The 57285-nt window shown below is 72.8% G+C and carries 47 protein-coding genes (1 of these 47 only partly in view); 25 read left to right on the forward strand and 22 right to left on the reverse strand.

Going from position 1 to position 57285, the window contains the following annotated elements; translation table 11 throughout:
* Window positions 1–82: 82 nt before the first annotated feature.
* Window positions 83–2173 carry a Kelch repeat-containing protein gene (locus WMF45_RS01560; protein ID WP_437715209.1) on the forward strand — a complete coding sequence of 697 codons (2091 nt, stop codon included), beginning with the start codon at window positions 83–85 and terminating at the stop codon, window positions 2171–2173.
* A 345-nt stretch (window positions 2174–2518) separates the two neighbouring features.
* On the opposite strand, the gene WMF45_RS01565 is transcribed toward WMF45_RS01560, so the two are convergent.
* Both WMF45_RS01565 and WMF45_RS01570 read right to left on the reverse strand, forming a co-directional pair.
* Window positions 2519–3109, reverse strand: coding sequence for a Uma2 family endonuclease (locus tag WMF45_RS01565; RefSeq protein ID WP_437715210.1), 591 nt, complete (start codon window positions 3107–3109; stop codon window positions 2519–2521).
* 80 nt (window positions 3110–3189) lie between these two features.
* On the reverse strand, window positions 3190–3882 hold the full coding sequence (locus WMF45_RS01570) for a DNA-binding protein (protein ID WP_437715211.1): 693 nt from the start codon (window positions 3880–3882) through the stop codon (window positions 3190–3192).
* Between the two features lie 124 nt (window positions 3883–4006).
* On the opposite strand from WMF45_RS01570, the gene WMF45_RS01575 reads away from it, so the two are divergent.
* From WMF45_RS01575 to WMF45_RS01605, 7 genes are all read left to right on the forward strand, one after another.
* The gene (locus WMF45_RS01575) at window positions 4007–5515 is read left to right on the forward strand and encodes an RNA polymerase sigma factor (protein WP_437715212.1); all 1509 of its coding nucleotides are present in this window, start codon (window positions 4007–4009) and stop codon (window positions 5513–5515) included.
* Between the two features lie 17 nt (window positions 5516–5532).
* Window positions 5533–6591 carry a hypothetical protein gene (locus tag WMF45_RS01580; protein WP_437715213.1) on the forward strand — a complete coding sequence of 353 codons (1059 nt, stop codon included), beginning with the start codon at window positions 5533–5535 and terminating at the stop codon, window positions 6589–6591.
* A gap of 147 nt (window positions 6592–6738) precedes the next feature.
* Window positions 6739–7863: a hypothetical protein gene (locus WMF45_RS01585; protein ID WP_437715214.1), complete on the forward strand. Its 1125-nt coding sequence runs from the start codon at window positions 6739–6741 to the stop codon at window positions 7861–7863.
* A gap of 169 nt (window positions 7864–8032) precedes the next feature.
* The gene (locus tag WMF45_RS01590; protein WP_437715215.1) at window positions 8033–9814 is read left to right on the forward strand and encodes an ABC transporter ATP-binding protein; all 1782 of its coding nucleotides are present in this window, start codon (window positions 8033–8035) and stop codon (window positions 9812–9814) included.
* A 261-nt stretch (window positions 9815–10075) separates the two neighbouring features.
* Window positions 10076–10273, forward strand: coding sequence for a hypothetical protein (locus WMF45_RS01595; protein ID WP_437715216.1), 198 nt, complete (start codon window positions 10076–10078; stop codon window positions 10271–10273).
* Between the two features lie 23 nt (window positions 10274–10296).
* Complete coding sequence (locus WMF45_RS01600) at window positions 10297–11250, forward strand: MvdC/MvdD family ATP grasp protein (protein WP_437715217.1); 954 nt, start codon at window positions 10297–10299, stop codon at window positions 11248–11250.
* Window positions 11247–12260: an MvdC/MvdD family ATP grasp protein gene (locus WMF45_RS01605; protein ID WP_437715218.1), complete on the forward strand. Its 1014-nt coding sequence runs from the start codon at window positions 11247–11249 to the stop codon at window positions 12258–12260. The genes WMF45_RS01600 and WMF45_RS01605 overlap by 4 nt, the downstream gene beginning before the upstream one ends.
* 21 nt (window positions 12261–12281) lie before the next feature.
* On the opposite strand, the gene WMF45_RS01610 is transcribed toward WMF45_RS01605, so the two are convergent.
* The 3 genes from WMF45_RS01610 to WMF45_RS01620 all read right to left on the reverse strand — a co-directional run bounded on the left by WMF45_RS01610 (window position 12282) and on the right by WMF45_RS01620 (window position 16287).
* Window positions 12282–13139, reverse strand: coding sequence for an ATP-binding protein (locus WMF45_RS01610; protein ID WP_437715219.1), 858 nt, complete (start codon window positions 13137–13139; stop codon window positions 12282–12284).
* Between the two features lie 177 nt (window positions 13140–13316).
* A complete protein-coding gene (locus WMF45_RS01615; protein ID WP_437715220.1) occupies window positions 13317–14393 on the reverse strand; it encodes a hypothetical protein in 1077 nt (358 codons plus the stop codon).
* A 10-nt stretch (window positions 14394–14403) separates the two neighbouring features.
* Window positions 14404–16287 (reverse strand): serine/threonine protein kinase, encoded by a 1884-nt coding sequence (locus WMF45_RS01620; protein WP_437715221.1) that lies wholly within the window; start codon window positions 16285–16287, stop codon window positions 14404–14406.
* A 418-nt stretch (window positions 16288–16705) separates the two neighbouring features.
* On the opposite strand from WMF45_RS01620, the gene WMF45_RS01625 reads away from it, so the two are divergent.
* Window positions 16706–20125 (forward strand): DUF2126 domain-containing protein, encoded by a 3420-nt coding sequence (locus WMF45_RS01625; RefSeq protein WP_437715222.1) that lies wholly within the window; start codon window positions 16706–16708, stop codon window positions 20123–20125.
* Window positions 20126–20520: 395 nt separating this feature from the next.
* Entirely contained in the window at window positions 20521–20736 is a 216-nt protein-coding gene (locus WMF45_RS01630) for a hypothetical protein (RefSeq protein ID WP_437715223.1), read from the forward strand.
* Window positions 20737–20757: 21 nt separating this feature from the next.
* On the opposite strand, the gene WMF45_RS01635 is transcribed toward WMF45_RS01630, so the two are convergent.
* The gene (locus WMF45_RS01635) at window positions 20758–21591 is read right to left on the reverse strand and encodes a hypothetical protein (protein WP_437715224.1); all 834 of its coding nucleotides are present in this window, start codon (window positions 21589–21591) and stop codon (window positions 20758–20760) included.
* 297 nt (window positions 21592–21888) lie between these two features.
* Entirely contained in the window at window positions 21889–22467 is a 579-nt protein-coding gene (locus WMF45_RS01640) for a protoglobin family protein (protein WP_437719479.1), read from the reverse strand.
* Window positions 22468–22847: 380 nt separating this feature from the next.
* Here WMF45_RS01640 and WMF45_RS01645 point away from each other — a divergent pair, with 380 nt between their 5' ends.
* Entirely contained in the window at window positions 22848–23738 is an 891-nt protein-coding gene (locus tag WMF45_RS01645; protein ID WP_437715225.1) for an SDR family oxidoreductase, read from the forward strand.
* A gap of 148 nt (window positions 23739–23886) precedes the next feature.
* Here WMF45_RS01645 and WMF45_RS01650 read toward each other — a convergent pair whose 3' ends face one another.
* Both WMF45_RS01650 and WMF45_RS01655 read right to left on the reverse strand, forming a co-directional pair.
* On the reverse strand, window positions 23887–24321 hold the full coding sequence (locus WMF45_RS01650) for a hypothetical protein (RefSeq protein ID WP_437715226.1): 435 nt from the start codon (window positions 24319–24321) through the stop codon (window positions 23887–23889).
* 80 nt (window positions 24322–24401) lie between these two features.
* On the reverse strand, window positions 24402–25115 hold the full coding sequence (locus tag WMF45_RS01655) for a hypothetical protein (RefSeq protein ID WP_437715227.1): 714 nt from the start codon (window positions 25113–25115) through the stop codon (window positions 24402–24404).
* A gap of 93 nt (window positions 25116–25208) precedes the next feature.
* Between WMF45_RS01655 and WMF45_RS01660 the strand changes: the two genes are divergently transcribed.
* From WMF45_RS01660 to WMF45_RS01670, 3 genes are all read left to right on the forward strand, one after another.
* The gene (locus WMF45_RS01660) at window positions 25209–25850 is read left to right on the forward strand and encodes an O-methyltransferase (RefSeq protein ID WP_437715228.1); all 642 of its coding nucleotides are present in this window, start codon (window positions 25209–25211) and stop codon (window positions 25848–25850) included.
* A gap of 101 nt (window positions 25851–25951) precedes the next feature.
* Window positions 25952–26851, forward strand: coding sequence for a type III pantothenate kinase (locus WMF45_RS01665; protein WP_437715229.1), 900 nt, complete (start codon window positions 25952–25954; stop codon window positions 26849–26851).
* The gene (locus WMF45_RS01670; protein WP_437715230.1) at window positions 26848–27918 is read left to right on the forward strand and encodes a FecCD family ABC transporter permease; all 1071 of its coding nucleotides are present in this window, start codon (window positions 26848–26850) and stop codon (window positions 27916–27918) included. Before WMF45_RS01665 ends, WMF45_RS01670 begins: the two co-directional genes overlap by 4 nt.
* Before the next feature lie 19 nt (window positions 27919–27937).
* Here WMF45_RS01670 and WMF45_RS01675 read toward each other — a convergent pair whose 3' ends face one another.
* The 4 genes from WMF45_RS01675 to WMF45_RS01690 form a co-directional block, all read right to left on the reverse strand.
* Window positions 27938–28336 (reverse strand): (deoxy)nucleoside triphosphate pyrophosphohydrolase, encoded by a 399-nt coding sequence (locus WMF45_RS01675; RefSeq protein ID WP_437548910.1) that lies wholly within the window; start codon window positions 28334–28336, stop codon window positions 27938–27940.
* A 90-nt stretch (window positions 28337–28426) separates the two neighbouring features.
* The gene (locus WMF45_RS01680; protein ID WP_437715231.1) at window positions 28427–29530 is read right to left on the reverse strand and encodes an FHA domain-containing protein; all 1104 of its coding nucleotides are present in this window, start codon (window positions 29528–29530) and stop codon (window positions 28427–28429) included.
* A gap of 292 nt (window positions 29531–29822) precedes the next feature.
* Window positions 29823–30476, reverse strand: a complete 654-nt coding sequence (gene ruvA, locus WMF45_RS01685; RefSeq protein ID WP_437715232.1) for a Holliday junction branch migration protein RuvA — start codon at window positions 30474–30476, stop codon at window positions 29823–29825.
* Window positions 30446–30961 (reverse strand): hypothetical protein, encoded by a 516-nt coding sequence (locus tag WMF45_RS01690; RefSeq protein WP_437715233.1) that lies wholly within the window; start codon window positions 30959–30961, stop codon window positions 30446–30448. Before WMF45_RS01690 ends, ruvA begins: the two co-directional genes overlap by 31 nt.
* 204 nt (window positions 30962–31165) lie before the next feature.
* On the opposite strand from WMF45_RS01690, the gene WMF45_RS01695 reads away from it, so the two are divergent.
* The 7 genes from WMF45_RS01695 (at window position 31166) to WMF45_RS01725 (ending at window position 38887) form a co-directional block, all read left to right on the forward strand.
* Window positions 31166–31573, forward strand: a complete 408-nt coding sequence (locus WMF45_RS01695) for a hypothetical protein (RefSeq protein WP_437715234.1) — start codon at window positions 31166–31168, stop codon at window positions 31571–31573.
* Window positions 31570–32904 carry a LysM peptidoglycan-binding domain-containing protein gene (locus tag WMF45_RS01700; protein ID WP_437715235.1) on the forward strand — a complete coding sequence of 445 codons (1335 nt, stop codon included), beginning with the start codon at window positions 31570–31572 and terminating at the stop codon, window positions 32902–32904. The genes WMF45_RS01695 and WMF45_RS01700 overlap by 4 nt, the downstream gene beginning before the upstream one ends.
* Window positions 32905–33151: 247 nt before the next feature.
* Window positions 33152–34792, forward strand: coding sequence for a tetratricopeptide repeat protein (locus tag WMF45_RS01705; protein ID WP_437715236.1), 1641 nt, complete (start codon window positions 33152–33154; stop codon window positions 34790–34792).
* Between the two features lie 397 nt (window positions 34793–35189).
* Window positions 35190–35762 (forward strand): hypothetical protein, encoded by a 573-nt coding sequence (locus WMF45_RS01710; protein ID WP_437715237.1) that lies wholly within the window; start codon window positions 35190–35192, stop codon window positions 35760–35762.
* 1 nt (window position 35763) lies between these two features.
* On the forward strand, window positions 35764–36969 hold the full coding sequence (locus tag WMF45_RS01715; protein ID WP_437715238.1) for a matrixin family metalloprotease: 1206 nt from the start codon (window positions 35764–35766) through the stop codon (window positions 36967–36969).
* A gap of 591 nt (window positions 36970–37560) precedes the next feature.
* Entirely contained in the window at window positions 37561–37821 is a 261-nt protein-coding gene (locus tag WMF45_RS01720; protein ID WP_437715239.1) for a hypothetical protein, read from the forward strand.
* A 355-nt stretch (window positions 37822–38176) separates the two neighbouring features.
* Entirely contained in the window at window positions 38177–38887 is a 711-nt protein-coding gene (locus WMF45_RS01725; protein WP_437715240.1) for a hypothetical protein, read from the forward strand.
* Window positions 38888–38959: 72 nt separating this feature from the next.
* Here WMF45_RS01725 and WMF45_RS01730 read toward each other — a convergent pair whose 3' ends face one another.
* Window positions 38960–39343, reverse strand: coding sequence for a hypothetical protein (locus tag WMF45_RS01730; protein ID WP_437715241.1), 384 nt, complete (start codon window positions 39341–39343; stop codon window positions 38960–38962).
* Between the two features lie 119 nt (window positions 39344–39462).
* Here WMF45_RS01730 and WMF45_RS01735 point away from each other — a divergent pair, with 119 nt between their 5' ends.
* A complete protein-coding gene (locus tag WMF45_RS01735) occupies window positions 39463–40065 on the forward strand; it encodes a Uma2 family endonuclease (RefSeq protein WP_437715242.1) in 603 nt (200 codons plus the stop codon).
* A 46-nt stretch (window positions 40066–40111) separates the two neighbouring features.
* Here WMF45_RS01735 and WMF45_RS01740 read toward each other — a convergent pair whose 3' ends face one another.
* A complete protein-coding gene (locus WMF45_RS01740; RefSeq protein ID WP_437715243.1) occupies window positions 40112–44851 on the reverse strand; it encodes a sigma 54-interacting transcriptional regulator in 4740 nt (1579 codons plus the stop codon).
* 12 nt (window positions 44852–44863) lie between these two features.
* Window positions 44864–45793 carry a hypothetical protein gene (locus WMF45_RS01745; RefSeq protein WP_437715244.1) on the reverse strand — a complete coding sequence of 310 codons (930 nt, stop codon included), beginning with the start codon at window positions 45791–45793 and terminating at the stop codon, window positions 44864–44866.
* A 320-nt stretch (window positions 45794–46113) separates the two neighbouring features.
* On the opposite strand from WMF45_RS01745, the gene WMF45_RS01750 reads away from it, so the two are divergent.
* From WMF45_RS01750 to WMF45_RS01760, 3 genes are read left to right on the forward strand one after another with little or no spacing between them, the layout of a single operon-like run.
* Complete coding sequence (locus WMF45_RS01750) at window positions 46114–47271, forward strand: alpha/beta fold hydrolase (RefSeq protein WP_437715245.1); 1158 nt, start codon at window positions 46114–46116, stop codon at window positions 47269–47271.
* Window positions 47272–47313: 42 nt separating this feature from the next.
* Window positions 47314–48534, forward strand: coding sequence for a GNAT family N-acetyltransferase (locus WMF45_RS01755; RefSeq protein WP_437715246.1), 1221 nt, complete (start codon window positions 47314–47316; stop codon window positions 48532–48534).
* A gap of 13 nt (window positions 48535–48547) precedes the next feature.
* The gene (locus tag WMF45_RS01760; RefSeq protein WP_437715247.1) at window positions 48548–49066 is read left to right on the forward strand and encodes a J domain-containing protein; all 519 of its coding nucleotides are present in this window, start codon (window positions 48548–48550) and stop codon (window positions 49064–49066) included.
* Between the two features lie 5 nt (window positions 49067–49071).
* Here the strand turns inward: WMF45_RS01760 and WMF45_RS01765 are convergent, their stop codons facing one another.
* The 6 genes from WMF45_RS01765 to WMF45_RS01790 form a co-directional block, all read right to left on the reverse strand.
* Window positions 49072–52407: a protein kinase domain-containing protein gene (locus tag WMF45_RS01765; RefSeq protein ID WP_437715248.1), complete on the reverse strand. Its 3336-nt coding sequence runs from the start codon at window positions 52405–52407 to the stop codon at window positions 49072–49074.
* Window positions 52408–52704: 297 nt separating this feature from the next.
* The gene (locus WMF45_RS01770) at window positions 52705–53409 is read right to left on the reverse strand and encodes a thioredoxin family protein (RefSeq protein ID WP_437715249.1); all 705 of its coding nucleotides are present in this window, start codon (window positions 53407–53409) and stop codon (window positions 52705–52707) included.
* Window positions 53410–53447: 38 nt separating this feature from the next.
* Window positions 53448–54341 (reverse strand): hypothetical protein, encoded by an 894-nt coding sequence (locus WMF45_RS01775; RefSeq protein WP_437715250.1) that lies wholly within the window; start codon window positions 54339–54341, stop codon window positions 53448–53450.
* A 2-nt stretch (window positions 54342–54343) separates the two neighbouring features.
* On the reverse strand, window positions 54344–55372 hold the full coding sequence (locus WMF45_RS01780) for a phosphatase PAP2 family protein (RefSeq protein ID WP_437715251.1): 1029 nt from the start codon (window positions 55370–55372) through the stop codon (window positions 54344–54346).
* 16 nt (window positions 55373–55388) lie between these two features.
* Entirely contained in the window at window positions 55389–55745 is a 357-nt protein-coding gene (locus tag WMF45_RS01785; protein ID WP_012232951.1) for a cupin domain-containing protein, read from the reverse strand.
* Window positions 55746–55936: 191 nt separating this feature from the next.
* On the reverse strand, window positions 55937–57285 hold the 3' portion of the coding sequence (locus tag WMF45_RS01790) for a DUF4139 domain-containing protein (protein ID WP_437715252.1). Its footprint extends 373 nt past the window's final position; 1349 of the gene's 1722 nt are visible here — the last part of the coding sequence; its start codon lies beyond the right edge, outside the window; the stop codon is at window positions 55937–55939.

Here is a 57285-nt window from a genome sequence, read left to right on the forward strand (position 1 = left end):
ATGGCACGGATGAATTTTGTCGCGCCCCGGCGCACCCGACGTCCTGCAGCCCGACGCGGCAACGGGCGCAGGAGCTTGCGGGATGCGAACGCTTCGATCGTATCGAGGCTCGCGGGAAAGCGAGCCTGGCAGCAGGAGCAGCCTTGGCTTCCGGGGCGCGGCGGCGGGGGCCGGGGGCTTGCCCCTGCCCGTGTGGCCAGCGGCGATCGCCCTCTTCACCGCGGCCCTGGCCGGCTGCGCGCAAGGCGACGACCTGGGAAGGGAGCCGGCTGGCCTCTGGCTCGATCCGCCCCTCCTCGAACCGGCGGGCGAGGAGCCGACCGCCGACGCCGCGAACTCCACGATGCCCGAGCCCAGGGTCGACCACGACGCCGTCGTGCTCCACAGCGGCAAGGTCCTCGTCTTCGGTGGCGCGACGCGGATCCTCGTAGAGCCCGAGCCTCTCAGGGTGTTCGACGACACGCTCCTGACCAGCACGGCGCTGTACGATCCGGCGACAGGGACATGGGCTCCGGCCGCGCCGAGGGCGACCACCGGTTCCGTGCCGACCTCCCGCGTCATGGTCCTCCAGGACGGCCGGGTGCTCGTCGCGTCAGGGGTCTCGTTCGAGCTCTACGATCCCGCGCTCGATGTGTGGACCTCCACGGCCCGGATGCCCACCGCTCGCGCCGCTTCGACATGCGGCACGGCCATGCTGGCCGACGGCCGTGTGCTCGTCGCCGGCGGGAGGGTCCTGGAGGGACCCTCTCCGAGCCGCGGAGTCGCCGAGATCTACGACCCTGCCACCAACAGATGGTCGGCGACAACGCCCATGCTGACCGGGATGAACGCGGTTCGCGGCGCGATCTCGCTGAAGGACGGCAGGGTCCTCGTCAGCGATGGTGTCTCCCGCTCCGAGCTGTTCGATCCGGCCTCGGCGACATGGACCCTGGGGCCGCCTCTCCGCTTCAAGGACATCGTGCCGCTGTCGGACGGCAAGGTGCTCATGATCCGGCGCCACGATGGCCCCGACGCCTTGTCCAGCGTCTATGACCCGGTCACGGACACCCAGACCGCGATACCGCCGTTCGCCTTGCCGGCCGCGAGCGGGATCGTGTCGCCGGCGCTCACGGCGCTGCGGGACGGCCGCGCATTGTTCACGGGCGGCTACACGCGCGAGACCAGCTCCGAGGCGTGTACCGGTACTTCTGATCCGTGGGACTGCCCTGTTTACTACAAGTTCTCTGGCGCCGTGTGGGTGTTCGATCCCGTCGCCCAGCGCTGGAGCCCGGCCGCGCCGATGAGGCTCCCCCGGGCTGACCACACGGCCACGCAGCTCCTCGACGGCGCGGTGTTGATGGCCGGCGGCGACGTCGTCGACATCGTCGTCATCCCCGGGCTCGTCTCGACGACCAACGCGGAGCTCTACGCGCTTTCCACGTCTCCGCTCGGCGCGCCTTGCCACGATGGCGCCTCCTGCGACAGCGGCTTCTGCGCGGATGGGGTCTGCTGCGATGCCGCCTGCGACGCCGGCCCCTGCGATGCTTGCGTGGTGGCCGCCGGCGCCTCCGAGGACGGCCGCTGTGCGCCGCTCACGGGCACCGCCTGCGACGATGGGGATGCGTGCACCGATGGCGACACCTGCCAGGCGGGCGCGTGCGCAGCAGGCGCCGTCGACATTTGCGGCAGCGGAGGCGAAGGAGGCAGCGCGGGCGCCGGTGGCAGCAGCGTTGGTGAAGGAGGCAGCGCGGGCGCCGGTGGCAGCGGCGTTGGTGAAGGAGGCAGCGCGGGCGCCGGTGGCAGCAGCGTTGGTGAAGGAGGCAGCGCGGGCGCCGGTGGCAGCAGCGTTGGTGAAGGAGGCAGCGCTGGCGCCGGTGGCAGCGGCGTTGGTGAAGGAGGCAGCGCGGGCGCCGGTGGCCGTGGCACCGGTGGAAGCACTGGTGAAGGAGGCAGCAGCAGCGACGGCGCTGGCAGCACCTCGCAGTCGTCCGGCGGCGATCCAGAGCCAGGCTCAGGCGGCGATGGAGACCACGCTGGAAGCGGCGGCGCTGGCGCCGGCGCTCCGGACGGCGGCGGCGACACGTCGATGAGCTGCCGAGTCGCGAGCCCTGGCCAGGCCCCCCCGCGGTGGCTCGGAGCGCTCTCACTCCTTGGCGTGCTGGCGCTGCGCCGGCGGCGATCCGGAGGCAGGTGATGGGATGACGCAGGAGATGCGATGGGCCCGAAGGGCACCTCGACATCGCGGCCGCTGGACCGGCCGCGATGCTCTCCTGCGGCCTGGCTTCCCCGTGGAGCTGCAATCGGGCTGAAACCGCATGCAAACAGCAAGAAGATGAACCGCCGACCTTGCGTCCTTGCGGTTTCTCTTCCCTTCTGTTGATTCCTCGGGACTCCAACGTGATCGGTGCGCCAGGCACCGCCACCGGGCTGACGAAGGAGATCGGACAGGGGATTCGCAACACCCTGTGTCCCCTCGGCCAGGCGTACAACCATCCCTGCTCGGTCCAGGTCGGCTCGGACAGGTCAGCGCGGCTGCAGGTCACCTCGCCCAGAGGACCGAGAGATCGAGCTCGATGGCGTGGAAGGGCTCGGCGCGGACGCGGGCGGCGTCGCGGTGGACGACGGCGGGCCCCCAGCCGCGATCCGCGCCGAGCGCGTAGACCTCCAGCGTCCGGGCGATCGGGTCGACCAGCCACGCGTGCCGCACGCCCTCGCGTGCGTAGATCGGCATCTTGTCGTCGCGGTCGACGCCCTCCGTCGAAGGGGAAAGCACCTCGCAGATCCAGTCCGGGGCGAGCGCGAAGTACGCCGTGTCGGGCATCTCGGGCATGCGTTCGCGGCGCCAACCGGCGAGATCGGGCACGAGCGCGTCGAGCTCGCCCGGCGCGCCCGGGTCGGGGAAGCGCAGCTCGATCGCGTCGATGATGTGCCAGCCGCCGGGCCCTCCGTCGCCCAGGTCGAACGGTCCGCCCAGCTTGATGCCTAGCCTGGACGACGCCCGTGCATGTCGCGGTGCCGGCCGGGGGAACACGTGCAGGGTGCCGCTGACGAGCTCTGCCACCTGGTGCGACGGAACGGCTTCGAGGTCGGCGTACGTGGCGCGGCGCTGTTTCTTGGCGGCTTGGCCCATACGGGCCAAGTCTGCCCGGGGGCGCACAGCGGAGCAAGGCGGTAAGGCGCAGGGGCGGGTCGGCGCGCCGGCCGGCTCGCTCATTCCGCCACGAGGTCTCCTGCCGAGCGCGGCGCGACCTCGTAAGTCGTCTCGTATTGCGCGGCGAGGCCGGTCACCGTGATGTCCTGATCGACCTTGAGCGACGCGGTGTCGATGACAGGTTGGCCGTCGACGATATGCACGAAGACCTGGATCTCGCCCGAGCCGTCGTCGATGTACACCTTGAAGCCGTAGGGCTGGTCGTCCTCCACGGCCTTGGTCACGCGGCCGTCCACGCGCACCAGCAGGCCCTCGACGGGCTCGCCGACCTCTCCGGTCGTCACGTCCTTCGGTCCGACGGAGCGGGCCTCGCCGAGCGTCGTGACCGAGGCTGCCTTGGCGTTGAGCACCGTCTGCTGGGCCGTCTGCCCGAGCGTCCCCGTGACACGCACCCGGGTGTCGAGGTTGAGATCGAGCGCGTCGGGTAGGCTCACGTAGATGCCCCCGGTGTCGTCCTGCAGCGCGAAGCCCTGCTCGCCGGTCGCCGAATTGAATGTGCCAGGCGCGACGGTCACGACACCGTCGACCGTCGCCGTGGAGCCCTCGGCCAGGCCGCGGGCTTCGGAGATGGCGACGGCGACCTCCTCGTCCGGAGCAGGCGACTCTTCGTCAGAACTGCAGGCCGTCGTCGCGAGGAGGCAGGTGGTGATGGCGATCGAGACGATGCTGCGAGTCAAAACGGTTTTGCGCATTTCCCGTCCCTAGCCGTGCTGTCGCCCAGGGACAAGACATGGCCCCGGAGCGCCGGATGCCGCCCCTTGGCACCCGCCGCCGTCGATTCCGTGACGATCCCGAGAATCCCCCGCAATTCTAAGCATGAGCCATCTCTCTCCCCTCCCGCCTCCTCCCGCCGACCTCGTCCAGCACAGCACCTGGACGTCCATGCACGCGACCGCCGTCCACGTGCTCCCGGGGATGCTCCGCTACCTCGGCGTCGCTGAGGACGACATCGACGACCTCTCCCAGGAGGTCCTCCTGGGCGCGTACACCAGCCTTCCCCGGTACAACCCCGCCTATCCCGCCTCGGCGCCCGGCTCTGCCTCGCTGCCGCCAGTCGCCTCGCCGCTTCTCCACGACTTCGTGTCCGCCGTGCCAGGCGCCGCCGCGGACGCCGCTCAGGAGCAGCAGGAGCAGGACGACCCCGCGGCGCTCCCTCTGCCGGCGTCGGGCAATCCCTCTCGGCCATCGCGCCCGCACGGCCTCGGCCCGCGCTGGCGAGCCGAGTCCAGCTGGCTCTTCGGGATCGCCTGGCGAAAGGTCCGGCGCCATCTGGAGCGCAACTACCGGCGCCTCGAGGTGCCGGTGGGCCTCGCTGATGAGGCGTACTTCGAGCGCGCCGAGGTCGCGCCGAGCAGCGAGCAGCGCATCGCCACGAACCAGCGGATCGCGATCGCGACCCGCCTGCTGGCGACGATCGCGCCCGAACGGCGCGCCATCCTGATCATGGCCGACATGGTCGAGATCCCGCTGCGCGAGATCGCGCGCTCTCTCGAGCTCAACGAGAACACCGCTTCAAGTCGGCTGCGTCTCGCGCGCGAAGACTTCCGCGCCGCCGTGAAGCGCCTGCGCCCCGAGGAGCAGCGCGCGCTCCGGTCTGGCCTGCTCATGGTCCCGCTCTTCACCCTCGCCTCCTCGCGCTCCGCCGTCGCGTCGCCGGCCGTCCACTCCGGCGCCTCCGCCATCGTCGAGACGAACGCGCCCGCGACCCGTCCCGAGCTGCCGAGCGATCTCGAACCCCAGGACCTCGCAGATCGACCCGGGCGCGCCGCTCGCCTCGCGCGCCTGCTCGCCCGGTTCATCAGGCCGGCGCTGGCGTTGGCGATGGCAGGCGTCGGCGGTGCCGCGGTGTTCGCCGCGCTTGCGCCAGCGCCAGCGCCGGCCCTCTGGGCCCGCCACCTGGGCCCGATCGCGACACCGCTCCTCCTCTCGCGTGCCGTCCACCCCGATGTGCGACCGGAGACGGGTCCCGGTGAAAGGCCGCGCTCCGATGCGCCGCGCTCCGACGCGATCTCGGACAAGGAAGCTCCAGCCTTTCGCGCGCCCACGCCGGCACGTGTCTTCCGCCAGCGCAAACCCGCCGCGCCGGAGCAGCACGCTCCCTCCGACCAGGATGGAGAGCTGCTCGCCGACGAGCTGCAGCTGCTCGACGCCGCCAGGCAGGCGCTGCTGCAAGGCGATAGAGCGACCGCGCTGGAGCGCATCGCCGCCCACGAGCGGCGGTTCCCCGAGGGGCGGCTCAAACTGACGCGCGAGCGGCTGCGATCGAAGGCCGCGGGGGCGCAGACAGCGCCGGCCGGCAGCGCGGCGGGGCAGACGCTTCCGTGACCGCGCGGACGAGGCCGATGCGCGGGAGATCGCACGACGAGGGCGCGCGCAGGAAGCGGGCAGCACGCGCAGCGCTCGCCTCGACGGCCGCGGCCGCGATCTCGGCCGCCGGGGTCGCACCGGTCCGGGCCGAGCCCACGGCCACGCCGCTCCGGGTGCGGCTCGAGTTCATCCGTGGGCCAGGCGCCGAGGAGTGCCCGGACGAGCCGTTCCTGCGCGCGGAGACGGTCCGGGCGATGGGCGGGGTCGACCCCTATGACGCGGAGGCTGCGTTCACGATGACGGCGTCCATCGAGCGCCGGCGCGGCAAGCTCGCCGCCTCGATGTTCCTCCGCGACGGCGACGGTCACGGACGCTGGTTCGACGGGTTCAGCGCCTACGATGACTGCAAGGTGCTCGTCACCGCCATGGCCCTGTCCATCGCCGTGCTGCTCGACGACGCCGCCGAGCTCCCCGCACCACCTGGGGCGCCAGCGAAGCCCGCTTCGCCGCCCGCGCCGCCATCTCCCCCGCGCACGGCGCCACCCGTGCGCGCGCCGCCCCGGAGCCGCGCGTCACCGGTCGTGGGGGAGCGCTTCTCCTGGGTGGCCGGCCTCGGCGCTGTGGCGGGCCTCGGGATGACACCCGGCGTCGCCGGTGGGCCAGCGCTGTCCTTCGGGGCACGCTGGCCGGCGTGGTCGGTCGCGCTGGAGGTCCGCGGGCTCGCCTCGCTGTCGGGAAACGTCGAAGCCGTCGGCATGTCGGTCTCCACCCTCACGACGGATGTCGTCTTCTGTCTCGAGCGCCGCAGCCTGTTCGCGTGCGGCCTAGCCGAGTTCGGCATACTCCAAGCGGCTCCCACCGTTCCGTTAAACGCGACATCACGGCTGAATCTCCACGCCGGATTCGGTGCACGGGCGGGTATGGAGTGGCCTCTGTCAGAAAATTTATCGGCCCGAGCACACGCGGATGTCGTTCATCCTGTGGCTGGAGCCGCCATCCTTCGCCACCCGGGCGCTCCTGAGCCCGAGCGCCCTGTCTGGAGCGCGCCTGCTCTCGCCGTGGCACTCGGCATCGGTCTACAAGCGAGCTTCTGAGGGCGATTCGAGAGTGAGCGCGGCAAAACGCTTCGGCAGGTTGGCACGGAAGAGAAATGCCTCTCGCTTCATGGAATGGTGTTCATGAAATTCGTCGTACGTCATTCGCCTTGCGCTGAAGAACGGCGCTCAAGTAATGTTTCAGCTATGCGCACGGCACGATTTGTCCTTCCAGGGCTGCTGTTCATCGCTGGCTGCGAGCAGGAGCCCATCATCATCACGGGGCCCTGTACACCCGAAGAGATCAGACTGGGTTATTGCTCGGGGGTTGGCGCCGGCGGTGAGGGCGGCGCCGGCGGTGAGGGCGGCGCCGGGGGCGAGGCCAGCGCCGGCGGCCAGGGCGGCTCCGGCGGCGACATGCACAGCTCGCTGTGCTCTGGCCAGTGCACCCCGCCTGCGCCGCTCGGCTGGTTTGGCCCGGCGCTGCTCTGGTTCGGCCCACCCGAAGCCGTCCCCGACTGCCCCGCCGACGCGCCCACGCTCGGCTACGAAGGCTTCGCCGATCTCCAGCAGCCGCCGATGGACTGCGCGACCTGCGCGTGCGATCCGCCCGAGGCCTCGTGCGCGGTCCCCACCGGCTGGGCCGCATCCTCGTCCGCCTCGTGCCCCGGCGATGAGCCGGGCACCGTGATGACCTCCTTCGCCGCGCCCCACGGCTGGGACGGCGCGTGCACCGCGGCGAACCCCATCCCTGAAGATCAGCTCTGCGACGGCGAGCCCTGCGTGCAGTCGCTCACGATCGCGGCGCCCTCGGTCACGACCGGCGCGTGCACGCCGCGCATCGACGCGCCGCCGCCTGTACCCAGGCTCGATCCGTGGGCGACGCGGGCCAGGGCGTGCCTCGCCGGCGCGTACACCGCGTGCGACGACGCGACCACATGCGTGCCGGCGGCGCCGTCGGGCTTCCAGACCTGCGTCTACCACGAGGGCGACGATGCCAGCTGTCCGGAGGGGTACGCCGTCAGGCACGTCTTCTTCGAGGACGTGATCGACGGCCGCGAGTGCACCCCCTGCGGCTGCGGCGATCCGACCGGCGCCTCGTGCACCCTCATGGCGTCCGTGTACCGCGACGCCGCCTGCACGGACCTGCTCGCGTCGAGCCTTGTCAGCTCCAGCGTCCCGTTCTGCGTCGTGACGCCTCCCGGCGTCGCCCTGGGCAGCAAGTCGGCCGTGATCGCGGATGTCGAGCCGGGCGCGTGCGCCCCGCGCGGGGGCGAGCCCGTGGGTGAGCTCCAGGCGAGCGCGCCATCGACCTTCTGCTGCACGGCCTGAGCGGGGCATTCCCGGAAGTCATCAAGGCACCTCGCGCCTCCGATCGGCGCAGGAAGAACTACCCTCCAAATTTCACCAGGGATCCGGATATCCCCGCTGCCTCGTGCGGCCCGGGAGTATCCTCACGCTCTCACGGCCGCTTCCGGCCGTCGCTCGTTCCCTTCGCCTCGTGCCGCCACCGCCCCTCCGCACGTTTCGCTCCGGGCTCTTCCGCACGATCGCCCTTGCCGCTCGCGCGAGCCCCTTCGCCCTCGCGGCCATGGCCCTCGCCGGCGTCCTCGCGGGCATCGCTCCGACCGGTATGGCCTGGTACGCCCGCCGGGTCCTCGACGGCGTCGCTCACGGCGATCGACAGGCGGTGATCACGGGCATCGTGGCGGAGGCGGGGCTCCTGCTCCTCACCTACGTCGCCGGGGGCCTCAACCAGTTCGCGACAGCGCGCCTCCGCCTCGCGCTCGGCTTCCTGCTCCAGCGGTCGATCCTCGAGAAGGCGATCGCGGTCCCTTACGCCTGCTTCGAGGACCCCGGCTTTTACGACGCGCTCTCGCGGGCGCGGCGCGAGGCGGTCGGGCGTCCGGTGGCGCTCCTCGCCGGGCTCTTCGCCGTGGCTCAGGCCCTCGCGGTGCTCGGCGGCTCCGCGGCGCTCCTCTTCCGCTTCTCGCCGCTCTGCGCGCTCGCGATCCTCCTCGCCGCGCTCCCGGGCTTCCTCACGGAGACCCGCTTCGCGACCGCGCTCTTTCGCCTCCAGAACCGGCGCGCCACCGAGGCCCGCGAACAGGCCTACCTGGAGCAGGTGCTCACACGCGACGACCACGCAAAGGAGGTGCGCCTCTTCGGAACGGGGCCCGCCTTCCTCGAGCGCGCGCGGCGCGTCTTCACGCTCGTCTTCGACGAGGATCAGGCGCTCGCGCGACGGCGGCTGCTCGTCGGTCTGGTCGCGGACCTCGTCGCCCTCGCCCTCTTCTACGCGGTCTATGTCTACGTCGCGCTCCGGGCCCTCTCCGGGGCGCTCACCGTCGGCGACCTCGGCCTCGCGCTCGTCACCTTCCGGCAGGGGGACGGCGCCCTCAAGCAGGCCCTCGGCGGCGTGCGCGGGCTCTACATGGACCAGCAGTACCTCGCCAATCTCTACGACTTTCTCGACCTGCCGGTCCCCGCTCCGCGGCAGCTCGCCCCCGCGGCCCGCGCGCAGGACGAACAGGGGCTGCGCTTCGAGAACGTCGGCTTCACCTACCCGGGGGCCGCTCGCCCCGCCCTCGCCGGCGTCGATTTCTCCCTCGCCCCCGGCCGGAAGCTCGCCCTCGTCGGCGAGAACGGCTCCGGAAAATCGACCGTCCTCAAGCTCGTGGCCGGCCTCTACGAGCCGACCGAGGGGCGCATTCTCCTCGACGGGCGAGACCTGCGCGCCTGGGACGGCGAGGCCCTCCGCGCGCGCCTCGCCGTGGTGTTCCAGGACTTCGTCCGCTACCAGCTCACGGTCCGCGAGAACGTGGCCCCACGCGCAGCCGAGGACGCGGTGCCCGACGACGCGATCGCGCGCGCGCTCGCCCGCAGCGATGCTGCGCCGGCCGTCGGCCGGCTCCCACGAGGCCTCGAGCAGCGGCTCGGCAAGTTGTTCTCCGGCGGCGTCGAGCTCTCCGGCGGAGAGTGGCAGAAGCTCGCCCTCGCGCGCGCCTTCCTCCGCGAAGGCGCCGACCTGCTCCTCCTGGACGAGCCGACCGCGGCCATCGATCCCGCCGCCGAGGCGGCCCTCTTCGAACGGGTGCGGGCGGAGACCGCAGGGCGCATGGCCATCCTCGTCTCCCACCGATTCTCCACGGTCCGCCTCGCCGACGAGATCCTCGTGATGGATGGCGGGCGCATCGCCGAGCGCGGTGACCACGATACGCTCCTCGCGGCGGGCGGGCGCTACGCGGCCCTCTTCCGCCTGCAGGCGGCCGGCTACCGGTAAACGCAAGCACACGGAATCACACGGAATCACACGCAATCACACGCAATCACACGCCAGTAAGCGCGAGCACGCGCCGACAAGCGCGGTGAAGCGTGACGGCATGAGGATGAAACCCAGACCACACGAACCACACGAGAAGATCGAAAGAGAGGCTTCGCGAAAAAGAGGCTTGTAGAGAGCGTCTCGTTGGGCGTACGTTGATAGACTCGGCCAAGCTGCGAAGCTTCGCAGACTACAGGTCCGAACCGGAGGAGACTCACCATGTCCCACCCGAATGACCACGACGACGCGACTCCGCTCTTCGCTCACCTCCTCGTCGATGACGAGCAGCCGAGCCCGGCCGCGGGAAGCGGCGGCACCACCCCGACGTATCACTGCCTCGACAGCGAGTGTACGAAGAAGTACCCGTCGGACGCGGACGACTGTTATTCGTACAAGCCCTACTGCGACTATTCCTGAGCGCGCAGCGATCCCCGAGCACCGTGGTCGCACCGACAATCCTCCTGCTCTCCCACGCGGGTGAGCCCTTCGTGACCGAGCGCGTCGCCGAGGAGCTACGCCGCCGCGGCGCGCTCCCCGTTCGCCTCGATACCGACAGGCTCTTTGACGACGGGCCCTTCGGGGCCTCCCTCGCCGGAGACGATCCCGGCACCGTGTGGGTCCGCGGCGAGCGCGTGCGGCCGGACGCGATCTGGCTCTGGCGGGCCTGGCCGCGCATCGACGCGCCGGCGATGGCGGAGGCGCACCGCGCCGCCGTGAACCGCGAAGCACAGGCGCTCTTCTTCGGGGCGAGCTCGCTCCTCGAAGGACGCTGGGTGGACGCGCCCGAGCGTGTCCGCGCCGCGGAGAACAAGCTGCTTCAGCTCCGGTGCGCGCGCGCGGTCGGCCTCCGTATCCCGGATACGCGGTATACCTCGGACCCGGATGCGGTCCGCGCCCTCTTCGACGCCCACGAGGGGCGCGTCGTGTGCAAGCTGCACGCACCCCTCGACTACGGGATGCAGGCGCACCGCGCCTTTCCGACGCGCCGCTTCCGCCGCGAGGACCTCGCGCGCCTCGACGCGCTCCGCCGGGGGCCGATGATCTTCCAGGAGGCGATCCCGAAGGCCCTCGAGCTCCGCGTCGCCTGGGCGGGCGGAGCCGCGTGGACCGGCGCGCTCGACGGCAAGGAGACCGACGTCGACTGGCGCTTCTCGGCGGCGGGCGCCTGGATGCCGCACGCGCTCGAGGCCGCGACCAGGGCGAAGCTCGCGGCGCTCATGAAGCGCCTCGGTCTCCGCCAGGGCTGTCTCGATCTGATCCTCACTCCGGACGGCGACACCGTCTTTCTCGAGGTCAACCCTACCGGCGAGTGGGGGATGCTCGAGGCGGAGCTCGGTCTGCCGATCGCCGCATCCCTCGCCGAAACGCTGCTCCGCGACGAGGACGAACCATGAAGGTCCTTCTCATCACCCATCGCGCCGACGCCCCGCGCTTCATCGAGCGCGTGGCCGACGAGACCCGAAGCCGCGGCGCCGAGCCGGTCGTCTTTTACGTGGAGGACTTCCCGACGAAGACGACGATCTCCTTTGCCCAGGGGCCGGACGGCGAGCGCTTCCTCCTCGGCGGGCACGCGATCGGGGCGGGCGACGCGATCTGGGCGCGCCGCTACCATGCCCCCGTCGGGCTGCCAGAGGCCATGCACCCGGGCCACCGGCGGATGGTCCTCGCGGAAACGGAGCGGTTCCTGCACGGGGTGCTCGCCGCCTGCCCCGCCTTCAAGGTGGACCCGTACGCGCGCGTCCGCGGCGCCGACCACAAGCCGCTGCAGCAGCGTATCTTCCGGGAAGCGGGCGTTCGCACGCCGCGCACGCTCGGCACGAACGATCCGGAGGCGGCCCGCGCCTTCCTCGCGAGCTGTCCGGAGGGCGCCGTCGTCAAGATGCTGAGCCCGGAGCCGTTCCGGAAGGATGACGGAAAGCTCCAGGTGGTGATGACGAGCGAGGTGCGCCCGGAGACGCTCGAGAAGCTCGAGCAGCTCCGCCTCTGCCCCATGTACTTCCAGGAGAGGGTCCCGAAAGCCTACGAGCTCCGCGTGACCGTCTTCGGCACCAAGGTCTTCGCGGCGCGCCTCGACTCGCCGACGTTTGCCGGGGCCGAGGTCGACTGGCGCACGAAGGGGCTCGAGACCATCGAGGCGTGGCGCGACCACGCGCTGCCGAGGCACGTCGAGGACGCCCTTCACCGCTACCAGGACGCGGTCGGCCTCCAGTACGGCGCCGCCGACTTCATCGTGACCCCGGCCGGCGAGCACGTGCTCCTCGAGGTCAACCCGGCCGGCGAGTTCTTCTGGCTCGAGGCGAACCCACCCCACCACCCGATGGTCGCCGCCCTCGTCGACGTCCTCGTGGGCGTGCCGGGGTCGCGTCGCAGGTTCCCGGACCTCCCGGCGCCGCCAGCCGCGTGATTCGCTCGCCGCCGCCGTCCCTCAGCCCCTCGCCGCCGCCCCCCTCCGCGGCAGCCGCGCCGTGAACGTCGTCCCCCGCTCCGCCTGGCTCGCCACCTCGATCACCCCGCCGTGCGCCCGCGCGATCTGGTGCGCGATGAACAGTCCGAGCCCGAGCCCCCGCCCCGCGCTCGCTCGCCCCTCCGCGGGCGACGCCTGCTGCCAGGGCTCGAACAGCGTCGCCAGCCGCTCCGGCGCGATCTCCGGGCCCTCGTTGTGCACCTCGATCAGCACGTCGCCCCCGCGCGGCCGGATCGCCACCCGCACGGCGCTCCCGGGCTCGGCGTGGTCGACCGCGTTCTGCACGAGGTTCGTCACCATCTGGGCGATCCGCTCGGGATCCCACAGCCCCGCGCCGCTCCCCCGCAGATCGAGCCGGATCGGCACCCCCGCGCGCGTCGCCCGCTCGACCTCGAGCGCGCTCGTCCACATGCTCGCGTCCACCACCGCGTGGAGGACCTGCGCTTCTCCCGCCCCGAGCGCGATGCCCTGGGCGACGCACTCCTCGATCAGCGCGGCCCGGAGGTGCGACAGCTCCCGCAGCGCCGCCTCGATGCAGCGGCCCCGCGTGACGCAGCGGCGCGCGTGGTCCTCGACCCGCTCGTAAGCGCCGCGGAGCGCCGCGTCCTCGCCGGCGAGCCGGCTCGCAGCGAGCGCCTCGATGAGGTGCTCGAGCAGCGCCGGCGCCGCGTCGACGAGCACCGGGCGCTCGCCCCGCCGCGGCGCCGGCGCCCTGGGATCGTCGAGCACCCGGCGCGTCCAGCGATCGAGCACGTCGCGCTTGCAGCTGCGGAGCCGGGAGGCAGCGGAGGTCTTTGCTAGCGGGCCGGCGTCATCCATCGATACAAAGCGAGCGTCCGCCGGCGCGGATGTCACGTGAGGACACCCCCTGATTGGCGCGTAAGTGACCGTCACCGGGGCCGACGTCTCCGCCCTCGGCCACCCGGCCCGACGTCTCCGCCCTCGGCCCGCTGGCTCCTCAGTCCCCGGCCAATCGGCGTCTGCCGCGCCCCGGCGCTAGAACGCGCCCAGCACCCCGACCCCGCCGCCCTCCGGGCCGATGAGCGGCACGATGCGCGCGTGCACCCGCGCTGGCGAGCCCTGCCGTGCCCCCGCGGCGCTCGCGCCCTCCGCCCTCGATGGGCCCGAGGTCAGCACGAGGACCGCCCCCGCGGCGAGCGCTGCGACGCCGACGCCGACGCCGATCGTGGATACGAGCGCCTTGGTCTCCGCCGCGTTGATCTCTTTGCGACCTTCCGGCGTACACAGCTTCTCCGGACAGAGCGCTTCGTCCTTTTCCGCGTCGCTCGCTTGCCCCGCGGCGAGGATGCCGAACACGGCGCCGACGCCGAGCACCGCCGCGCCGGCGCCCCCGATCACGAAGCCCGCGGTCTGCAGGCCGCGTCCGCCGCTGCGGCCGCCGACGGTGCCGCCGACCGGCGGCGCCTCGGGCCCGGCAGGCTTGCTCGTGGCCGCCACCGGCAGGAGCTTCGGGATGGCGATCGCCTTCAGATCGGCGCTCTCGCCGACCTGGACGGTCGTCGACCAGACCGTGTAGCCGCTCGCCGTCGCCTCGACCTCGTGCGCCCCAGGATCGATCGGGATCGGCGTGCCGAGCGCGGCCGCGGGGATGTCGCCGCCGTCGACGCGGACCAGCAGGCCGGGCGTGTTCTCCGCGTTGAGCTGGATCTTCGAGAGCCTCGGCTCCAGCGCGTCGATGTGCTCCTGCGCGAACGCCTCGCGCGCGGCGTTGCCCTCCTTCTTCGAGGCGAAGAGCGCCTCCTTGAACTGCCCCCACGCCGTCGCGGTCCTGCCGAGCCCCTCGTTGCACAGGGCCAGGTTGAGCAGCGTCCCCGTGCCGGGCCGCAGGCGCTGGCTCTCGGCCAGCTTGGGGCACGCCTGCGCGTACGACTTCGTCTCCATCAGGCGGCGCCCCTCCTCGAACAACGTCTGGGCGAGCGTCGGATCGCCGCCCGCGGCCTGCGCGGCGGCGCTCGAGGGCGCGAGCAGGGCGGCCGAGCCGAGCAGGACCACGGCGAGGGCGAGGCGGGCGCGACGGAGCGCGCGGGGGGCATGGACTGTCGAGGGGATCATGGCTGTGGGCTCAGTGCGGGTCGTTCAGGTCGATGCCCTTGGGAGGGCGCTGCGTCGTCGCAGCTTGCGACGGGCGGGCGGCGGGCGTGGTGCGCCCCGCAGGCGCGCCGCCCCGGGCGGCAGAGGGCGCCGTCCTGGGCGACGCCGCGGGGGAGCTCGCGGCCGCCGCGGCGTTCGGCGCGGGGGCGCTCGCCGCCCCGGAGGCGCTCGCCGCCGCTGCGGCAGCCGTTGTCGCTGCGTCGGCTGCCGCGCCTGTCGGTCGGATCGTCGGCCCGTCCGGCGTCGTCGTCCCGGCGGCAGGCGCGGGCTGCTCGGGGGTCGGCGCCGGCGCCGGCGCGGCGGTCTCCGTCGCGCTCACGGCGACCGTCGGCGCCGCCGCCGTGCCCTCCGTTCCGTCGGCGCCGCCCCGGCGGAGCATGTAGACGCTGCCGACGATGAGCCCCAGGAGGAGGGTCGCGGAGATCAGCGCGATCGCGAGGATCGCGGAAGGGGAGACCGATAGCCCAGGGATCCGGCGCCCGTCCGACGAGATCCCGAGGTGGGTCGACGAGGCGAAGGTCGCGGCGGCGCGGGAGCTCATCGGCGCGTTGTACGGACCGGGGACGATGTGCTGCTGCGGCGTGGGCGCCGGGAAGCCGTTGGGCGGGACCGGGCTCGGCCTGCCGTCCTCGGCCGGGCGAGGCCCGAAGGCGCCGTTGCCGGACGACGGGGGCTGGGAGAACGGCGACGATGGATGGGGGTAAGGCGTCGAGGCGTGGGCGACGGGCGACGGCGCCTGCGGGAACGGCGTCCCGTGGGGGAGCGGCGTCGGCGGGCGCGGCTGCCCGGTGTCGCGCTGCCAGGCGGGATGCGAGGTGGGCCCCGGCCACGACGGCTCGCGAGCGGCCGGCCCGGGGAGCCTCGAGTCCACGCCGGGGAACGACGGCTGCGACGCGCGCTGGCCGCCGGGGATCGCGGCGTGCAGCGACAGGCCGCCCATGCGCGCGATCCGGGCCAGGGTCGTGTACGTGCGCGCGGGCGCGAACGGCGCGAGCGACACGATGAGCTCGGCGACCGACGCGTGCCGGTGCTCGCGCTCGCGGGCGTACGCCCTCTCCAGCACGGCCGCGAGCGCGGCGGGCACGTCGGGGCGGATCTCCCGCAGCGGCGTCGGCGTGCCCGTCAGCACCTCCGCGCAGAGCTGTGGCAGCGTCTCCGCGTAGTACGGCTGCCTGCCGGCGAGCAGCTCGTAGAGCGAGACGCCGAGAGCATAGATGTCCGTCCGGTGATCCACCGAGCGCGTCTGTCGCATCTGCTCCGGCGACATGTACAGGGCCGAGCCCAGCGCCGCGTCCGTGCCCGTCAGGATGTCGACAGCGCCGGTCGCCATCTTGGAGATGCCGAAGTCGAGCACCTTGACGAGCGGCGAGCCGTCGACGCGCGTCGTCAGGAACAGGTTCGCCGGCTTGAGATCGCGGTGGACGATGCCGAGCCCGTGGGCCTCGACGATCGCCTCGCTTCCCTGCGCGATGTAATCGATCGCGTCCTCGATGCCGAGCACCCCTTGATCGCGGAGCAGGCGCGCCAGGTCGCTCCCGATCAGGAACTCCATGACCATGTAGGGAGCGCCGTTCTCGAGCGTGCCGACGTCCGAAACACGGGCGACGTGCTCGCTCTTGATCTTCATGCCGGCCTTCGCCTCGCGGAGGAAGCGGGCCGACCCCTCCGGGTGCTCGGTGAACGCGGGGAGCAGGAATTTCAGGGCGACCCGCTCGTCGAGCACGACGTGGCGGGCCTCGACGACCACACCCATGCCGCCCTGGCCGATGACCCGCTCCACGCGGTACTTGCCGGCGAGCACCGTCCCCGGCTCGACCGGGGCCAGCGAGGGCTGTTTCGTCTCCGAACCCGACACAGCGGGCGATGATCACCGCTTCGCCCTCGGACGGCAAGCGCGGGCGGCTTCGGTGTCGGGGCGCGGCGTGGCGAGGCGGACAGAACGGCGTCAAAGGCGCCGCAGCACGCGGTTTTTGTGCCGCCGCACGGTCGCTTCGGCACGCGGCTCGCGCCGTCGCGAGGCCGCGTTGGCGTGCGGTCGCTCCGTCAGACGCTCGCGTCGCTGCGCGGTCGCGTTGCGCCACGATCGCCGTCAGACGCTCGTGGTATCGCGTCGGCACGCCGCGACGCGCTCACGCCCACGCGCCGCCACGCCCTCGATCCCTGGCCGAATCGTCCTCGAAACGATCTCGCAGCGCGCCTCACGCGCGTCACGGAAGGCGAGACGGAACGGGGCACTTCTGGTTGGATAGGGCCACCCCCGGAGACAAACCACCGTGCGCCTGCTCATCCAGCACCGGACCCGTTACACCTATCCCCGCCCCGCCTCGCTCGGCCCGCAGCTCATCCGGCTGCGGCCCGCGACGCACGCGAAGGCGAAGATCGAGTCGTACAGCCTGAAGATCGACCCGCCGATCGCGGCGCGCTGGCAGCAGGACCCGTATGGCAACCACGTCGCGCGGGTGCTCTTGCCCGCGGGCGAGCGCGTCCCTCACTTCGACGTCCTCGTCGAGCTCGCGGTCAGCGTGCGCCCCGTGAACCCGTTCGACTTCTTCCTCGACGATCGCGCGAAGGAGGTCCCGTTCGCGTATCCGGCCGAGCTCAAGCAGGACCTGGCCCCCTTCCTCGACAGCACCGACCCCTCGTTCGCCCGCGGCCCGCTGCTCGACGAGTTCCTCGCCGGGCTGCCCTCGAAGGGCGACACCGTGTCGCTCCTCGTCGCGCTGAACACCGCCGTGAACCGGCGCATCAAGTACGTCATCCGCGAGGAGGCCGGCATCTGGACGCCGGAGGAGACGCTCGCGCAAGGCCGCGGCAGCTGCCGCGACTCGGCGGTGCTGCTCATCGCGGCGCTCCGGTCGCGCGGGCTCGCCGCGCGCTTCGTGAGCGGCTACCTCGTGCAGCTCACGGACGAGGGGATGATCCCCGACCAGCCGCGCGGCGTGAGCCGCGACGTCGTCGACCTGCACGCGTGGGCCGAGGTCTACCTCCCGGGCGGAGGCTGGATCGGCCTCGACGCGACGAGCGGCCTGCTCTGCGGCGAAGGCCACATCCCGCTCGCCTGTACCGCCTCGCCGGCGCTCGCGGCGCCGGTCGAGGGCACGAGCGACACGCGCGCGACCGACGTGACCTTCGAGATGAAGGTCGGGCGGCTCGGCCACGAGCCGAGGCCCACCACGCCCTACGAGGAGCCCGTGTGGCAGGAGCTCCTGTCCGTGGCCGATCGCGCGGACGAGCGTCTCGCCGCCGCGGGCTTCTCCCTGACCATGGGCGGCGAGCCGACGTTCAACTCGCGCGAGTACCCGGACGCGCCCGAGTGGTGCGAGGGCGCGCTCGGCCCGACGAAGTGGTCGCAAGGGCTCCGGCTCGCGCACGAGCTCCGGCGCCGCATCACGCCGGGCGGCGTCCTGCTGCTCCGCGCCGGCAAGCACTACCCCGGCGAGAGCCTGCCCCGCTGGGCGCTCGAGATCATCGGCCGGCGCGACGGCGTCCCGATCTGGACCGAGATGTCCCAGGCGCGCCACGCCGATCCGGCGACCAGCGTGTCGCGCGGGCGCGGCGTCGAGCTCGCGCGGAAGTTCGCCGACGCGCTCGCGGCGCGGCTCGGTCTCACCGACTTCCTGATGCCGGCCCTCGAGGACCCCTGGCGCCACCTCCAGGACGAGGCGAGCCTGCCCACCGACGTCGACCCGCTCAAGGCGAACCTCGACGACGCGGAGGAGCGGCGGCGCCTCGCGCGGGTCCTCGACCGCGGGCTCGGGCGAGAGGTCGGCTTCGTCCTGCCCCTCGCGCGCCAGTGGGGGTCGTGGATCAGCGAGCGCTGGGGCTTCCGGCGCGGGCACCTCTTCCTGATCCCGGGCGACAGCTCCATCGGCCTGCGCCTCCCGCTCCGCTCGCTCGTCGCGGTGGCCCCGCCGCCGCCGATCGAGGAGCTCGTGTCGCCGCAGGACCCGCGGCGCGGCGAGCCCGAGGCCGACGAGGAGGAAGAGAGGCAGCGCCGCGTCGAGCTCCTCGAGGGCGACGGCGACCCGGAGCACGCCGAGACGGCCCGCGCGCGCGCGGCCCAGCGGCACGCCCACGACGGCGAGCGCGCCGCGCATCACGCCCAGCGCGCCGCCCCCGCCGCGGGGCGATCGGGCTACGGCGTGCGCACGGCGCTCTGCGTCGAGACGCGGGACGGCCTCGTCCACGTCTTCCTGCCGCCGCTCCTCTCGCCGGCCGACTTCTTCGACCTCATCGCCGCGATCGACGCGACCCGGCAGGAGACGGGCATCGACGTGCTGCTCGAGGGGTACCCGCCCCCGTCCGGCGCGAACGTGCTCCGCTTCTCGGTGACGCCGGACCCGGGCGTGCTCGAGGTGAACCTGCCGCCCTCCGACGGGGTGCGCGCGTACGCGTCGCTCCTCGAGACGGTGTTCGACGCGTCGCTCCACAGCGGCCTGCACTGCGAGAAATACCTGATCGACGGGCGCATGGCGGGGAGCGGGGGCGGCCATCACCTCACGTTCGGCGGCCCGACGCCGCTCTCGAGCCCCTTCCTGCGCCGGCCGGATCTGCTGGCCAGCCTGCTCACGTTCAACCAGCACCACCCGTCGCTCTCGTACATGTTCGCCGGCCTCTTCGTCGGCCCGACGTCGCAGGCGCCGCGCGTGGACGAGGCGCGCCACGAGAACCTCTACGAGCTGGAGATCGCGCTCTCGCGCGCGTTCGAGCGCCGGCAGAACGAGCCGGCGTGGCTCTCGGACCTCCTGTTCCGCCACCTGCTCGTGGACATGACGGGCAACACGCACCGCGCCGAGGTGAGCATCGACAAGCTGTTCGATCCCCAGACGGCGCACGGCCGGCAGGGGCTCGTCGAGCTGCGCGCCTTCGAGATGCCGCCGCACTTCCGGATGGCGGTCGCCCAGGCGCTCCTCGTCCGCACGCTGCTCGCCTCGTTCGCCGAGGAGCCGTACACGGGCCGGCTCGTGCGCTGGGGCCAGGCGCTGCACGACCGCTTCCTCCTGCCGTACTACCTGTGGCGCGACTTCGAGGACGTGCTCGATCACCTGAAGCAGCGCGGGCTCGCCCTGCCCGCGGACGCGTACCGGCCGTTCATCGAGCTGCGCTGCCCGGTGGTGGGCACGCTGCACGCCGGCGACGTGGTGCTGGAGGTGCGCAACGCGATCGAGCCCTGGCACGTGCTCGGCGAGGAGCTGACGACGACGGGCACGTCGCGCTACGTGGACTCGTCGATGGAGCGCATCGAGGTGCGCGTGCAGGGGCTCACGCCGGAGCGCCACACGGTGCTCGTGAACGGCCACGTGCTGCCGCTCCGGCCGACGGGGACGGCGGGCGAGCACGTGGGCGGCGTGCGGTTCCGCGCCTGGGCGCCGCCGCACAGCCTGCACGCGCACATCGGCATCCACCACCCGGTCCACATCGACATCCTGGACACGTGGGGCAAGCGCTCGATCGGCGCGTGCGCCTACCACGTGTGGCACCCGGAGGGGCGCGCCTACGACGCCGCGCCGCTCACGCGGTTCGAGGCGTCGGCGCGGCGCGCGCAGCGCTTCACCATCGAGGGGCCGACGCCCTGGCCGGTGACCGCGAAGCAGGCGATCGCCCACGGGGACGCGCCCTACACGCTGGATCTGCGGCGCTACGCCGTGGATCGGCCGCCGCCCAAGCCGCAGAAGCCCGAGGACGAGGCGTGAGCTGCCGGGCCGCGCTGCGGTGAGACGCAGCGCGGCCGGAGGCTCGCCTGGACGGAGGTCGGTCGCCCACGGTCGAGCCGGCTGTGACACTTTGACCCGGCGCGCACGCCCGGCGCGCCGCGCGGAAAATCCCGGCGCGGAGGGCGCCGCGCGCCGCCATGGCCTCCTCCGCTGTGGCGATTTGCCTTCTCGCGGGATACCCCACGTCCGCCGGCCGGGGCGCCCGGGTGACCCGGAGCTCGGGCGCCGAGCTCGCTTTGCGCGGCACAACGGCTCTCCGGGCCTGCGATCCAGCGGGTGAGTCGCGTCAGAACAGCGATTGGTACGCCCCCTGCTTGAGTGTTCGATGTCCCCTGCATCGCATGCGGACAGTACACAACGAAGGAGGACAACCCATGTTGCGCAAGGTGCTCGCAGTGCTCTTGGTCTCCACGATTCCCCTGGCCGCCGGCTGTTTCGTCGACGCGGACGACGACAAGGACGAAGGCGAGGACGACTGCATCACGGCATGTTCGACGGATCGAGACGATTGTGTCGCGGCGTGTGACGACGACGGCGATTGCGTCTCGGCGTGCGAAGAAGATCACGACTGCGACTCGCTCTGCATCTGAGCGCGCCGCGCCGTCGCTGGTTCAGTGATGTCGCCCGGCCAGGCGCCGCGAGAGCCTGGCCGCGAGCGACGGGCGCGTCCGGATCATGTGCCGCGTCGGCCGGATCCCCGAGGGGAAGGCGGCCTCGGCGAGCGAGGGCATGAGCGCCTCGTCCACGTTCTTGAGGGCGACAACGCGCTCTTCCCTCCGCTCGATCCAGAGGAGCTCGCCGTCGCCGGCGCGCCCGAGCCGCGGCTCGTCGCCGGCGATCGGCGAGCCGCCGTGGAGCTGCCACAGCGCGGCCTCGACGCCCGCCGCGGCGCCGGCGTCGTCCCACGCGGACGCCCATGCGGTGCCGATCGCGTCCGTCTTCCGATCGCGCACGAACAGGGCGCGATCGCCGTCCCAGGCCGCGGCCAGCGCGCGCATGTCGCCGAGATCGAGCGCGCCCTCGAGCGGGCGCAGGAGCAGGTAGGTGAGCCACTCGCCGAGGGTGTCCCAGTTGAGCCGCTCGAGCCGGTCGTCGAGCGTGGACGGCATCTCGTCCAGGCCGACGCCGACCTCGGGGTCCTGCGCGTCGAGGGCGAGGATCTGCTGGGTGCTCGCCGGCGTCCGCGTCGTGAAGAGCGCGTCCTCGCTCGACCAGTCGAACGGCGGGAGCCTGTCGATGAAGGGCGTCGCCGCGCTCGCGCCGGTCAGGTTGTGGGCGCAGTACTCGAGCCCGAAGCTGTAGGAGAACGATGGATACGCCATGAACAAGAGGGGGAGCCCGCTCCCGGCGAGGAGCTCCTCCCGCTGCGCATGCACCGAGGACAGCGTCTCCCGGAGGTCGGCGTCGGCGGCGAAGTAGCCGAGCCGGCCGTAGGTCGCGGCCATCTCCTCGAGATCGGCCTCCTCGGCGGCGTCGGCCGCCGCCTCCTGGTCCGCCTCGAATGTGCCGGGCTCTTTGTCGCGGCGTTCCCGCCCGACCCAGGCGATCCGAAGGCGCCCTCGCCGGCGCGTGGCGCGCGCGGCGGGGCGGCGCAGCGCGCGCCGTTGTGCGCTTGCGCAAGCGGTCGCGCGATTGCGCAATGGGCCGTCCGCCGGACGTGCCGCCGCCCCCGGGACGCGGGCGCGCAGCCCCCCGCTGTGGTCCGTCCCGGCGGGCGACGCATGGCTGGAGGGGGAGGGGGATCAGGCCGCCGAGACGTAGTGGCGCGCGAGGAGGTCGTTCTGGAGCCAGAGCAGCTTGTTGAACGCGCGCAGGGTGCGCACCTCGGCTTCCCTGTCGAGGCCCAGCGACAGGATGGTCTGGAGCAGGGCGTCCGACACGAAGCCCATGAGCGCGTTCATCTGCACGAGCGGGACGACGACCTCGGGATTGCCGGCCTTCGCGGTGTGGATCTTCCCCACCATGTCGAGGTAGGCGACCATCTTCGGATCATACGGGTGGGTCACGAGCCGGACGAGGTAGGCTGAGAGGTGCTGCTTGCGGAACTTGATCTGCTCGTGGTCCATCGTGAGCGACGCGAGGTCGACCGGGGGCGCCCCCTCGTAGCCGTGCTGCTTCGGCACGAAGTGGCGCTTCGTGGCGTCGTAGAGGAACAGCTTCTCGTACACCGCGTTGACGAGCGCCTCGACGCGCGGGGCGAGGTGCGGCGCGGCGCCGTGGATCGCCGCGATGTCCGCCTCGCCGAAGCCGACGAACTCGATGAGATACCCGAACCGATACTCGAGATCTGACTCCAGACGGCTCTCGTCGATGTGTTTCATCACCACGGTTCTCCTCCGCGTCTTCGCCGGCGGCGTGCCGCGAGACAACGCAGGGTGAAGACACCGGACCAGCTGTCACCTGTCAAGCCTTGACGTGACAGGCCGCGGCGGTGCCGCGCGACAGGGGCGCGCGCCGTCTGCTCGATCCACGTCGATCCACACCGATCACCGAGAGATGTCTGCCGCCGTGTCCGCTCGGGAGCGCCCGGCGAGGGTCCGACGGCGCGCGCCGCTCGCTGGTCGCTGCGCCGGTGTAGGGGGAGCTCCGATCTGGAGAGCAGGCGGCCACCGATGGCTGGGCTGTGCCGCCGCCCTTATGGCCAGGGTTCGGTGGGAGCGCGTTCCGCCTCACCCCCACAGCGCAGCGTCAGGAGGAGGTTATGCAGAACACTGGACCGACAGCGGATCCGAAAGGCGCGGGCCCGAAGCCGCCTTTCGAGGGCAAGACACAGGAGCGTCCCGGAATCGAAGCCAAGATGGATCCGAGGCCCGATTACGGCGAGTCGTCGTACAAGGGGCTCGGCCGGCTGAAGGACCGCATCGCGCTGATCACCGGAGGGGACAGCGGGATCGGCCGAGCCGTCGCGCTCGCGTTCGCCCGCGAGGGGGCCCACGTGGCGATCTCCTACCTGAGCGAGCACGAGGACGCGAAGGAGACGGCGCGGGTCATCAAGGAGGCCGGGCGCGAGGCGCTCACGCTACCCGGCGACCTGGCCGACGAGGCCCATTGCCGGAAGGTGGTCGAGGACGTGGCGCGTAAATTCGGGCGCATCGATGTCCTTGTGAACAACGCGGCCGAGCAGGGCAAGGCCGTCGAGCGGTTCGAGGAGATCGACGCAGCGCGCCTCGAGCGCACCTTCCGCGTCAACATCCTGGCCATGTTCCACATGATCCGGTACGCGCTGCCGCACATGAAGGAAGGCGGCTCGATCATCAACGTCGCCTCGATCCAGGCGTACCAGCCGAGCCCGGCGATCCTCGATTACGCGTCCACGAAGGGGGCGATTGTCACCTTCAGCAAGGGCCTGGCGCAAGAGCTCATCGAGCGTGGCATCCGCGTCAACGTCGTGGCGCCCGGCCCCGTGTGGACGCCGCTCATCCAGCAATCATTCGACAAGGAGAAGGTCGCCTCGTTCGGCAAGAATCATCCAATGGAGCGCCCGGCGCAGCCGGCCGAGCTCGCCCCCGCATTCGTATTCCTTGCCTCGAACGAGGCAATCTACGTCAACGGCGAGGTCCTCGGTGTAACCGGCGGCAAACCCCTCTCCTGAGGGGCTCACCCGCTTCGGATACGGGCCCACCTCGGCGTTTTCGGTGCTCAGCGTACAAGAGTACGCTTCCGCGCCGAAAACACCGATCTGGGCCCGTCTCCTGTGCGGGTGAGCCCCGCTTACGGGGTGGAGGGAGCAGCGGGATGCGTCAAGGATCGGTGAGCTGCTTCAGGTCGACGCTGACGCCGAGGTGGTGGAGCGCGTCCTCGGGGCGGGTGAAAATGCCCATCGGCTTTTCATAGCCCTTCGAAAGCCGGCCGACCTGGAGCACCCCGGTCGCGCTCTTCAGGAGGACCGCGGTCTTCTTGAAACCTTGCGTCAGCCGCGTGTGACAGTGCGCGAACGCATTCTCGAATCCGGCGTCGTTGCGCAGCGGTGCGTCGCGGGCGTCGACCAGCAGGAGCGTGTGCCGCCTGGCGATCGCCTCGAGCGACCGATCGATGCGATCGAAGCTCAGCTCGATCGCCGCGATGCTCGGATAGTTCAGCGAATATCGCTTGATGAGCACGAGCTGCTGAGCGGGGTCGTGATGGACGACCGCGTACGGGTCCCGCTCAATCTCGCGCAATCCGAGGAAGGCCACGACGGAATGTTATGCCTGTTCGCCCAGGGCGTCGACCCCCGCGGCGCCGCACGGCATGGCGGCCCGCGGCGGCTCACCGGTCACTCGCAATCCGCCCCGCACCGCGCCTCTTCGCATGCGAAGACCGCCCCGGCAGCCTGCACGCCGTCCGCGTGCATCGCCGAGCACACCTCCAGGCAGCCATCTCCGTCCGCGCGGCACGCATCCACGCACGCGAGCATTGCCCTGCACGACGGCTCGGCGACGCACGCGTTCATCTCGGCTGCGCACCCTGTCAACCGGCAGGACGCGCAAGGGGACAGCGCGTCTCGCGATGGGCATTGCGCGCTGCACCGCTCGGACGCGCAGCCGCCCTCGAGGAAGATGCCCGAGATGCCCCCCCGGTGCGCCGTCAGGCACGCCTGCTCGCAAGCCACGTCCTCCGCCGCGCAGCCGAGGAGGCAGTTGCCCAGCGCGGCGCACTCCGCGCTCCGCTGGCACGCGCAATAGCTCTCCTGGCAGCGCAGGGCGAGGCAGGTCGTGCACGGATCGCCGAGCGACGCGCAGTCGTAGACCGCCTCTCCCCCCGCGCCGCCGCCGGCCGTCGTGGAGCTCGCCCCCACGCCGGCGCCTGCGCCGCCCGCGCCGCCCATGCCTGCGCCGCCCGTGCCCCCGCCTGCACCGCCCGTGCCCCCGCCTGCGCCGCCCGTGCCGGCTCCGCCGGAGCCGCCCGTCCCGGGGCTGCCGTCGGTCGAGCTGCAGGCGGCCGCCAGGAGCGCCGCTGCGGCGCACGTCTTCCAGGAAGAGAAGGCCATGGTCGACGCTACCGCGAAGGCCGCCGGCGGCTCAAGGTGAGGTGAGGAGGGAGCGCGCACCGATGCTACGGTGCCCGGCCGAGGAGCCTCGCCATGATCGCTATCGTCAATCCAGAGCTGGATCGCTACGTTCACGACCACTCCGAGCCGCCGCCCGCGCTCCTCGATGAGCTGCGCGAGTTCACCCTGACCCACGAGCCGAGGGCCGTCATGCAGGTCGGGCGGGTCGAAGGCTCCCTGCTCAGGATGCTGGTCGCGCTCATGCAGGCGCGCCGCGTGCTCGAGATCGGGACGTTCACCGGCTACTCGGCGCTCAGCATGGCCGAGGCGCTCCCGCCGGACGGCGAGCTCATCACGTGCGATCGCGACCCCGAGGTGGCCCGCATCGCCCGATCGTTCTTCGACCGCAGCGAGCACGGCGGGAAGATCCGGATCGCGCTCGGCGACGCGCTCGCCACCCTCCGCGCCATGCCGGCGAGCCCCGCCTTCGATCTCGTGTTCATCGACGCCGACAAGGAGCGGTATCCGGCCTACTACGAGGAGGCCCTCCCGCGCCTCCGCAGCGGCGGGCTGATCGTCGCGGACAACACCCTGTGGAGCGGCGAGGTCCTCGCCCCCGAGAGCGTGGACGGCCGCGCCATCGCCGCCTTCAACGATCTCGTCTTCCGCGACCCCCGGGTCGAGAAGGTCATGCTCACCGTGCGCGACGGGGTGACGCTCGCGCGCAAGCGCTGAAGGCCGGGCGCGGCGGGCGTGCGGCAGCGCGCCGCGCGCGCCGGCAGCGCGTCCGAAATCCTGGCAGGATCCCGGGCGCGCGGCGCTAGAGTCGGGCCAGCATGCTGCTCGCCATCGACGTCGGGAACACCAACATCAGCTTCGGGGTGCTGGAGGGCGAGGTGCTCCAGCACCACCTCCGCTGCGAGAGCGCGCGCTCCCGCACCTCGGACGAGTACGCCGTGCTCGTCCGGCAGATGCTCGACCTCCGCCGCGTCGACCTCGCCCGCATCGACAGCGCGATCGTCGCGAGCGTCGTGCCGACGCTGACCGACACGATGGTGGGGCTCGTCGAGCGGGCGTTCGGGATCGAGCCGCTCGTCGTGGGGCCCGGCATCAAGACCGGCATGGCCATCCTCTACGAGAACCCGCGCGAGGTCGGCGCCGACCGGATCGTCAACGCGGTCGCGGCGCACGAGTGGGTGCGGCGGCAGCCCGAGCCCGCGCCCCGCGCCGCGCCGGCGCGAGCGCACGCGGCCGAGCACGACCGGGGGGATCACGCCGCCGCCGGCGTCATCGTCGTCGATTTCGGCACGGCGACGACGTTCGACTGCGTGACCCCGAAGGGAGAGTACCTGGGCGGCGTCATCGCGCCGGGCATCCAGATCAGCGCCGAGGCGCTCTTCTCCCGCGCCGCGCGGCTGTCCCGCGTCGAGATCGCGCTCCCGCCCCGGGTCGTCGGCCGCAACCCCGTCCACTCGATGCAGTCGGGCATCGTGTACGGCTACGCGGGGCTCGTCGACGGGCTCGTGGGCCGCCTCCGGCGGGAGCTCGGCTACCCGTGCCGCGTCATCGCAACCGGTGGCCTGGCGCGGCTCATCGCGCCGCAGACCGAGACCATCGAGGAGGTCGACGACGACCTGACGCTCACCGGGCTGCGCCTTATCTACGAGCGGAACGCCGAGCGCAACAGCGGGCCCGCCACCCTGCCGCCCGCGGCGCGCGGAGGCGGCCAGGATTGACCTTGCCCGTGTCCGGCCACGCCCCGCGCCGAGCGAGCGCGCCCTCCCTCCCGGCGCCGCCGGCGTCCGGCCGGGGCCCCCGCCGCGCGCTCGTCCTCACCGCGGCGCCCGCGGCGCTCGTGCTCTCGCTCGTCCTCGCCGTCCTCCTCGGCGCCGAGCCCGTCTCGATCGCGCGCGCCGTCGCCGAGCCCGGCCTCGACCGGACCCTCCTCATCGACGTGCGCCTGCCGCGCGTGCTCCTCGCGGCCGTCTCCGGCGCCGGCCTCGCGGCCGTGGGCGCCGCGTTCCAGGCGCTGCTCAGGAATCCGCTGGCCGAGCCGTACGTGCTGGGCGTCTCCGGCGGCTCCGCGCTCGGCGCCGCGGTCGCGATCGCGCTCGGCGTCGGCGCGACGACCGTCCTCGGCGCCACGCTCCTGCCCGCGGCGGCGCTCGCCGGCGGCCTCGTCGCGACGCTGCTCGTCTACGCCATCGCGCGCGGCGCGGCCGAGGGCACCTCCGGCGCCTCGATGCTGCTCGCCGGCGTCATCGTGAACTCCATCGCGGCGGGCCTCATCTCCTTCCTCAAGACGCTCGTCTCTCCCTCGCGCGCCCAGCAGCTGCTCCGGTGGCTCATCGGCTTCGTCGAGCTGCCCACGACCTCGGCCCTCCTCGGCGTCGCCGCCTACGTCGCCGTCGGCTGCGCCGTGCTCCTCGCCGACGCCGCGCGGCTGAACCTCCTCTCGCTCGGCGACGAGTCGGCCGGGACCCTGGGCGTCGACGTCCGCGCCGTCGAGCGCCGGGTCTTCCTCGCGTCCTCGTGCGTCGTCGGCGCGATCGTCAGCCGCACCGGCCTCATCGGCTTCGTCGGGCTGATCGTCCCGCACGCGGTCCGGCGGCTCTGCGGCGCGGATCACCGGCGGCTCCTGCCGCTGTCGCTCGTGGCCGGCGCGGTCCTGCTCGTCACGTGCGACCTCGTCGCGCGGCTCCTGTTCCGGTGGCTCGGCACGGAGCCGCCCGTGGGCGCGGTGACCGCGGTGCTGGGCGGGCCGATGTTCCTCGTGCTGCTGCGGCGCTCGCCGCGCCTGTGAGGGCGCAGGCGCGGGCGCGTCAGGTCATGCCGAGGAGCTTGTTCATGCTGGCCTCGTCCGCCGGCGTGAACGGGTAGCGATCGAACTCGGCGCTCGTGACCCACCGGAACGCGTTCACGGCCAGCGAGGCGAGCTCGCCGCTCCTGATGTGGCACTCGTAGAGGTACAGATCGACGACGTAGCGCTCGTAGGGGTGGCTCACGAACGAGATCAGCTGGCCCACCTCGATCTCGACGCCGAGCCGGTGGCGGACCTCGCGCTTCAGCGCGGCCGCGTCCGTCTCGGTCTCCTCCACGCGCCCCCCGGGGAACTCCCAGAGCATCGGGAGCACGGCGGTCGGCCGGCGCTGGGTGATGAGGTACCGGCCGTCCTGTTCAATCACGGCGGCGACCACGCGGATGGTGCGGACCATTTCCATGGCGAGTGCCTCAGGGCTGCTGAGCGTACGATGCGGCGTCGGGTTGTGCGAGCGGGACGGTCGCGCCCTCGGGGTGCCGCTGGCGCGCGCTCAGACGTTGATGCGGAACAGTTGCTGACCCATGAGCAGGATGTCGCCGCCCGTGATCTCGGTCTCGCCGAGGACGCGGAGGAAGGTGCCGTTCGAGCTGCCGAGGTCCGTGAGGAACAGCCGGCCGCCCTGGAGCGAGATCTGGCAGTGGAGCCCGGAGACGTAGCCGTCCTCGGGGAAGAGGATGTCGCCGCGCTCGCGCCCGAGGTGCAGGCCGGTGTCGGGGACCGGGAACGCGTTGCCGGTCGCGTCCCTGCCGATGATGAGGGCCAGCCGCGCGACGTAGCCCTTCGAGGGGCTGCCGAGCCGCTCGACGCCGTCGGGGGTCGTGGGCGCCGGGGAGAGCGGCTCGACGCGGACGATCTCCTGGCCGATGCGGAAGACGTCGCCGTTGTCGAGCTGCACCGGCGTGTCCCTGCGCAGCCTGCGGTAGACGCCGTTCAGCGAGCCCTCGTCCTTGACGAAGAGCCGCCCGCCCTTGATCGAGAACGTCGCGTGGCGCGGCGAGAGGTAGCTGTCGCCGCCGAAGATCGTGCCCGAGTCGCGCCCGATCAGCGTGGGGTTCGTGGGCAGCGTGTACGAGCCGGCCTCGGTGCCGTCGGCCCGGAGCGCCGTCAGCACGACGTTCGCGGCGCCCGAGGTGGAGACGACCGGCGTGGAGGGCTGCGCGGCCTGGCCCGCCGGCTTGACGAGCTTGAAGCCGCACAGCGCGCAGAACTTGTTCGACGGCGGGTTGGGCTCCTGGCACTGGGGACAGACGACCGTCCCTGCGCCGGCCGCCGCCGGCGTCGCGGGCGCGGCTCCGGCCGCCGCGGCCTTCTTGCTGGCGCCGGTGTCCTCCCCGCGGGCCGGGGCGATGAACGCCGCGGGATCGACGAGCGCGGGCGGCGGGGTCGCGACCGCGGGGCCCTTCTGGGCGCCGGTGCCGATGGCGGTCGGCTCATCGCCGTAATCCTTCGCCCGCGTCGCCGCCGGCACGCCGTGGGGCGGGGTGCCGGCCGCGAACTTCTTGGGCGAAACGTCGCGAGGCAGCTCGGCGCCGCAGCCGAGGCAGAACTTGTAATGGTCCTGATTTTCCTTGGAGCACTTCGGGCAGGTGATCACCACGCCTCCTCACAACGAGCGACCGGACTGGATCCCAGGGCGAACGGCGGCGGGAGCATATTCGCCGCGGCGGCCCTCTGTCGACTGTCTGTCGCTCCTCCGCCCCTCGAGCGGGGGGTCGCGCGCCGCCGCCCGCCCGTTCGCCGGGGCGATTCCGCCCGGCAAATCGCGGATCGCCGGGCGCGGGCGGCCGCGTTTTTCCGGGAGCGGGCGACCGCGTTTTGCCGGGAGCGGGCGGCCGCGTTTTTCCGGGAGCGGGCGACCGCGTTTTTCCGGGCGCCGGCGGCGTGGGTCACTTGGAGAGGAGCGCGAGCGCATCGCGCACGAGGTCGCCGAGCGGGGCGCTGTCGACGCGCGCGCCGAGGGCGGTGACGGCGCGCTCGGCCTCGGCCGGGCGGTAGCCCATGCGGGTGAGCGCGCTGTGCAGGAGGTCCTGCTTGGCGCCGGTGGCCGCGGGCGTGGGGGCCGCGGGGGAGAGCGGGGCCGCGGGGAGGTGGACGAGCTTGTCCTTCAGCTCGAGGACGAGGCGCTCGGCGGTCTTCTTGCCGACGCCGGGGATGGCGGTGAGGCGCGCGGTCTCCCGGCGGGTGATCACCGCGGCGAGCTCCCCCGCGCCGAGCGCGCTGAGGATGGCCATCGCGATCTTCGGGCCGATGCTGGAGATGCCGATGAGCACGCGGAAGGCCGCCCGGTCCTCGCGCGTCGCGAAGCCGTACAGGAGGAGCGCGTCCTCGCGCACGTGGGTGTGCACGAACAGGGTGATCGCGTCCGAGCCGGCCTTCGCGTTCGCGGCGATGCCGCGCGCGCGCCCCAGCGCCCCGAGCGGGACGGTCACCTCGTAGCCGACCCCGCTGACGTCGAGGACGACCGTGCCCTCGTCGCCTTCTTCCACGACGTGGCCGGAGAGCCGGCCGATCAATTGACCTTGGCCCCTTGCTGGATCCACCTGCGGATGGCGTCGCGCTCCGCGGAGGGCAGGGGGTCGCCTCCAGAGGGCATCGGGTCCGCGCAGCCGTCGGGGGCGCACTCGAGGTCCCCGCAGCTCAGGGTGCCGTCGAGCTTGTGCATGAGGAAGCTGTTCGCGGGGTCGCCGGCCGTGATCCGCGCCATCCCGGAGGGCGCCCTCGACGCGGCGCCGACGTTCTGGGCCACGATCGCGTCGATCTGCGCCTGCGTGGCCTGCTCGCTCAGCGGCGGGCCGAGGTACGCGAACCCGGCCGAGCCGGCCTCGGCGCCGTGGCACGTCGAGCTGAACGCGCAGGACCGCTGGAAGATGGGGAGGACCTCGCCCGCGAAGCTCACCTCGGGCGTGGTGCCGTCGAACTTGCTGTAGTCGAAGCACTCCGTCGCCGCGGGCCCGGGGCCGTCGTCTCCGCAGCCGGCGCCGGCGCACGCCGTCGCGACAAGGAAAATCAGGAAGAGTTTCCGCACGTTCACCCCTCGCACCAGATCTCGGGGCGGGACCCTAGCAGAACTGCGCGCGCTCCGTAACGCGTGACGTCGCGCCGCCCACCTCCGGTCGCGTGCGGTTGTTCCGGCGCGTCGTCCCGTCGGGGCGCGCGGCGTCCCGTTGCGGGGCGCGAGATCGCCGCGCGTTTGGCCGGCCGGCGCGGCGGCGGGTAGGCTGGGCGTCCCATGAGGATTGGCCTGGGCATCGGCTCGACGGCGCTCGCGCTCGCCGCGCTCAACGTCGGTTGCGGCGGAGGGCACGACGCGGTCGAACGACAGCTCTCCGAGCTGCGCGCGGAGCTCGTCAGGGTGCGCGCGGAGAACGCGGTGCTCGCGGATCGTGTGGGCTCGCTGGAGCGCTCGCGGGGCGGCGCCCGCAGCGCGGCGCGCCCTGACGAGTCCGGGGCGCGCGCCGTGCCTCCGGAGGAGCCGGACAGGCCTGACCTCGAGGTGGTGCGGCTCGGGCCGGAGGACGACGGCGCGCGGCCGCCGGTGCTCCGCTCGACCGCGAACGGCGCCGTGATCGAAGAGCCCCCGGGCGGGTCGCCGCCGCCGAGCCCGCCCCCCTCCACCCTGTCGAGGCGCAAGCGATGAAGTTCCCCGCGAAGGCAACCCTGGTCCTGGTCTCCCTGGCGATCGTCGCCGCGCCGCCGCCGGCGCGCGCCCAGGACCAGCAGGGCGGCGAGGAGGGCGCCGGCCAGGCGCCGGGCGTCACCGTGGTCCAGCTCCCGAGGGGCGAGCCGACCGTCGAGACGCAGGTCGTGGTGCCTGGTTATCCGCAGCCGGGGTTCGATCCGAACGCCCACCTGCCCTCGAGCTCGCGGGGCACGACGGACACGTCCCGCCCGTCGGACGGCTTCGATCTTGGCCGCCGCAGCGAGGGCCCCGCCTCGGTGAAGGGCGGCGCGAACGGCAGCTACGTCGTCGAGGGGCAGTTCGTGCCCGAGTCGCACTCGGTGCGGCGCGGCGACACGCTCTGGGACATCTCGGGCAGGTACTACACGAACCCGTATGCGTGGCCGCAGGTCTGGGCGCTGAACCCGCAGCTCCAGAACCCGCACTGGATCTACCCGGGCGACCGGATCCGGCTCCGCGACCCGAGCGAGGGCCCGACCCGCGGCAGCATCGGGTTCGGCGCGAACCAGCTGGGGCGAGGCGGGCGCGTGCCGGCGAAGACGATCTTCCTGCGCGAGCTCGGCTGGGTCGACGACGTGAAGAAGGACACGTGGGGGGAGCTCGTCGCGAGCCCCGACGACCAGATGCTCCTCAGCGAGGGCGACGACGTCTACCTCCGCCTCTCGGACGATCACGACGTCTCGATCGGCCAGGAGCTGACGATCTTCCGCGAGATCAAGAAGGTGAAGAGCGGGGACGTGAAGGGCGAGCTCGTGACGGTGCGCGGCACGGCGCGCGTGGATCGTTACAACCCGAAGACGCACATGGTGCGCGCGCGGCTCATCGAGTCGCTCGACGTCGTCGAGCGCACGGACAGGGTCGGCGCGGTGCTGCGCCGCCTCGACGTGGTGCCGCCGGTGGGCGCCGAGGCGGATCTCGAGGCGAAGATCATCGCGGCCGTCTACCCCTACCAGCTCGTCGGGCAGCACCAGGTGGTGTTCATCGACAAGGGCGAGAAGGACGGCGTGAAGCCGGGGCAGCGCTTCTTCGCGGTCCGGCGGGGCGACCGCTGGCTGCAGCAGATCAGCGGCGCGGGCAAGCTGGCCACGGTCCGGCCGCGGGTGCAGGACGAGCGTCCGGCGCAGGTCGACGAGCCGAAGTTCGGCGTCGACGAGGAGCTGCTGCCGGACGAGACCTACGCCGAGCTGCGGGTCGTGCATGTGCGCGAGCGCACGGCTGCGGCGCTCGTGACCCACGCGATGTACGAGGTCGAGCGGGACGCGGTGCTTATCTCGCGCAAGGGCCTCTGAGGATCGACCGTCCACCGCTTTTCACGGCCGGGGTGTGCGGGGCGAAGCCCACAGGCCCGCGTCCGATTGCGTGAGCGAGCCAACGTGCGGGAAGGCAGCGGCCCCAGCCGTCGGCGCGCCGCCGCTCGGGACCGGGGCGGCGGGGGCGCCGGCGGCGCCGGCGAAGTGACACCAAGCGCTGCCGCCGCGGTGACCGCGCAATGTCTCCACGAGGGGGGCGCCGGCGCGGTATGATGTTCCGCCTGGCATGCGTCGCCTTCCCGAAGTCCAGTCCGAGCTGAGGGGAGTGGACGGCGATCCTCCCACGCAGCGTTCGTTCGACAGCGTGACGGATCGCTGCACGCCGAGGAGCGGATCGCTGGCCGATGTGCTCGGCGAGGGGGTGGTGCGGGGGCCCCGTTCGAGCGCGGCGCCCCCGAGCCTCAACAGCACCCCGCCGGAGGCGCGCGGCCACGCGCTGCGGGAGCGCGGCAACCTGCTCCTCCGGCGGAATGATTACGCGGGCGCCGCGCGCGACTACGACGAGGCGCTCGCGATGTTCCGGGCGACGGGCGACGCGCTCGGGCAGGCCCAGGTGCTCATGGATCGGGGCGCGCTGCGCCTGCGGGAGGGCGTCCCGGTGCAGGCGGTGCGCGACTACGACGAGGCGCTCGCGCTGTTCCAGGCCGCGGGCGATCGCGCGGCGGAGGGCGACGCGCTGCGGGCGCGGGGCTTCGCGCGGGCCGAGGAGGGCGATCTCGGCGGCGCTGTGTGCGACTACGATCTGGCGATCCACCTCTTCCTGCAGCTCGGCGATCGCGAGCCGCTCAAGCCCCGGGCCGGGTCGCGCGGGGCGGCCGGCGACGCCGACGCCCCGGGCCCCTCGGAGCCGCCTCGCGCCCGCCCTCACGGCGCCGCGCACGGGCGGGCGCTCAAGGCGCGCGGCGATCTGCGCGTCCGGCTCCGCAACCTGGCGGGAGCGGCGCGCGACTACAGCACCGCGCTCGCGCTCTTCCAGGACACGGGGGATCGGAGCGGGCAGGCCAGCGTGCTGAAGGCGCGGGGCGACATGCGGTTCGGCCAGGACAACGTGACGGGCGCCGCGCGCGACTACGACTGGGCGCTCACGCTCTACCAGGCGACCGAGGACCACCTCGGGCAGGCCGGCGCGCTCAAGGCGCGCGGCGATCTCCGGGTGCGGCAGGGGGATCTGGCGGGCGCCGAAAAGGATTACGACCACGGGCTCGAGCTGTTCACGGCGACGCGCGACGTCCTGGGCCAGGCCGCGGTGCTGAAGGCGCGGGGCGATCTGCGCTCCGTGCAGGAGGACCTCGTGGACGCGGTGCGCGACTACGACCGGGCGCTCGCGCTGTTCCGCACGGGCTTCGAGCGCCGCGGGCAGGCCGCGACGCTCAAGGTGCGGGGCGATCTCCGCCGCAAGCAGTTCGAGCTGGTGGCCGAGCTCGTGGGCGTCGCGGCGGCCGACGCGTCGGACCTGGAGGAGGCGCTCTCGGATTACGAGCAGGCGCTCGCCCTGTTCGAGGTGCTCGAGGACGGCGCGGGTCAGGCCGGCGTGCTGCGGGCGCGGGGCGATCTGGCGCGCATCCAGGGGGATCTCGCCGGGGCGCTGTCGCTCTACCTCGGCGCGAAGCGGCTCCTGGACGTGTCGGGCAACGCCGCGGAGCTCTCGGCGACCCTCGCCGAGATCGCCCGGACGCACGCGCTCGCGGGCCGCGCGGCCGAGGCGCGCGCCGCGGCGGAGCAGGCGCTCGCGCGGGCCGATCGCGCGACCAGCGCCGAGTACCGCGAGCTCGCGGAGGCGGTCCTCGCCGGCCGCGTCGTGGCCCGGGACGAGGCGTTCGCGAAGCGCGACTCCAGGGCGCCGAACGGCCTGAAGCGGTTCGACTGAGAGAGGCCCTGAGCCGCGCGCCGAGGCCCAGGCGCCGCTCCCGGCGAGCGGAGACAGCCTTTGATGACGCTGAAGGCGAGTTGACCGGATCGACGGACAACCACCCTGACTCCGACCGATGCTGCCGGGAGCCGGGATGACCCGATAAGGGGTATCTCCTCCCCGAGAGCTCCGGAGCGGGTCGTCTACGTGTACGGCACAAATCCAGGCGGACCACGGCGCGGGCACCAATGCCCGCTTCCGTACATGTCGGCATGGCATCGCGCCGCGGTGGGATGATCCGCCGTCACGACAGATGGGCAACACCACGGCATCGCGAGCACGTTGCAGCGCTGTTTCCTGTCTGGCCGCCGCGTGCGCTTCGGGATAGAAAAGAATGTCTTAAGGAGTCATCTACATGAAGAGAGGCTTGAAAGCAGTGCTCGCCCTGTCCGCCGCGCTCGCTCTGCTAGGCATCGGTGCGCCCGCGGACGCGACGACGGCCGTCCTTCTCTCGCGGGAGGAGCTCGTGCGCCAGTCGGCGACGATCGCGCGCGTGATCGTCGGCCGATCGTACACGGCGGAATCCGACGACGGAAAATCGATCGTGACCCGCACCGAGCTCACGATCACCCAGCCGCTCAAGGGCGGCGCGGCGGACAAGGGGGGCTCGAAGATGATTGTGCTGGAGCAGATGGGCGGGACCTACAACGGCAAGACACAGCGGCTGCTCGGCGACGCCAAGCTCTCGCCTGGCGAGGACGCCGTGGTCTTCCTGCGCTCGGGCGACAAGGGGCGGTGGCACCTCACGGCGCTGGCGCTGTCGGCCTATCACGTGGACAAGAGGGGCATGGCGCGGCGCATCCTCGATGGGCTGCACCTCGTCCGGCGGACCGGAGCCGCGCTCGTGCCCGTCGAGGCGCCCGTCGAGGCGGTCGAGCCCATCGAGAGCCTCATGACGGACGTCGTGCGCATCGCGGGAGGGAAGTGAGGTGAGGCGCCGCGTCGCCCTCGCCGCCCTGCTCGGCGCCGCCTCGTCCCTCGCCGTGGCCCGTGAGGCCGCCGCGTGGACGCCGCTCGATGACGTGGTCCCCCGCTGGGACAAGCTGCCCGTCACCTACTACATCAACCGCTCGACGATCCCGGGCGAGATCTCCGCCTTCGCCGTCGCCCGTGTCGAGACCGGGTTCGAGACGTGGTCGAAGGCGGGGTGCACGGCGTGGCAGGTCGACTTCCTCGGCGACACCACCGATCGTTACACCTACAACGACGGCAAGAACGTGTTTCAGTGGATCAGCTCCTCCTGGCCGAACATGCTCGGCGACGTCAACTCGGTCATCGGCGTCACGATGCCGGTCTGGAGCTTCGACGGCGCCATCATTGACGCCGACATGGTCTTCAACGACGTCGGGTTTTGCTGGAACGACACCGGCAACAACGGCTGTGTCGACACGCAGTCGATCGCCACGCACGAAGAGGGGCATTTCCTGGGCCTCGGCCACTCCGGCGAGCGGAGCGCGACGATGACCCCTTACTATGTCGTGGGCTCGTCGATGCGCACCATCGAGCAAGACGACATCGATGGCGTGTGCGCGCTGTATCCCATCGGCGGGACCACGGCCGCGAGCGCTGCCGCCGGCGGCGGCGGCAGCTGCGATAGCTGCTCGAACGATTCGCTCGCGGACACCTGCAGGGCGCCCTATGACGCGTGTGGTGCGTCGAACGCGTGCAAGGGATTCATCGGCTGTGTCAACGAGTGCGAGGACGACGCGTGCGTCGAGCGATGCATGGATGACCATGCCGAGGGCGCCGGCATGTATATCAGCATCCTCGAGTGCATCTGCGGGGAATGCTCGACCGAGTGCTCGACCGAGTGCGCTGGCTTCGATGGCGGCGGCAGCGGCGCCGGCGGCAGCGGGGGCGGCGGAGCGGACGGCAGCAGCGTGTCGACCTCCTCCTCCTCATCGGCCGGCGGCGGATCGACCGTGGGCGCGACCGTGAGCTCGTCTGCCGCCTCGAGCGGCGGGGTGGGCGGCGCGGGCGGCGCCGATCCCGACGACACGCCGAAGAGCGGCGATGACGAGTCTGGCGGCGATGCCGGGTGCTCCTGCTCGACGACCAGCCGATCGGCCGATCTCGGCGGCGTCATGCTCCTCGGCGTGCTCGGCGCGCTGGCGTCGCGACGGCGCCGGCGCTGAGCGTTCGATCGCGGGGCTTCAGGGGGAGCACCGGCCCCCGCGGCGGCGCGGATCGACTCTGGGCCTGCCGCGTTCTTCCGGACCAGAGAGCACCTGAGAGGACACCTGGTGGAGGCCCGCGCCGTCGGCGTGGGGGCTCTGACCTCCACCGCGCCGCGCGGGCGCCCGCCGGCGCGGCGCGGTGGAGCGCAAAAAAACCGAGATAAGCCGTCTTCCCCGCGGATCCTGGGCGCGCCGAGGGGCGGGCCGAAGCACCCCGACAACCTGGCCCGCCGGTTGCTCTATCCGGATGCGACGCCGCGAGACAGCGACGAGGGACGCCGAGGCGAGCTCGAACTCGCAAAGAGGCCGTCGACACGCGATCTCGCGAGCGCGAACACAAGGCCCAAGGACACACCACCATGAACATCAAGAACCTGCTCCTCTGCTCGCTCATCTCGTCCTTCTCGCTCGTCGGCTGCATCGCCGAGCCGCTCGAGGGCGACAGCGTCGATGAGGGCGCGAGCGACGCCGCCGAGGTCGTGGGCGAGGGCGCAGAGGCGATCATCGGCCCCGGGGGGGGACGACGGCGGCGGCCCGGTCACGAAGACCGTGAACCTCTCCTGCTCGATCACCTATCCCAGCATCTTCAACCCGAACGCCGCGATCAAGAACACCTCGCTCTTTGGCGTTCCGGAAGATGCGAAGATCACCTTCACCGTCACGCACTACTACGGCGATCCGGGGCCCTACACCCGCTCGGTCACCGGGCCGCTCGCGAAGGGCCAGACCAAGCTCGTCCCCCTCTCGCACCCCGGCGCGCTCGACGCCTACGGCTGCACCGCCAAGGCCACCTGGATCCTCCCCGACTGAACCCGCGGCGGCAGACCAGCAGCCCTGTTGCAGGGCCAGGGCGTCACCGCGCACGGAGCCCCGATGTCCCCAGGCGCGCGTCCTTGCGCGTCCTTGCGCGCCCTCGCGGTGCTCGCCTTGGCCCCCGATTTCCACGAGGGCAGCGCTCGACGTCCCGCCTGCTCCTACCTCTCTCGCCTCGTTCCAAATTACTGTTTTGCCAATTGACACAATAGAAAATCGGGCTACCCTGAAGCTCGTGACAGCGCCAGGCCGCCCGCGCGGCAGACCGAGGAAGGATCCGCAGCAGCTCGCGACATGGGTTCCGCCCGAAGGCTGGTCACGCCTTGTCGCGTGGATCTCGCCGGAGGAGCGGATGGCGCTGAAGCGCGTCGCGCTCGAGGCGAACACCTCTGTCGCGGAGCTGGTGCGTGCCCTGGCGAGCGGGCTCGCTGGGGGCGTCATCACCCCTGACGAGCTGCTCGGCCAGGTACGAAAGGGCATTCAGGTCATGGAGAAGATTCCGACGATTTTCGATCGCGGCGACGACTTCAAGGTGCTCCCGAAGCCGCGGGAGGGGTGCGAGTGGGTCTTTGCGGGCGAGGGCCGTCCCACCGAGAAGCTCGACGGCACGAACGTGCGGTTGACCCTCCGCTCGGGCCACGTGGTCCGGGTCGAGAAGCGCAGGAACCCGAGCAAGCTCCAGAAGCAGCAGGGAATCATCGACGGCTGGTACGTCGACGCCGACGAGCACGGTCCGGAAGACAAGTGGATCTTCGAGGCGGTTCGCGGGACGGAGTTCCAGGGCTGGCCGGACGGCGAGCACTCGGCCGAGGCGCTCGGACCGAGCATTCAGGGCAACCCGCTCGGGCTCGACAGGCACATGGTCGTGCCGTTCAACCTCGAGATTCCCGTCTACGACGACGTCCCGAGGACCTATGACGGCCTCCACGGCCTGTTCCAGCACCTGGAGAGCCGCTTCGCCCCGGGCCACCTCGCCGAGGGGATCGTGTTCCACCACCCCGACGGCCGGCGCGCCAAGATCAAGCGCAAGGACTTCCCCGGAGGGGCCGGCAAGTCGCGGTGAGGCTCCGGCCGATCGGGGCGCCTCTCCGCCTGGATCGAGGCAGCTCGCGGTTCGCGCCCGTACGGTGGGCGCTCAGCGCCGCCGCCTGCCGCGCGCTGGCTTGCTGCTGCCTCCGCGGCGCGGCGCTGGCTTTTCTCCACCGGGGCGCTGGGCCGGCTTCGCTCCGCCGGGGCGCTGAGCCGGCTTCGCTCCGCCGGGGCGCTGGGCCGGCTTCGCTCCGCTGAGGCGCTGAGCCGGCTTCTCCGGCGGCGCCTCCGTCGTCCGGACGACGAGCAGCGCCTGCCCGCGCTCGAAGGTCGGCGTCACGCTCGCGTAGCCGTTCTCCCGCGCGAAGCCCGCCATGTCGCCGCGGTGCTCATCCATGTACCGGCTGAACCGCGTCCAGAGATCGCGCGCCTCCTCGTCGGCGAGGGGCGCGCCGTCGATGGAGGCGGCGAGGTTCGAACGATCGTTCACTGGGTCCCGTGGCCGGGATGATGCGCCGTGAAGCGCGGCGTTTCCAGGGATTATTGGCGGGTCGACCCCGCACGTCTCGCTGCCTTGCCGCGCCATCCGCCCCCGGGCAGGCTTCGCCCATGGGCCAGCCCGCCGAGAAGCAGCGCCGCGCGACGTACGCCGACCTCGAAGCCGTCCCGCCGAACAAGGTGGCGGAGCTCATCGGGGGCGAGCTGCACATCACCTCGCGGTCTGCCCCGCGGCATGCTCTGGCAAGATCAGCTCTTCTCGGCGAGCTCCGCCCCGGTGCCAGGGCGCCACGGGACCATGGCCATGAGCTGCCGGGGGATTGGTGGATTCTGAACGGACCTGAGCTGCACTTCCCCGACCGAGGCTCACCGGATGACACGGACGTGCTCGTTCCGGACCTCGTGGGGTGGCGCCGTGAGCGCATGCCAGAGCTCCCCGAGACGGCCTACGTCGAGCTGGCACCTGACTGGATCTGCGATGTCCTGGACCCGCAGACGGAAGCGTACAAGCGGCAGGTGAAGATGCCCATCTACGCGCGCGAGGGAGTGCGGCACGCGTGGCTCGTCGAGCCGATCGCTCGGACGCTCGAGGTCCATGTGCTCGGCCAGGATCGTGGCTGGAGGCCCGCCGTCGTCCATCGCGACGCCGCACGCGTCCGCGCCGAGCCCTTCGAGGCCATCGAGCTCGATCTCTCGGTCCTCTGGGCGAGGTAGCCGGCAAGCTTCGCCGCCGCGCCCCGCCCCGAGCGCGGCCCCCGCGTCACTGGATCCCGTACTCCTTGAGGCGCCGGTAGAACGTCCGGCGCGGCAGGCCCACGACCTGCGCCGCCTTCACCCGGTTCCAGTTACAGCTCGAGAGCGCGACGAGGATCCGCTCCCGCTCGCTCGCCTTGTGCGCGTCCAGCGACGTCTCGACGCGGTGTGGGTCGCTCGACGGCGGAGCCCGGCCGGCGCTCGCGGGCGCCCCGCCGCCAGCAGGCGCCCGCGGCGGGGGCGTGGCGGCGTTGTCGAGCGAGCCCCGCAGCGACCGAGGCGCCGCGTCGGGCAGCTCGAAGTCCTCGCTCTCCAGCTCGGGGCGATCCGACAGGACCCACGCGTTGAGCAGCACGTTCTCGAGCTGCCGCACGTTCCCGGGCCAGGTGTACGCCGACAGCCGCTTCAGCGCGGCGCGGGACACGCTGCGGCGATCGCGGCCGTAGCGGGCGGCGAAGATCCCGAGGAAATAGTCGATGAGCAGCGGGATGTCCTCGATCCGCTGGCGCAGCGACGGCACCCGCACCTCGACGACGTGCAGCCGGTAGTAGAGATCCTCGCGGAACGTGCCCCTCGAGACCATGTCGGCGAGATCCCGGTGCGTCGCCGCGATGACCCGCGCGTCGACCGGCTCCTCGCGCGCGCCGCCGACCGGACGGACGACCTTCTCCTGCAGCACACGCAAGAGCCCCGCCTGCATCTTCTGCGGCATCTCCCCGATCTCGTCGAGCAGGATGGTGCCGCCGGTCACCTCCCGGAAGAGACCCTTCCGGTCGCGATCGGCGCCCGTGAACGCGCCGCGGACGTGCCCGAAGAGCTCGCTCTCCAGCAGGTGCTCCGGGATCGCGCCGCAGTTGACGCCGACGAACGGCTTCTTCGCCCGCGGGCTCGCGTTGTGGATCGTCCGCGCGACGACCTCCTTGCCCGTCCCGCTCTCGCCGGTGATCAGGATCGGGATGTCCGTGTCCTTCACCCGGTCGATGAGCGCGTAGACGCGGCGCATCGCCTCGCTCGTGCCGACCAGGCCCTCGTAGCCGAAATGGCCGCGGATCACCGCGCGCGCCGAGCGCAGATCCCGCCGCGTCGCGGCCAGCTGCGCGGTGCGGTGGCCGAGGAGCTCCTCCAGCTTGGCGCGCGCCGCGCGCAGCTCCTCGTTCGCGCGCTCGAGCTCGCGGGCGCGGCGCTCGTTCTCGCTCACGAGGCGCGCCGTCTCGATCGCGATCGCGACCTGATCGGCCAGCGCCGTCAGCGTCGGGAGCTCCACCTCGAACTTCGCCGCCGCGCTCAGCCGGGTCTCCAGGTACAGCGCGCCGATCACCTGCCCGCTCCGCTGCCGGATCGGCACGCACGCGACCGACTGCAGCATGAGCTGGTGCACGGAGACGTAATCGCTCATGCGCGCGTCGTCCCGCGCGCTCGCGGTCACGACCGGCTCGCCCGTGGAGATCACCCGCTCGGCGATCGAGCTGGAGAAGCGCGCGTGCGGGTCGTCCCCCGCCTGGTCGCGCGAGGCGTGGATCGAGAGATCGACCGCGCCTTCGCCGGCGACCTGCTGCAGCTCGTCGCGCGGCGGGCGCTGCAGGATGATGAACCCGCGCTCCGCCTGGAGGAGCGCGATCGCATGATCGGTCACCTTCGCCAGCAGGCGCGTGAGATCGTGCTCGCCGGCGATCTCGCGGTTGATCTCGAGGACCCGCGCCAGCCGGTCCTCGCCCTGCGGGGCCGCCGCGCCTGCCTGAGCCGCCGCGCTCTGCTGGGTGAACGGCACCGTGCGGCTGCTCATCAGCTCGAGCATCGCGGCCGCCCGGATCTCCTTGCGCCGGGCGTCGTTCCAGAACACCTCCCGGAGGTCGCGCGGCAGCTTCGAGGCGATCTCCTCCAGCGTGATCAGCGCCTCCTCGCGGTCGTGGCGCGCCCGGATGAGGTGGCCCCGCTCCGTCTCGAGCTGCGCCCGCGCCTCCAGCGCGCGCCAGATCCAGTCGCGCTGGCCCGCGGCGCGCGCCGCGTCGAGCGCCTCGTCGTACGCCGCCCGGGCCCGCCACTCGTCGCGCGCGACCGCCGCGACGCGGCCGCGCGCGAGCGCGAGCAGGGCGCGGTGGGCGCCGGTCGTCCCCAGGCGCTCCGACGCCACGTCGATCTCCTCGCCGAGGGCGCGCGGATCGGCGCCGGCGCGCGCCACGGCGAAGAGCACGCGCTCGAGCCGCGCCTCGACCCCGTCGATGCGCCGGCCCATCGCCTCGTACGCCTCGGCGCACTCGAGGCAGAGCCGCTCGGCCTGCTCGAGATCGCCCGAGCGCGCCGCGTGCTCCGCCTCGAGCGCGAGCAGCTGCGCCTGCTGCTGCGGCGCGAGATCCGCGCGCTGGGCGGCGAGCGCGTCGAGCGACACCCGGGCCCGCGCGAGCCGCCCGAGGTAAAGGTCGAGGTTGGCGAGGTTGAGGAGCGCCTGGCGGATCGTCGCCACGCGGCCGGAGCGCCGGCCCAGATCGACGGCGGCCTCGAGGTGGCGGATGGCCGCGCCGAGGTCGCCCTGGAGCTTCGTGAGCGCGGCGAGGTTCAGGCGGGTCGTCGCGAGCGTGCCCGCGTCGCCGGCCTGCTCCGCGGCCGTGAGCGCCTCCTCGTAGACCGCCTTCGCCTCGCTGAGGTGGTCGTCCCGCTGGAGCGCGAAGGCGAGCGACACGAGCGCGACCGACAGGATCCGCGGCTCTCCCGTGAGCCGCGCGAGCCGGACCGCGTGCTCCAGCGTGCGCTTCGCGTCCTCGTGCCGCGAGGCGAAGCTCTGCGCGAGCCCGCGCGTCGCCACCGCCTCGGCGACGATCGCCTCGGGCGAGGCGCCGAACGCGGCGGCCGTCGCGAGCTCGGGGCGCGGCGCGCCGGTCAGCCCCGCCTCGATCTTGAGCGGGCCCACCCGCTCCACGGCCTCGCCCGCGCGGCGCTCCGCCTCGCCGTAGTCGCCGGCGCGCACGAGCGCGCGGGCCATCTGCAGCGACCAGAACGCCGCCAGCGCGTGATCGTCCGAGGCCTCGACCTGCTCCTTCACGCGCCCGAGCTCGGCGAGCGCCCGCGCCGTGTCGCCGCGGTTCATGGCGAGCCGCGCGCGCGCGAGCGTCAAGGTGGGCACCGCGGCGGCCGAGCCGTCGCCCTCGTGCCGCCCGAGCGCCTCCGCGGCCGCGTCGAAGTGGCCACGGTCGAGCAGCCGGTGGATCTCCGCCGGCGGCAGCGCCGCCCCCTCGGCGCCCGCGCCGCCCGGCCCGGACGCCACCGCGCTCGTCGGGGGCGCGTCGAGCAGCCGATCGACGTCCTCGGTCGACGCGACGGGCGCGCGCGCGATGCACGCGACGATCTCGCGGATGCGCCCGGGCCACCGCCCCGCGCGGGCGACGACGTGCGCCGCCACCGCGTCGCTCAGCGACGGGATGGTGCGCTGCACGAGCTCGCGGGCGACCTGCTCGTCGAGCGGCGCCATCTCGAAGCGCTCGAACCCGCGGCCCAGGCGCGCGGGGGAAGGCGCGCCGTCCGTCGGCGCACCGCGCGCACCGCGCGCGCCGCGCCGCGCGCCTGGCGCCCGGTTCGCGCCGCTGTCCGATGGATCCCCGAGCACGAGCACGAGCTTGCCGCCGGCCCTCCGCACCTCGTCGAGCCGCTCGATCGCCGCGTCGCCGAGCCGATCGGCGTCGTCGACGAGCGCCGTCACCCGGCCGAGATCGTGCTCCGACAGCTCGATCGAGAGCGCCTCGCGCGGGTCCGCCACGCCGGCCGCCTCGACCCACGCGACGGCGTACCCGCCGACCTCGAGCGACCACGCGATGCGCCGGAGCAGCGCGCTCCGCCCGGAGGCGCGCGGGCCTTCGATCGAGAGCCCGCCGCCCGCGGGCAGCGCCATGATCTGCGCGAGCAGCCGCGTGGAGGGCGCGTCCAGCCCGACGATGGGCCAGACCACGGCGCCCGCGTCCGCGTCGGGCCTCGCGCCCGCCTCGCCCGGCCTCGCGGCCTCCTCTCCCGGCCCGGAGGGGAGCCGCGCCGCGCGCCGGAGCGCGTTCGCGAGCTCGTCGGCGCTCGGGAAGCGCGCGTTCGGGTCCTTGGCGGTCGCCCGGTCGACGACCCCCTGGAGCGCCTCGACGACCTTCGGGTCGCGCTCGCCCCCGCTGTCGCGGAGGGCCTCGGCGAGCGTCGCGCCGAGCGCGAACACCTCGGCGCGGACGGTGAGCGGGTCGCCCTTGAAGAGCTCCGGCGCGGCGTAGCGGGGCGTGAGGCCCACGGGCCGCGAGCCGTCGTCCCGGAACGGCGCGGCGAGGCCGAGGTCGACGAGCGTGGCGCGGCCGCCCTCGCCGACGATGATGTTCGCGGGCTTCACGTCGCCGTGCAGCAGGAGCGCGCGGTGCAGGCGCGTCAGCTGATCGGCCGCGTCGGCGATGGCCGCGAGGTTCCTCGCCAGGTCGCCCTTGCGCGCGAGCAGATCGGCGAGGCTCGTCCCCTCGACGAGCTCGCGCACCATGAAGGGCCGCCCTGACGCGGGCAGCCGGCCGAAGCGCAGCACGCGCGGCACGCCGAGGCCCTCGACGCCCGACAGCGCCGCCGCCTCGCGGACGAGCGCGAGCACCTCCGGCTCGTCCGCCTCCTCGCCGAGCGTCTTCAGCGCGACCGTCTTGCCGGTGAGGCGGTCGCGCACCGCCCACACCTCGCCGCCACCGCCCTTTCCGAGGGCCCCGATCGGCTCATAACGCGGCGGAAACAGCGGACGCGACGTCACCTCATCCCTCGATCAGAGGCCATATCCCGCGGACAGCCCGAAGAACAACCCTGTGATGGAGAAGCCGGCGTCGAGCCGCGTCTGAAGCTGCTTGATCGGCTTGTACCGGAAGCTGAGCTGCGGGAACGAGATCCACGGGAACACCGACGGCTTGGAGCCGCCGTTGATCCAGCTCGGCTCGTCGTAGTCGCCGAAATGGTCGTTGGAGCCGTCGCAGAAGCCGCCGGTCGGGCCGGCGCACTTGCTCCACGAGCCCACGTCGTCGGGGTCGAGGCGCGACGGGTTGTTCGGGTACGCCTGCGCGCGGTAGAGGTTGCCGAAGACGACGCCGAGCCCGACGCCGCCGCCGATCAGCAGGGAGAAGCGGCCCTTCTCCTTGTCGAGCGGGATCTCGTAGAGGAGATCGGTCGTGAAGTAGACGAGCTTCATGGTGCTCGACACCATCTCCCAGGCGTCGTTGCCGTCGTTCTTCCCCTTGAAGAGGAAGGGATCCATCGAGTAGTCCGCGTAGGAGATCGCCAGATCGATCTCGAGCCCATCCCTGCGCGTCGAGAGCTCCGGGCCGAAGGTGAACACGTTCACGCTCGACCCGCCGTCCGCGAAGAGGTTGATCATCGCCTTCGGCACGATGAGGTTCCGGAACCGGAGCCCGGCGAACCGATAGGTCTTGCCCTCCCTCTCGAACGGGGCGTTCTCATCCGTCCCCTCGGGCGGCGCTTCCTGCGGCTTGTCCTTCTCGCCAGGCGCCTTGTCGTCCTGCGCCTTCTCGTCCGTGGCCTGCTTCTCGGCAGCGGGGGAGTCGTCCAGCTTGCCTTCGGCGTCGTCCTTGGGCTGCGCGCCGGCGCTCGACGAGAAGCACACAGCGCCGAGCAATGCGGCGAGCGCGGCGGCCCTTGCGTGCACCCCGACCGCGAGCTGCCGACCCATCTTCACGTGGTACATTGTAGGTCACCTAGCGATGCGTAAGTTCAGGGCCGGGCTCCGCGCCCACGGAACAGGCACGCCGAGGCCAGCATCGGGTTCTCCGCGCGCCCCGGTGGACCGGGCACCAGCGAGGGCAGGGTACACGAGACGCAGCGCCGTGTGATGCCTGCGGACCGCCCACGGCGGAGCTTTTTCCATGACGGCGCACCAGAGCGCGCCTGCCCGTGATCGCCGTCAGTGGCCGTGTGATGTCGGCGCGGCAGGGCCCCACGGCGACGGCATTGCTGCGGACCAAACGAGGTTGCACACAGCAAAATAATCCGCAATAGACGGAAAGGATGATCCTGCATCAGGCCCAGGTCGAGCAGACGATCGACCGCGACGAGCGGGACAGGTTCATCAAGGAGCTCGTGGTGGTGCGGGTCCGCAGCACCGCGCACGAGTCCCCGCCGGCGAGCGCGAGCCGTGGCATCGAGGGGGCGCGCGCGCCGGGGGTGGAGGACGCGGAGTCGGTGGAGCGGGACGTGCCGCTGGCGATGATCCGCAAGCGGAGCGCGCGGCTCCGGAGCACGGTGGCGAGCGTGCTGCTGGTCCACGGGTACGGCCAGAACCGGTACATCTGGCACCTTCCGTCGCGGAGCTTCTCGAACTACCTGGCGCGAGCGGGCTTCGACGTCTTCAACCTGGACCTGCGGGGGCACGGTCGGTCGCGGCACCTCGGGGCGCGGCGGCCGGCCCACGTGACCGATTTCGTCCGCGAGGACGTGCCGGCGGCGATCGAGGAGATCCGGCGCATCTCGGGCCCGCGGCCCGTGTACCTGATCGGCCACTCGCTCGGGGGGCTCGTCGGCTACGCGACGGCGCCGACGATGGGGGACGCGGTCGGCGGGATCGTCACGCTCGGGAGCCCGTACCTGTTCACGCACGGGTCGCGGTCGCTCGCGCTGCTCGGCCGGCTGATGCTGACGGTCGACCGGCGCGTCCCGCTCGGGCAGGGGGCGCTCCCGCTGTCGGCGTGGGGCGAGCCGTTCCGGTTCGTGCGGGCGTTCGTCGAGAGCCCGATCTTTCCGCTGCCGATCCGGGGGTTCGTGCCCGGCTCGATGGAGACGCGGGTGCTCACGCAGCACATGTCGCTGGCGATGGACAGCGGCAGCATCACGGTGCTCCGGAACATGTTCCTGGACGCGGCGGCGTCGCGGAAGAGCGGCCACCACATGGGGAGCCTCTTCGGCTACGCCGAGCGCTTCGAGCAGCTCGACCTGCCGCTCCTGGTCATCGCGGGCACGCACGACGACCTCGCGCCGCCGGCGTCGGTGAAGCCTGCGTACGATTTCAGCCGCTCCTCGGACAAGACGTACCGCGAGTTCCCGCGCGGCCACCTCGACATCGTCGTCGGCCGGGACGCGCCGCTCACGGTGTGGCCGCTCATCGAGGCCTGGCTGAAGACGCGCATCCGGCGGGCGGCGGCGAGGGAGCGCGAGCAGCTGAGCGCGTAGGTCGCCGCGCGAGGGCGCCGGCGCGACTGCTATCGTGGGCGCATGACCATCGAGCTGCGGCAGCTGGCCCCCGAGCAGCACGGCGAGTTCGTCCATCCCATCCTCACCGCCTTCGGCGCGCTCGTGAACACCGAGCGCCTGGAGGCGACGAAGCGGCTCCCGGAGCTCACGTATGGCCTCGGCGCGTACGACGGCGGGTCGCTCGTCGGGGCCGCCGGCACGTTCTCGCTCACGATGACCACGCCGGGCGGAGCCGTCCCGGTCGCCGGGCTCACGATGGTCGCTGTCATGCCAACGCACCGCCGCCGCGGCATCCTCACGCGCCTCGTCCGGCGGCACATCGACGAGGCGCGCGCCGCGGGGCAGCCGATCTCCGCTCTCTGGGCCACGGAGGGCTCCATCTACGGCCGCTTCGGCTACGGCCTCGCGTCGCAGGCGTGCTCCATCTCGATCGAGCGCGATCGCACCGCGTTCCGTGGGGAGGCGAGCGCGGAGGGCCGGGCGCGGCTGCTCGGGGAAGCCGAGGCGCTCGAGGCGTTCGCGCCGGTCTGGGAGCGCGCCCGCCCGCTCGTCCCCGGGATGCTGGCGCGCTCGGAGCCCTGGTGGCGGGGCCGGCGGCTCTCCGACAACGACTTCATCCGCCAGGGGGGCGGCCAGCTCCAGCGCGTCGTGATCGAGGTCGACGGGCGCGCCGAGGGCTACGCGCTGTACTGCATGCACCACCGGTGGGACGCGTCCACGATCCCGATCGGCTCCGTCCGCGTCATCGAGGCGATCGGCGCCTCGCCGCTCGGGACGAGGCTCGTCTGGCGGTACCTCTTCGACATCGATCTGGCGCAGCGGATCGAGGCGAGCCTCCTGCCGCCCGATCATCCCCTCGGCATGCTCCTCGTCGAGCCGCGGCGGCTGCGCCTCACGGCGAGCGACGGGCTGTGGGTGCGCATCGTGGACGTCGAGGCCGCGCTCGCGGCGCGCGCCTACGGCAGCGGCGAGGCGCTCACGCTCGAGATCATCGACCGCGATTGCCCCTGGAACGCGGGCCGGTTCCGGCTCGACGGGGGCGAGCGGCGCGCGACGCGGACCACGGCGGCGCCGGACCTCCGCCTCGACGTCACGGCGCTCGGCTCGGCGTACCTCGGCGGCGTCTCGTTCCGTTGCATGGCCGACGCGGGCCAGGTCGAGGCGCTCTCCGGAGGCGCCATCGAGCGGGCGGACAGCCTGTTCCGCGCCGCGCGTGCCCCGTGGTGCCCCGAGATCTTCTGAAGGCCAGGCCCCGATGACGCTCCCGCTCCGCGGCGTCTACGCGGTGACCCCGACCCGCCGCCGCCGCTTCCTGTGGGCCGCCTGGTGGACGGCCGAGCCGGCGCGCGAGCCGTTCCGCCCTCCGGACGCGAGCCAGGGCGGCGCGCGCACCGTCGAGGAGGCGCGGGCGCAGGCCGAGCGCGCGGCCGGGCGCCCGCTCGTCGAGATCGAGCCGGCGTGGGCGACGGCCTGGACGCGCGTCCTGCGCGGTGAGCCCCCGTGGCCCAAGCCGCGCGCGCGGCGGGAGGCGCCCCCGCCGCCCCCTGGGCCGTCGAGCCGCGCGCCTTCGCGGCCGGCGTCCGCGCGCGGCGTGTCGCCGTTCGCGGTGCTCGGGCTGGTGGAGGCCGCGAGCGCGGACGAGATCCGCCAGGCGTTCCGCCGGCTCGCGCTCGTCACGCACCCCGATCGCGGCGGCGACGCCCGCGAGTTCATGCGCGTCAAGTGGGCCCACGACGAGGCGATGGCCAGGCTCGCGCGGCCCAGGCGCCGGTAGCGGAGCTACGGGGATCTGGGGCCAAGGTGGCTCGCCGCGGCGACCTTCCGCGCCTCGTCGAGGAGCGGCGCGTACTCGCGCGCGAGCAGCGGGTTGCCGCGGAGCGCCTCCTCGAGCGAGGCCGCGGCGCGCTGGGCCAGATCCAGGCGCGCCGCGCGCTCGCGCTCCGCCTTCGCCCGGAGGAGGAGCAGCGCGCCCTTCCTGGCGTTCGCCAGCGGGAAGCCCGGGTCGATGGCCAGCGTGCGCTCGATCAGCGCGAGCCCCGCCTCGACCTCCGAGCGCACGTCGAGGAGCCCCGGCCCGGTCAGGGCGGCGCGCTGCCGGTGAACCTCGGCCAGGGTGCCGAAGATCCTCGGGTTGCCCTCGTTCGCCTCGTGGGCGCGGAGCAGCGACCGCTCCGCGGCGTCGAGCGCCGGCGCGGGGCTCCTGCCGCGCGACGCGGCCCACCGCGCCGAGAGCAGCTCGATGTGCCCGAGCGCGAGGAGCGCCCCCGCGTTCTGCGGCCTCGCGGCCACGATGGGCTCGATCGCGCCCCTCGCCGCGCGGAGCGCGGCCGTCGGATCCTCCCCCCGGAGGAGCGCCCCGTGCGCCGCCTCGATGCGCGCGAGGCCCGCGCCCTGCTGCGCCTCGAGATCGTCCGGGTTGAGGTCCGCCGCCGCGCCGTACGCCTCGAGCGACCGCGCGAGCGAGACCTCCGGGCTCTCGCCGGTGAGCCGCTGGTGCCGGCCCTGGATCAGGTAGGTCAGGGCCAGGTTGTTGTAGGCGCGGTAGCTGTCCGGGCGCCGCCGGAGCGCCGCCTCGAGGCTGTCCTTGGCCACGTCGAGCGACTCCTCGGGCGACGCGCCGTGGTCGAGCTCGTACTGCGCGCGCCGCGCGTAGAGCCAGCCCTGGTTGAGGAGCGGCGGCATGTCGTTCGGCGCGATCTCGATCGCCCGCTCGGCGTACGACGCGCCGATCTCGAAGAGGGAGAGGGGATCGGCGCCGCGGGACGCGGCGTACTCGGCCATCATGCCGTAGGCGATCGCGGCGTCGTTCCACGCCCAGAACGAGTTCGGGTCGAGGGCGAGCGATCGCTGCGCGCTGTCGACAGCGCGGCCGAGCGAGGGCCACGCGTCGAGCCCCACGGAGCTCTCGTGCGACGCGAGGAGGAAGAAGCTCGCCCCCATCGCGCCGTACGCGGTCGCGTCCGACGGGTCGCCCTGGACCGCTTGCTCGCTGGCCGCGACCGCCTCGACGAGGTCCGACCTCGGGTCCGAGCCGCGCGACAGGTCGCGCCTCGCGCGGTGCACGAGCGCCCACGCCTTCTTGGCGAGCGCGCCGCTCGCCCGCGGGTTGGCCTGGAGCGCCCTGTCGCACCGGGCGATGATCTGCGCGACGACCTCCTGCGCGTCTCCGCCGCGCTGCGCCTCGATCAGCATGATCTCGCTCAGGGCGCGCGCGGTCGCCTCGTGGACGTCGGGATCGCTCTCGGCCATCTCCGCCGCGCCCTTGTACGAGGCGACGGCCTCCCAGAACTCGACGAGCGCCGCCGCGTGCTCCCCGAGGTCGCGCGCCGCCGTGCCCTTCGCGAGCAGGATGTCGCCCTCCAGCTTCTTCGCCTCGTATTCCCAGGGGGATCGCGCGAACGCCAGCCGCGCTTCGGTGAGCGCCTCGTCGAACCGCCCCTCGTAGAGCGCGATGAGCGCCACGGCGTACGACGGCGGCTCCGCGGCCGATCTCACGCTGTCCCTCAGGTACCTGAGCGCCGGCTGCTTGTGCCGCTCCTCGAGCTCGAGCTGGTGCGCGGACCGCTCCCCCTTGTCGGCGAGGCGCCGCGCCCGATCGAGCCCCTTCAGGTAGAGCATGCCGTGCACGAGGCCCGCCGCGAATTTCGCCTCGCGCGTGGCATACCCGCTCGCGAGCGCCGCCTCGAGGTGCGCGAGCGCCTCCTCGGGCTCGTGCAGCGCCAGGTGCCCGCGCCCGAGCGCGTAGCGGCCGGGGCCCTCGACGAGATCGCCCGTCGTCTCGCGCATGCCCTGCATCTTCCGGTCGATCTCGCCCAGGCGCGCCCGGATGACCTCCTTCTCCCGCGACACCTCGTGGAGGGGGAGCGCGTAGGCGTAGCGCATGAACAGCTCCATCTCCTTGACGTCCTGACCGAAGCCCTCGGCCAGGGACGCCACGCGCGCGGCGAGCTCGGCCTGCCGCGCGGCGGCGAGCTTCGCGCGGAGGGCGACGGCGCCCGAGAGCGCGAGCACGACGAGCGCCACGGCGGCCGCCGCGACCGCGAGCCTGTGCTTCCTGGCGCGCTTCAGGGTGCGGTAGCCGATGCCCATCGGGCGCGCGTCGATCGGCTCCCCCTCGAGGTAGCGCTCGAGATCGAGGGCGAGCATCTTCGCGGAGTCGTACCGCCGCTGGGGCTCCTTCTCGAGGCACTTCATCACGATGGTCTCGAGATCGACGGGGATCCGCTTGTCGATCTTTCGCACCGGCGCGGGCAGCTCGCGCGCCACGCGGGCGATGAGGCTCGTCACCGAGGGGTCGACGAACGGCGGGCGCCCGGCGAGGACCTCGTAGAGCGTGGAGCCGAGGCAGTAGACGTCCGTGCGGCGGTCGAGCTGGCGCTGGCCCCCGGACACCTGCTCGGGCGCCATGTACGCCGGCGTCCCCTCGCCGCTCGCCGTCGCTCGGGCGTCCGCCGCGGTGTCCCTCGCGAGCCCGAAATCGAGGAGGTAGGGGCGGAAGGCGCCCTCGGCGGTCCGCTCCACCAGGATGTTCGCCGGCTTGATGTCGCGGTGGATCAGCCCGAGCCGGTGGGCGGCGTGCAGGCCGTCCGCGACGTCGGCCACGATCTTCACCCGCTGCTCGAGGGACATCTGCTGCGCCACCCGGTGGAGCGGCTGGCCGTCGATGTACTGCATGGCGATGAACGGCTGGCCCTGCGCCTCGCCCACCTCGTACACCTTGCAGATGTTCGGGTGCTCGACCCGGGCCTGGGCCCGCGCTTCCCAGATGAAGCGCTGGGCGAGCTCCGGATCGTTGCCCCGTATCAGCTTGAGCGCCACGTACCTGTGGAGTCGCGGGTCCCTGGCCTTGTAGACCGTGCCCATTCCCCCTTTCCCGATGAGCGACTCGCACTCATACCGATCCCAGTTGCGGATGGGAAACCTGCTCGGCACGCGCGACGAGGGCGGCTCGACGCATTGGAACACCGTCTCCTGCGCGGCGCCCGAGCTCCCCGGCGGGGCGGAGCGGGGCGGCCTGCTCTGGGGCGCGATCGAGACGGGGCGGGACGTGGGCTCCTCGCTCGCCGGCCACGCGGCGTTCGCACTCTCCGGGCCCGCTCCTCCCATTCGGCTCATGACTCGGACCCTTTTCAACAGCGAAGGTAGAGCCCCCCAGCGCATGGCCTCGAATCGCCATCATTCCGGACCGCCCGGCCGCGTGCCAGTGAGCGCCTCGCTTCAGGCGTGAGCTACGAGCGATATGACAAAACTGTCGCCCAACGGTAAGCTTGGGTTTACGTCCATGTCAACTCCCCGGACGGGACCTATCCCTGAAGTCCGGGACGCCGTCCGCGACGCTGTTTGTGGGGCGCGCGACATGATGCCGAGGTGGGTTCAGCTGCTCCGCGGCTCACGGGCCCGCCGGCGGGCTGGTCAGTACTTGACGGTGCAGCCGAACGCCTCGGTCTCTTTCGTGGAGATCGCCTTGCCGGCGGCGAGCTCGGTCAGCGCGGCATCGACGTAGTTCGTGACCTGCTCGCCGGGCTCGGGCTCACCGCCCTTCGTGCTGTCGATCGCGCCGGCGTAGACGACCGTGCCCTGCGGATCGATGACGACCATGTGCGGTGTGCGCTGGGCGCCGTACGCGCGCCCCACATCGCCCTTCTCGTCGATGAGGACCGGGTAGCTCATCCCGAACTCGCCCTTTGCCTTCACGTTCTCTTCCTTGGCGGTGCCCTGCTTGCCCGGAGCGCCCGAGTTGATGGCGAGCCACACGACCCCCTTCTGGGCCTGCTGCGCCGGCACGTCCTTCAGGCCGCCCTGGCGGTGCGCGAGCTGCACGAACGGGCAACCGGGGTTGAACCACTCGAGGACGACCGTCTTGCCCTTGTGATCGGCCAGCTTGACGGGCTTGCCGTCGAGGTCCGGCAGCGTGAAATCGGGCGCGGGCTGGCCGATCTTGGCCTGGGCCGCCTTCGCCTGAGCCGCCGGCGCGTCCGCGGCCTTCGCCTTCGGGGCGTCGGCCTTTTCGGGCTGCGGCGCGGCGGCGCCGGTGGCCGCGGGCGCGCTCGCCTCGCCGGGCTGCGTGCACGCCGCGAGGGCCGCGGCGAGGAACGTCAGGGAAATGAGCTTGTTCATACGGGGACGCTTACCACGCGTCGCGGCAGGCGCATGCGTCACGGGAACTCCGGCCAGTGATCGCCGGTCGCCCACCGGTATCGAAGGCCGAGCTGGCCGAGATCCGCGCCCAGCAGGCCGAGCTGATCGGGGGTCGCGGCCACCACCATCACCGTCCCGACCGCGTCCAGGTGGTGCGTCAACGACACGGCCAGCACGGGGCCGACGCGCACGACGAGGCTGTCGCGGCCAGGGTTGCCGAGCACCTCGGCGGCGGCGCCCAGGCGGAGCTCGCCGAACCGGTCCATCTCGGCCATGTAGCCGAGCCGGGCCCGGTAGAGGTACGGCGGCTTCATCACCGCGTGGAGCGCCTCCTCGTAAACGTAGAATCCCTCCGGCGTCCCCAGCACCGCATAGCCGGTCGCGACGCCGAACAGGCTGCCTCCGAGCAAGGGTATCGAGCCAGACACCTCGATCTCCGCCGCGACGTACCGCGACGGGGGGCCCTGCATGAGCTCGGTGTCCCTGCGCGTGTACGACGCCCGAGGCTCGAGGAAGTACTGGGTCGTCGAGAAGGCGTACCGCGCGCCGCCACGGATCTCCACGCTGGGCAGCGCGGCGCGGAGGCCCAGGTACTCCGCGCCGCCGCTCGGCGACACGCTCGCGTAGGCCTCGATCCCGAGCCAGGACCAGTGTGGCTTGCCCACGCCGAGCGCGAGGCTCGGCCTGAAATAGATCACGCCGAGATCCATCAGCGCGGAGAGGAACGGGCGCGCGGCGGCGCTCCGCGCCCAGTAAGAGCGCTTCTGCAGGACGTCGATGCCCGAGGGCACCGGCGGCGGCTCGCCGGCGGGCGACGGCAGGTCGGCCGGATCCTGGGCGCCGGCCCCGGCGGGCAGCAGGGTGAGCGCGGCGAGCGCCGCGGCGGCGGCCAGCGCGTGGCGGAGCGCCATCGCTAGAACCTGCCCACCAGGTACCCGCCGAGCGGCGCGGGCGCGAAGCTGAGCGTGACGCCGTCCCCGCGCGGCGCGTCCGAGGCGGGGGCGCCGCCGCGGTAGTGCAGGAGCCACGGAAGCCCGAGGCCGGTCAGGGCGCCGACCGCTGCGCCCGTGAGCGCGTCGGTCGCGAAGTGCTGGTCGGAGACGACCCGGAGCGTCGCCACGGCCGCCGCCGTCCCGAGGGACGCGGCGCACGCGAGCGCGTCGGGGGCGCCGCCGCCGTACAGGGGCAGGCGCGCGTGGTGCGAGCACACGAGCCCCGCCGCCGTGAAGGCGGTCGAGCTGTGGCCGCTGAAGAAGCTCCTGTACCGCTTGCTTCCCCGGCAGTCGCGGTCCTGCTGCTCCTCCGGCCCGGCGCACCCGGCGCGGTAGGGGCGCTCGCGGCTCGTGAGCCCCGCGACGACGCCGTTCAGGGCCGCGTTCAGCGCGAGCGCCTCGACGTCGATCATCGCGATCTCCCAGGCGACGCTGCCGCGGCCGTGCCCCCACCAGGTCACGAGCAGGGCGTCCACCGCGAGGTGGTTGGTCATCAGCGTGAGCAGGAGATCGCTCGCGTCCCGCGCCATCTCGCGCTGGCGATCGCTGCGGATGCGCAGGGCGCCGCGCGCCGAGCCGTCGAAGCCGTTCACGGTCGTCCACCGGCCCTCCGACGGCGGGATGGCGAGCGTGCCGAAGGCGGTCGCGGCCAGGAGCCCCGTGGCCACATACTCGCTCACGCGGAAGCGCGGCCAGGCCGGATCCCACGCGACCTCGGGCCGCGCGCGAGAGAGAGCCTCCGGCGCGGTACGGCGCGGCGCGCTCGGCAGCGCCGCCCCGGAACGGAGGGCCGTGGTGTCGACGGATCCCCGTGTCGCCGCGCCGGACGGCGCCTCGGGCGGCTCGGCTCGCGCCGCTGCAGACGGCTCGGCTCGCGCCGCCGCAGCGCCGAGCAGCGCCGTCATGGCGAGCGCGCAGGAGGCGAACCGGAGGGGCGCGGCGCACCTCAAGGAGCGGACCGCGCGATCAGAAATCAGGGTGGCCGATGACGAGGAACTCGAGCGGCCCGGCGCCCGTGTTGCGCAGCCCGTGGTGTACGTTCGTCTCGACGTGCATCATCTGGCCGGGGCCGAGGGGCACCTCGCGGTCGCCGACGATGCCGAGCGCCTGCCCGGCCAGGATGTAGATGGTCTCGGTGGTCTCCGTGTGGAGCTCGCGCGAGATCTCACAGCCGGGGCCCATCGTTCCCCTGTAGAAGCCGAAGGCGTTCCCGCGGTCTCTTCCCAGCAGCTGCGCCATGAAGACGCCTCGGTTGGGCAGATACTCCATCACGTCTTCGTCGGCTGCGGTCAGCACCACGGCCCCGTCGATCTGCTGCCTCATGGCGATCCTCCTCCTTCACGAGTGAAGCCGCTGGGAAAACGATCCGTTACCGAAGCGCACTGCGTCCTGTCAACGGCGCTCCGCGCGAACCGTGCGACGGCGGCCGCCGGCGTCTCGGCTTCCCTGCTTCCGTGCTTCTCTCCCTCTCACCTTCTCTCCTCCCACGTTCCCGTTCTCTGCGTCTCCTGGCTTCAAAAAGGCAACACCACGCTCGCTGCGGCGCGGAGCTCGTAGCTGAACGACAGCGTCTTCAACCCCTTCGGAGGGAGCTCGACGTGGCCACGGAGAAATCCGTCCTTCTCGTCCAGCGTCCAGCCGGGGGCCTCGCCGAGCGCGACCTCGACCTCGGCCACCTCGCTGACAGGGATCCGCTCGGTGACCAGGACCCGCTTCACGTTGCTGGAGAGGTTGGACACGGAGAGCTTCACACGCCGGCGGATCTTGCGGCTCCCCGTGATCGCGGCGGTGTCCTGCTCCTCGTCGACGGTGCGCCGCACGCGCACGGCGTCGTCCACGCCGAAGCCGAGCTCGAACGGCTCGCCGGCGCCCACGAAATCGAGCCGGGCGCGGCCGATGAGGCTGCCGCCCCGCGCGACGCGCACCGGGCCCGCCAGCAGCGGGCGCGGCCGTCCGCCGGCGCCGCCGCCGTCCAGCGTCACCGTGGCGCGCAGGTGGGCCGCGGGGTGGACCTCGGGGTACAGCACCAGCGCGAGCTCGGTGGGGAGCGAGCGCCGCGCGATCTCGATGCGCGTCGGGCGGCCGTCGGAGGGGAGGGTCACCGGCTCCGCCGCCTCGAAGATCAGGGGCTCGCCGCCGTCGTCCACCCCCGGCATCTCGTCGACGGCCCGCGCCCCGCGGTCGAGCCCGGCCGCGGCGATCGCCTGGTCGCGCGCCTCGACGATCACGCGGCGGCGCTCGATCTCCGTCTTGCGCCGCGCGCGGAGCACGTCGTCCTCGAGCAGCGGCGCCTCGGCGCTCCTCGACGGCCGCGCGGTCGAGAAGCGCGCGGTGACGTTCTCCCAGACCTCGCCCGTCGCCTGCCACGCCGCCGCCCAGGTGGTGAGCTCGATCGAGCCGCCAGGCCCCTGCGCTGCCGCGCCGCCCGCGCTCGCGCCCGCGGCGCCGGCGGCGAGCCGCGCCAGGTGCTCGGGGCGCCAGATCGCGCACGCGACGCGGTACGTCAGCTCGATCTCGACGGGCTGCGGCGCGGGGGCGTGCACCTCGACCTCGATCACCGCTTCATAACGCGGTTGCTCGACCGACCCCTCGCGCAGCCGCGCCGCGGCGCGCCGGGCGTCCTCCTCGGCGCGCGCCCGCGCCGCGCGCGCGTCGGCCGACGCGCCGAGCGCCTCGGCGAGCGCCGCGTGCAGCGCCTCGGCGCCGCCGCGCCACGAGGCGAGGCGCGCGGGCTCGCCGGCGTCCTTCGGGACCTCGCTCATCGCCCGCGCCCACTTCGCGAGGAGCTGGTCGAGGTGGGCCTCGCGGCGCGACGCCCGGTCCCGCGCGCGCTCCGCGGCGCCGGCCCGCAGCGACGCCTCGC

This window comes from Sorangium sp. So ce448, assembly GCF_051520915.1.
GTDB lineage: Bacteria > Myxococcota_A > Polyangia > Polyangiales > Polyangiaceae > Sorangium > Sorangium cellulosum_B.

What these genes read in the sequence shown, in the direction of transcription:
- WMF45_RS01610 (WP_437715219.1), bottom strand. Translation starts at nt 13,139, where the DNA reads ATGGATGACGCCGGCCCGCTAGCAAAGACCTCCGCTGCCTCCCGGCTC.
- WMF45_RS01770 (WP_437715249.1), bottom strand. Translation starts at nt 53,409, where the DNA reads ATGAACAAGCTCATTTCCCTGACGTTCCTCGCCGCGGCCCTCGCGGCG.
- WMF45_RS01755 (WP_437715246.1), top strand. Translation starts at nt 47,314, where the DNA reads ATGACCATCGAGCTGCGGCAGCTGGCCCCCGAGCAGCACGGCGAGTTC.
- WMF45_RS01705 (WP_437715236.1), top strand. Translation starts at nt 33,152, where the DNA reads ATGCGTCGCCTTCCCGAAGTCCAGTCCGAGCTGAGGGGAGTGGACGGC.
- WMF45_RS01665 (WP_437715229.1), top strand. Translation starts at nt 25,952, where the DNA reads ATGCTGCTCGCCATCGACGTCGGGAACACCAACATCAGCTTCGGGGTG.
- WMF45_RS01675 (WP_437548910.1), bottom strand. Translation starts at nt 28,336, where the DNA reads ATGGAAATGGTCCGCACCATCCGCGTGGTCGCCGCCGTGATTGAACAG.
- WMF45_RS01605 (WP_437715218.1), top strand. Translation starts at nt 11,247, where the DNA reads ATGAAGGTCCTTCTCATCACCCATCGCGCCGACGCCCCGCGCTTCATC.
- WMF45_RS01630 (WP_437715223.1), top strand. Translation starts at nt 20,521, where the DNA reads ATGTTGCGCAAGGTGCTCGCAGTGCTCTTGGTCTCCACGATTCCCCTG.
- WMF45_RS01635 (WP_437715224.1), bottom strand. Translation starts at nt 21,591, where the DNA reads ATGGCCGCGACCTACGGCCGGCTCGGCTACTTCGCCGCCGACGCCGAC.
- WMF45_RS01640 (WP_437719479.1), bottom strand. Translation starts at nt 22,467, where the DNA reads ATGAAACACATCGACGAGAGCCGTCTGGAGTCAGATCTCGAGTATCGG.
- WMF45_RS01765 (WP_437715248.1), bottom strand. Translation starts at nt 52,407, where the DNA reads ATGAGCCGAATGGGAGGAGCGGGCCCGGAGAGTGCGAACGCCGCGTGG.
- WMF45_RS01575 (WP_437715212.1), top strand. Translation starts at nt 4,007, where the DNA reads ATGAGCCATCTCTCTCCCCTCCCGCCTCCTCCCGCCGACCTCGTCCAG.
- WMF45_RS01775 (WP_437715250.1), bottom strand. Translation starts at nt 54,341, where the DNA reads ATGGCGCTCCGCCACGCGCTGGCCGCCGCCGCGGCGCTCGCCGCGCTC.
- WMF45_RS01645 (WP_437715225.1), top strand. Translation starts at nt 22,848, where the DNA reads ATGCAGAACACTGGACCGACAGCGGATCCGAAAGGCGCGGGCCCGAAG.
- WMF45_RS01745 (WP_437715244.1), bottom strand. Translation starts at nt 45,793, where the DNA reads ATGTACCACGTGAAGATGGGTCGGCAGCTCGCGGTCGGGGTGCACGCA.
- WMF45_RS01615 (WP_437715220.1), bottom strand. Translation starts at nt 14,393, where the DNA reads ATGATCCCCTCGACAGTCCATGCCCCCCGCGCGCTCCGTCGCGCCCGC.
- WMF45_RS01585 (WP_437715214.1), top strand. Translation starts at nt 6,739, where the DNA reads ATGCGCACGGCACGATTTGTCCTTCCAGGGCTGCTGTTCATCGCTGGC.
- WMF45_RS01750 (WP_437715245.1), top strand. Translation starts at nt 46,114, where the DNA reads ATGATCCTGCATCAGGCCCAGGTCGAGCAGACGATCGACCGCGACGAG.
- WMF45_RS01560 (WP_437715209.1), top strand. Translation starts at nt 83, where the DNA reads ATGCGAACGCTTCGATCGTATCGAGGCTCGCGGGAAAGCGAGCCTGGC.
- WMF45_RS01725 (WP_437715240.1), top strand. Translation starts at nt 38,177, where the DNA reads ATGGCGCTGAAGCGCGTCGCGCTCGAGGCGAACACCTCTGTCGCGGAG.
- WMF45_RS01760 (WP_437715247.1), top strand. Translation starts at nt 48,548, where the DNA reads ATGACGCTCCCGCTCCGCGGCGTCTACGCGGTGACCCCGACCCGCCGC.
- WMF45_RS01735 (WP_437715242.1), top strand. Translation starts at nt 39,463, where the DNA reads ATGGGCCAGCCCGCCGAGAAGCAGCGCCGCGCGACGTACGCCGACCTC.
- WMF45_RS01785 (WP_012232951.1), bottom strand. Translation starts at nt 55,745, where the DNA reads ATGAGGCAGCAGATCGACGGGGCCGTGGTGCTGACCGCAGCCGACGAA.
- WMF45_RS01570 (WP_437715211.1), bottom strand. Translation starts at nt 3,882, where the DNA reads ATGCGCAAAACCGTTTTGACTCGCAGCATCGTCTCGATCGCCATCACC.
- WMF45_RS01655 (WP_437715227.1), bottom strand. Translation starts at nt 25,115, where the DNA reads ATGGCCTTCTCTTCCTGGAAGACGTGCGCCGCAGCGGCGCTCCTGGCG.
- WMF45_RS01595 (WP_437715216.1), top strand. Translation starts at nt 10,076, where the DNA reads ATGTCCCACCCGAATGACCACGACGACGCGACTCCGCTCTTCGCTCAC.
- WMF45_RS01580 (WP_437715213.1), top strand. Translation starts at nt 5,533, where the DNA reads ATGCGCGGGAGATCGCACGACGAGGGCGCGCGCAGGAAGCGGGCAGCA.
- WMF45_RS01700 (WP_437715235.1), top strand. Translation starts at nt 31,570, where the DNA reads ATGAAGTTCCCCGCGAAGGCAACCCTGGTCCTGGTCTCCCTGGCGATC.
- WMF45_RS01565 (WP_437715210.1), bottom strand. Translation starts at nt 3,109, where the DNA reads ATGGGCCAAGCCGCCAAGAAACAGCGCCGCGCCACGTACGCCGACCTC.
- WMF45_RS01660 (WP_437715228.1), top strand. Translation starts at nt 25,209, where the DNA reads ATGATCGCTATCGTCAATCCAGAGCTGGATCGCTACGTTCACGACCAC.
- WMF45_RS01695 (WP_437715234.1), top strand. Translation starts at nt 31,166, where the DNA reads ATGAGGATTGGCCTGGGCATCGGCTCGACGGCGCTCGCGCTCGCCGCG.
- WMF45_RS01710 (WP_437715237.1), top strand. Translation starts at nt 35,190, where the DNA reads ATGAAGAGAGGCTTGAAAGCAGTGCTCGCCCTGTCCGCCGCGCTCGCT.